This is a genomic window from Yoonia vestfoldensis DSM 16212 (assembly GCF_000382265.1).
Lineage (GTDB): Bacteria > Pseudomonadota > Alphaproteobacteria > Rhodobacterales > Rhodobacteraceae > Yoonia > Yoonia vestfoldensis.
Genome location: NZ_KB907973.1, coordinates 1 through 53,228, shown reverse-complemented (window position 1 = coordinate 53,228; position 53,228 = coordinate 1). Strand labels below are relative to the sequence as shown.

Genomic DNA, 53,228 nt, shown 5'->3' with positions numbered 1-53,228 from the left:
CAACCGTTTGGTCAGGTCGTCGCGCGTCAGTTTCGCATCGGTTTTCCACGCCGCCACCTGTTCGATCAGATTGAGCAGCGCGCGGCCATCGCCATCGGCCATGTCCAGCAACGCCTCGCGGGCGTTTCCGTCCAGCGGCAGCGCGCGGCCCAGTTCCTTTTCGGCACGTTGGGCGAGCAGTTCAAGATCAGCCAGCGTCAGGCGGGTCAGGATGAACACCTGCGCACGGCTCAGTAATGCGGCGTTCAGTTCGAAACTGGGGTTTTCGGTGGTTGCACCCACCAGCAGGATGGTCCCGTCTTCCATATAGGGCAGGAAACCGTCCTGTTGTGCCTTGTTGAAACGGTGGATTTCATCGACGAAGAGCAGCGTGCCCTTGCCGTTCTGCCGGCGCATCTTGGCGGCCTCGAACACCTTGCGCAATTCCGGCACGCCGGTGAAAATCGCGCTGATCTGGACGAAATGCAGGTCGGTTTCATCCGCCAGCAACCGCGCGATGGTCGTCTTGCCGACACCCGGCGGCCCCCAGAACACCAGCGACGACAATGACCCCGACGCAAGCATCGTCCCCAGCGGCGCATCGGGGCCAAGCACCTGTTGCTGGCCGATCACCTCTGACAGGTGTTTCGGGCGCAGCCGGTCGGCCAGCGGGCGGGGGCCAGCAGGGGCATTCTTCGGGGCGCTGTCGAACAGGTCAGGCATGGGCGGATGATAGGCCTATCGGGAAAAAGCGAAAGCCCCGCCAGTGTGGCAGGGCTTTGCAAAGCTTGGGTCGTGAAGGCTGAATTAATCTTCCAGCGCTTCGAACTCGGCCAGACGGGCCTTGTCGGCCGCGCCCTTGGCATTCACGTCGCGGTCAACGAATTCGATGATCGCCATCGGGGCCATGTCGCCATAGCGGAAACCGGCCTTCATGATGCGGATGTAACCGCCCTGACGTTCGGCATAACGTGGGCCGATGATTTCGAACAGCTTGGCTGTGTGGATGTCCTGCTTGAGCTGGGCATCAGCCTGACGGCGGGCATGCAGATCGCCGCGCTTGCCAAGGGTGACCAGCTTTTCGACGATACGGCGCAGTTCTTTGGCCTTGGGCAGGGTCGTCTTGATCTGCTCGTGTTCAATCAGGGCCCCTGCCATGTTGGCGAACATCGCCTTGCGGTGTTCGTGGGTCCGGTTCAGCTTGCGGTAGCCGCTTGCGTGACGCATTTGAAGTCTCCTAAAGGTTTATACTTTGTCCAACGGTCTGATGCGTGCCAGCCGTATTATTGGGGCGGGATTGCCCGGGGTCGTCCCCACATGCGTGGGCATTTCGAGGTGACGCGCCCCGGACGTGTTCCGGGGCCTCATCAGGTTGTGCGAGGTCCCGGGTCAGGCCCGGGACGAAGGCCAGTTAAAACTGGTCCTCGAACTTCTTGGCCAGATCTTCGATGTTGTCTGGCGGCCAATCCTCGACGTCCATACCAAGGTGCAGACCCATACCCGACAGCACTTCCTTGATTTCGTTCAAGGATTTGCGGCCAAAGTTCGGGGTGCGCAGCATTTCGGCTTCGGTTTTCTGGATCAGATCGCCGATATAAACGATGTTGTCGTTCTTGAGGCAGTTGGCCGAACGCACCGACAGTTCCAGCTCGTCCACTTTCTTGAGCAGCAGCGGGTTGAATTCCAGCCCGTCGTCATCGGAACCGGCAGAGGCCGATTCAGGCTCGTCGAAGTTGACGAAGATCGACAGCTGGTCCTGCAGGATGCGCGCGGCATAGGCCACAGCATCGTCAGGCGACAGCGACCCGTCGGTTTCCACCTTCATCGTCAGCTTGTCATAATCGAGCACCTGACCTTCGCGGGTCGGCTGCACGTCATAGGACACCTTTTTCACCGGCGAATAGATCGCGTCGATGGCGATCATGCCGATGGGGGCGTCTTCTGGCTTGTTCTTGTCAGCGGCAACGTAACCTTTGCCGGTGTTCACGGTCAGTTCCATGTAGAGATCGGCACCATCGTCAAGGTGGCAGATCACATGGTCCTTGTTCAGGATTTCGATTCCGGCCGTTTCCGAAATATCGGCGGCGGTCACCACACCTGGCCCTTTGGCCTGCACGGACAGACGCTTGGGGCCTTCGACTTCCATACGGATGGCGACACCCTTGAGGTTCAGCACGATGTCGGTGACGTCTTCACGCACGCCCGACACGGACGAAAATTCATGCAGCACGTTGTCGATCTGCACGGCGGTGATTGCGGCACCCTGCAGCGACGACATCAGGATGCGACGCAGCGCGTTGCCAAGTGTCAGACCAAAGCCGCGTTCCAGCGGTTCGGCGACCATGGTCGCCTGACGCATCGGGTCATTGCCCGGCTTGACGTCCAACTGCATCGGCTTAATCAGTTCAGCCCAATTTTTGTGGATCATATGTCCCTCCATCCTTGTTTGCCTTCATGTCCAAAAAGGCAAACGCCCGAGGTTTCAAAATGACGGATTGGGGCCGTGCAAAAAGATGCACGACCCCAATGCGTTCGGAGTGGTTCAGACGCGGCGGCGCTTTGGCGGGCGGCAGCCGTTGTGCGCCATCGGGGTCACATCACGGATCGAGGTGATGTTGAAGCCGACAGCAGCCAGCGCACGCAAGGCTGATTCGCGGCCGGAACCGGGACCCTGCACTTCAACTTCGAGCGTCTTGACGCCGTGGTCCTGTGCTTTCTTGCCCGCATCCTCGGCAGCCATCTGGGCAGCGTAAGGCGTGGATTTCCGCGACCCTTTGAAGCCCATCGTGCCAGCGGACGACCATGCGATCGCATTGCCCTGCACGTCGGAGATCAGGATCTTGGTGTTGTTGAACGAAGAATTCACATGAGCAACGCCAGCGGCGATGTTCTTGGAAACCTTCTTTTTGGTGCGTTTGGTATCGCGTGCCATCTGTCAGGTCCCCTTATTTCTTCTTGCCGGCAATGGCCTTTGCAGGGCCCTTGCGTGTGCGCGCATTGGTGTGGGTCCGCTGACCACGCACCGGCAGGTTGCGACGGTGACGCAGGCCACGGTAGCAGCCAAGGTCCATCAGGCGCTTGATGTTCATCTGGGTTTCACGGCGCAGGTCACCTTCGACGGTGAGGTTCGCGTCGATGAATTCGCGGATCGTCAGGATCTCTGCGTCCGACAGCTGGTTCACGCGGCGTGCGCGGTCGATGTTGGTCGCTTCGCAGATCTGTTCGGCAATGGCAGGGCCAATTCCGGTGATATAGGTGAGGGCGATTGGAACCCGCTTTGCAGTCGGGATGTTTACGCCGGCAATACGTGCCACGTGTGCAATTCCTTTTCGTTGCGGGTCCGTGATGCCAGACCCTTTTTTCACAACGGAAGCCCGGACCATAAGGCGCCGGGCTGCGTCATATCAGGTAAGCCGCAGGATGAAGGGCGCGACCCCGCACCTGCGCATTGATTCCCTTGCGGGATGGCGCTGTTTAGGGGGCAAAGCCGCCATCGTCAATAGACCGCTGCGATCAATCCAGCGCCTTGGCGATGCTTGCCGCGACTTCATCCACGCTGGCCAATCCATCGACGGAAATCAGATCGCCCTTGGCGTGATAATAACCGATCAGCGGGCTGGTTTGCTTGTAATAGGCCAAAAGCCTGGTCTTGAGACTGTCCTCGTTATCGTCAGCGCGCGCCTGACCGCCTGCCGCAACCATCTCGGCGGCACGTCCGAGGATCCGCTGGACCAGCACGTCATCATTGACCTGCAATTCGATCGCATGGTCGAGGCTCTGCCCCATCTCGGCCAGCAGTTCGCCCAAGGCATCGGCCTGCGCCAGTGTGCGGGGGAAACCGTCAAAGATGAAACCGCCGTGATCGCCAGCCGTTTCCAGCTGTTCGCGGATCAGGCCGATCACGATCTCGTCCGTCACCAGTTCGCCACGGTCCATGACCGCGGCCACCTTGTGGCCCATGTCCGTGCCACTTGTGCGGGCGGCGCGCAGCATGTCACCCGTGCTGAGCTGGATCATGTGTCGTTCGTCTACCAGCTTGCGGGCCTGCGTCCCTTTGCCAGCGCCCGGTGGGCCAAGCAGAATGATGTTCATCGCCGCGACGGGCCTTTTTTCTTGGTGGTGCTGCGTTTGCCGCGCAACTGCGATTTTTCGATCAGGCCCTCATATTGATGCGCCACAAGATGCGACTGCACCTGCTGGATCGTATCCATGCCCACCGACACGATGATCAGCACCGATGTCCCGCCGAAATAGAACGGGATCGACAGTTCGGCGCGGATGATTTCGGGCAGCAAGGCAACCAGCGCAAGATAGCCGGACCCAAGCACCAGAATACGCGTCAAAACATAGTCGAGATATTCCTCGGTGCGTTTGCCGGGGCGGATGCCAGGGATGAAACCGTTCTGGTTCTTGAGGTTTTCGGCGACGTCCTCGGTCTTGAAGGCGACTTCACGGGTGTAGAAATAGGTGAAGAACACGATCATGCCGCCAAAGAAGATCAGGTATAGCGGCTGGCCGGGGCCGAACAGCGCCAGAATGGTCGACATGACAGGCCCGCTTGACCCGCCGCTGAAAGTGCTGATCGTCGTCGGCAGCAGCAACAGCGCCGAAGCAAAGATCGCCGGGATGACGCCGGCTGGGTTTACCTTGATTGGCAGGTGGCTGGACGACCCGTCATAGATTTTCATGCCGCGTTGCTGGCGGGGATACTGGATATGGATCTTGCGCAGCGACCGTTCCATGAACACCACGAAGGTCAACACGACGATCACCATCAGCAGGATGCCCACGATAACGAAGGGGCTGATCGCGCCGGTGCGACCTTGGCTCAGGAATTGCGCCAAGGCGGACGGAATTTCGGCGATGATACCAACGAAGATGATCAGCGAAATACCGTTGCCGATGCCGCGCGCCGTGATCTGTTCGCCCAGCCACATCAGGAACATGGTGCCGCCGACGATGGTGATCACGCAGGACGCACGGAAAAAGAACCCGGGGTCAGAGGCCAGACCGCCCGCTTCCAGACTGACAGCAAGACCGTAAGCCTGAGCCGTCGCCAGCACCACGGTGCCATAGCGGGTGTATTGGTTCAGCTTGCGGCGACCTGCCTCGCCCTCTTTCTTGAGGTTTTTCAGCGGCTCCCACATGGACCCAAGCAGCTGCATGACGATCGACGCCGAAATGTATGGCATGATGCCCAGCGTGAAGATCGCCATCCGCGACAGCGCGCCGCCGGTGAACATCGACAGGATGCCGCCGATGCCCGCCTGCGCGTCTTCCATGAATTGCTGCAGGGCGATGCCGTCGATCCCGGGAACCGGGATGAAGGTGCCCAGACGATAGATCATCAACAGACCGATCGTGAAGAGGATGCGTTGGCGCAGTTCAGTTGCTTTGCCGAAGGCGCTCCAACTGACGTTGGCTGCCATTTGCTCTGCTGCAGAAGCCATGTGGGTCTCTTTTCATGATAAACGCCGCTGACCGGTTCCCCGATCAGCGGCGTTTGGGAAAACTTGCAAGATCATCTAAGCGACGGTGTCGCCGCTCACAAGGTCTTACTCTGCCGCTGCCGGGGTTGTGACGGTCAATGTGCCGCCGGCCTTGGCCACGGCATCGACAGCACCCTGCGACGCGCCGGTGACGGTGATCGTGGCTTTGGATTTGAATTCACCCTTTGCCAGAACACGAATGCCGTCTTTCTTGCGACGGACCAGACCGGACGCGATCAGCGCGTCTTCGGTGATGTCGGCCTTGATGTCGATCTTGCCTTCGTCGATGAATTTCTGGATCAGACCCAGATTGACGACCGAGAATGCCTTGCGGTTCGGCTTGTTGAAGCCACGCTTGGGCAGACGCTGATAGAGTGGCATCTGGCCGCCCTCGTAGCCCTTGATCGCCACGCCCGAGCGGGATTTCTGACCCTTGATACCACGGCCACCGGTCTTACCCATGCCGGAACCGGGACCACGGCCGATCCGTTTCTTACGCTGGGTGGCGCCTGGGTTGTCGGAAAGTTCATTCAGTTTCATGTCGCTTCTCCTCTTGCCGGAACTGGCCCCCAGCGACGGGAGCGGCCAAACACGGCGTTAAAATCGAGTCGGTCCAGTGGTGCCGACTTGCGGCGTATAGACGGGGGGGTGGGGCAGGTCAAGAAAGCACGCGCAGGAATGCTTTGCGCAGTGGCAGGTAGATGTTCAACAAAATGTGGAAACTCTTCACAACCAAGGCAAAGGCGCTACATTCCCGCGCATGATACCAACAGCCTACACCAGCTTGAACTGCGACCCTTGCCATGATTAGCGCCTTGCTCATGTCTGTCGGCCTCGCCACATCTGCGATCCAGAGCGATGGGAGCTTTGGTTATCGCGCCGAAATCGTGACCGACGATATGGTCAATTCCAACGGCGAACGGTTGGAGGATCTGGCAGCGATCCTCCAGCAAGACCGCGCGAATTACCACCGGTTCGACATCAGACAGGATGGCGACGAAACCGATCCTTTTTTTGATGATTTCCAGACACGGGCCCGGATGCAGGTCGTTTACAAACCCGGGCCCCGCGACGCCGAGATTGAATCACTGCTCGCTTTCGGTGCGATCATCCGTCTGGACGTAGAGGTTTGCCTGCGCAACGGGCGCCCCGTCCAGATCGGCATACGGTACAGCGACACGGACGGGACGATCTGCGGTTAGGTAGAGTCTTCGAAACGATCCGACAAACAAAAAACGCCCCCGGTTTCCCGAGGGCGTTTTCAATTTCGTAAGGTGGATCGTAATCCACCCTATCTTTCGCTTACCCGCGCTCTTCGATGATCTCGACGAGGTGGGGAATGCTGTTGACCATGCCGCGCACGGAAGGTGTGTCTTCCAGTTCGCGGGTGCGGTTCATCTTGTTCAGGCCCAGACCGATCAGCGTGGCGCGCTGTTTCTCGGGGCGGCGGATCGGGGAGCCGATCTGCTTGACGACGATCGTTTTTGCCATGGTTTAAGCCTCCTCGGCGACTTGTGCGGATGTGTCGGCTGCATCTTCCCGCTTGGGCAGAATGTCAGCGACTTTCTTGCCGCGACGCTGAGCCACGTTGCGCGGCGACTGCTCTTTTTGCAGGCCGTCCATCGTGGCGCGGATCATGTTGTAAGGGTTCTGCGAACCGATCGATTTGGACACGACGTCCTGCACGCCCAGCATCTCGAACACGGCGCGCATTGGACCACCCGCGATGATACCGGTACCGGCAGGGGCTGTGCGCATCACGACGCGGCCAGCGCCATGGCGGCCTTCGATGTCGTGGTGCAGGGTGCGGCCGTCACGCAGGGCGACGCGGATCATCTGGCGTTTCGCCTGTTCGGTCGCCTTGCGGATCGCTTCGGGGACTTCCTTGGCTTTGCCTTTGCCGAAACCGACGCGGCCTTTCTGGTCACCGACGACGACGAGTGCGGCAAAGCCAAAACGCTTACCACCCTTGACGGTCTTGGACACGCGGTTGATGGCGACCAGGCGGTCGGCAAACTCGGGTGCTTGTTCTTCGCGGGGGCGACGGTTGCCACCCCGATTGTTGTCACGTTCTGCCATATCTGGCGTCCTTATCTTCTTGCCCGAGGGCGTTGTCCAATCGCGGTCGAAGCCGGATCATCGAGGGTGCGCCAAAGGCCCACCCTGCAGTGTTGGTAGGGTGCGCATTCCTGCGCACCGCCACTTTAGATCTTCAACCCGGCTTCGCGGGCTGCATCTGCAAGGGCCTTGATCTTGCCGTGGAACAGAAAACCGCCACGGTCGAAATAGGCCTGTTCGATTCCGGCAGCCTTGGCGCGTTCTGCGATTGCAGCACCTACCTTGGCAGCGGCTTCGACATTGTTCTTGCCGACAACGCCCAGATCTTTTTCGAGCGTCGACGCGGACGCAAGCGTCACGCCGTTCACATCGTCGATCAGCTGGACGCTGATGTTCTTGTTGCTGCGGTGTACCGAAAGACGCGCACGCCCCTGGTTGGCGGTCACGCCGCGCAGTTTGTTCCGAACGCGCATACGGCGCTTCAGAAACAGTGTTCTTTTGCTGTTTGCCATTTGTGCGTTCCTTACTTCTTCTTGCCTTCTTTGCGGAAGATGAATTCGCCTTTGTACTTGATGCCCTTGCCTTTGTAAGGCTCAGGTTTGCGCCATTCACGGATATTCGCCGCGACCTGGCCAACAAGCTGCTGGTCGATCCCTTCCACGATGATTTCGGTCTGCTTCGGGGCTGTCACGGTGACGCCCTCTGGCACTTCGAAATTCACATCATGGCTATAGCCCAATGCCAGTTTCAGGGTGTTGCCCTGCATCGTGGCACGATAGCCCACACCGCTGATCTCAAGCTCTTTCTTGAAACCGGTGGTCACGCCGGTCACCAAGTTTTCGACCTGGCTGCGCGACATGCCCCACTGCTGGCGCGCCCGCTTGGACGTGCCACGTGGTTTCACGGAAACGACATTGCCATCCACGGTGATGGTGACATCGTCGGTTGCCTTGAAGCTGCGGGTGCCCTTCGGGCCTTTGACTTCCACGGTCTGACCGGACACCGACGCAGTGACGCCAGAGGGCAGCTCAACCGGTTTTTTACCAATACGAGACATGTTTTCCCCTTAGAACACTGTGCAAAGCACTTCGCCGCCGATTTTGGCAGCCCGTGCGTTCGCGTCCGTCATCACACCCTTGGAGGTGGAGACAATCGACACACCCAGGCCCTGACGGACGGATGGGAGGTCATTGGCGCCCAGATACACGCGACGACCGGGCTTGGAGACCCGCTTCACTTCGCGAATGACTGGTGTGCCTTCGTAATACTTCAGCTCGATGTTGAAAGCAGGATGGCCGTCTTTGCCGTCCTTCTTTGCATAACCGCGGATGTAGCCTTCTGCGACCAGCACGTCCAACACCCAGGCGCGCAGTTTCGACGCCGGTGTTTCCACCGAAGCCTTGCCGCGCATCTGACCGTTACGGATGCGTGTCAGCATATCACCGATAGGATCGTTCATATCAAATTCTCCTTACCAGCTCGACTTGACCATGCCGGGGATTTCGCCATTGGAACCAAGGTTCCGCAGCGCGATCCGGCTGATCTTGAGTTTGCGGTAATAGGCGTGTGGACGCCCGGTGAGCTGGCAACGGTTGTGCAGACGCACAGCCGACGAATTGCGCGGCAGTTTTGCAAGCTGCAAGGTCGCCTTGAATCGCTCTTCGACCGGCTTGGACTGGTCGTTGATGATTGCCTTCAGCGCGGCACGCTTTCCAGCATACTGTGCCACCAGCTTTTCGCGCTTCTTCTCGCGCTCGATCATGGATTTCTTAGCCATTTGTCAAATCTCCCTAACGCTTAGCTGTTGAATGGCATGTTGAAGAGCTTCAACAATGCCTTTGCTTCAGCGTCAGTGTTCGCTGTGGTGCAGATAACGATGTCCATTCCCCACATCTCATCGATCTTGTCGAAGTTGATTTCGGGGAACACGATATGTTCCTTCAGGCCGGTGGCATAGTTGCCGCGACCGTCAAAGGATTTGCCGGAGACACCACGGAAGTCGCGGATACGGGGCATGGCGACCGTGATCAGGCGATCAAGGAATTCATACATCCGGTCACCGCGCAGGGTCACTTTTGCGCCCAGCGGCATTTCTTCACGCACACGGAAACCGGCGATGGATTTCTTCGCCTTCGTGGTCATCGCCTTTTGGCCGGCGATGGTGGTCAGGTCTTCCTGTGCGGATTTGGCTTTCTTGCTGTCACGGACAGCTTCTGCGCCGCAGCCGATGTTCAGGACGATCTTGTCCAGACGCGGGATCTGCATGTCGTTCTTGTAGCCGAATTCTTCCTTCATCGCCGCGCGAATCTTGGAGATATATTCAGCCTTCAGGCGGGGGGTGTAGTTTGCAGCGTCAAGCATCAGATCACATCCCCTGTCGTCTTTGCGAAACGCACCTTGTTTTCGCCGTCCATGCGGAAACCAACGCGGGTCGGTTTGCCATTCTTGTCAACGATCGCCAGGTTCGACAGCTGGATCGGCATCGCTTTTGGTGTGCGGCCACCTTGGCTGGTCTGGGATTGTTTCTGGTGACGGATCGCCATGTTGATACCATCAACAACGGCCTTGCCGGACTTTGGATCAACGGCACTGATCGTGCCCTTCATGCCTTTGTCTTTGCCGGCCAGAACGATGACGTCGTCGCCTTTGCGGAGTTTCGCAGCCATGGTTACAGCACCTCCGGAGCAAGCGAGATGATTTTCATGAAGTTCTTTGCGCGCAGCTCGCGAACAACTGGCCCGAAGATACGGGTGCCGATGGGCTCGTTGTTGTTGTTGAGGATGACAGCGGCATTGCTGTCAAAGCGGATGGCGGTGCCATCTTCGCGGAACACTTCTTTGGCGGTGCGTACGACAACGGCCTTGCGGACATCGCCCTTTTTCACGCGACCGCGTGGAATGGCTTCCTTCACCGATACGACGATAATGTCACCGACACTCGCGTAACGGCGGTGGGAACCACCCAGAACCTTGATGCACTGAACACGGCGGGCGCCGCTGTTGTCAGCTACATCCAGATTGGTCTGCATCTGGATCATTTGGTTTCTCCGACCTTTGGGGATTTGCCGATTTCCGACCGGCGCCCCAGGGTTTCATTGAACCGGGTGTTACTGCTTAAGAAGCAATAACCTCCCAGCGTTTGGTTTTCGATTTCGGTGCACATTCCTGAATGCGTACCGTGTCACCGACGTTGAAGGCGTTGTTTTCGTCGTGAGCCCGGTATTTCTTGGACTTGCGGACGGTTTTTTGCAGCAAAGGGTGCTTGAAGCGACGCTCGACCTGGACGGTCACGGTCTGGGCGTTCTGGTTGCTTGTGACAACACCTTGAAGGATACGCTTAGGCATATTCTTAAGCCTCCGATGCCGCAGCAGCGGCCTTTTCGTTCAGGATGGTTTTGACGCGGGCCGCATTCCGGCGCGCCGCACGGAACGCTGCCGTATTTTCGAGCTGGCCCGTGGCCTGCTGAAAGCGCAGGTTGAACGATTCTTTTTTCAGTTTGACCAGCTCATCACGGAGCTGATCGGGCGATTTCGCCCGCAGTTCTTTGGCATCCATGCCATTTTTCCTTTTCAACATCACCAGCAGGCCGCGCAAAGCGTTACCCGATTCCTGGTGGAGTGGGGGTAGAAGTGCGCCGTTTAGCCCCCATTCCCCGATAAAGCAACCCCTTGTAAGGCAGTGGTTCGCCTTATCGCTAACCTCTGCGCCAAGCGGCACTATACCGTTGCATGGAAACTGGATATGACGAGTCCATGACCAATGTAAAATCGCTGTTCGCCACCCGTCTCTATCACGCCCATCTGTCCGCCCACGGGGCGGTTGACCCGGCCGAACTGGAAAACTCCTGCCTTGTCATCGCTGATGATGACGAGGCCGGGCAGCAATGGTGCGAGGAACAGGGCTATCCCGGCTATACGTCCTATGCATCATTGACCGACCTGCCCTGGCGGTTCCCGATCTTCAAGGATTTGGTCGCCGTGCTGGACAAACATGTCGCGGCCTTTGCGCAGGATCTGGAGTTCGACCTCGGCGACAAGACGCTCAAGCTGGAAGATATCTGGATCAACATCCTGCCGCCCGGCGGTATCCACACCGGGCATATCCACCCCCATTCGGTGATCAGCGGCACGACCTATGTGGCCATGCCCGAAGGCGCCAGCGCGATCAAGTTCGAGGACCCGCGCCTTGCCATGATGATGGCCGCCCCGCCCCGCCAGAAAACCGCCCGCGAGGAATTGCGCCAGTTCGTCTATGTGTCGCCCGCCGTCGGCGACGTTCTGTTGTGGGAAAGCTGGCTGCGCCACGAGGTGCCGATGAACATGGCCGAGGAGGAAGAGCGGATCAGCGTCAGTTTCAATTATGCGTGGGGATGACATAAAATCTTGCCCATGGGGTCAACGCGACATTACGCTTTTGGCAGAAAACGCATTCTGGCCCAACAATCACCGTATTGCACCGCGATAGCGTCGCGGAAAGGAGTAATGAGTATGCGAGAGACAACCCGAAACGCCGAAGCCGACCGCGCCGCCAAGGCGTTCTATGGGCAATCCGAAACTGCCTTTGCACAACAGATCGAGGATCTGTGCCGCAACGATCAGCGGCTGCTCGAAGTATTCACCCGGACCCGCGCGAATTTCGTGAAATCACAGTTCGCGTCGCGCACCTGACGGCAAAAGCGGATCAGCACGCGTGATCAGAAACGCAAGGCCAGAAAAAAGCCCCCGCCGATCTCTCGGCAGGGGCTTTTCCATTTCAATCGACCCGTAGGTCGGGGTTAACCCCGACTTACCAATCCTCGCGGACCACGGTGCGTGTCTTGATCGGCAGCTTCATCGCTGCAAGGCGCAGGGCCTCGCGGGCGATTTCTTCGCTGACGCCGTCGATTTCGAACATCACGCGGCCGGGTTTGACCTTGCATGCCCAGAAGTCGATCGAACCCTTACCCTTACCCATACGCACTTCGATGGGCTTGGAGGTCACGGGCAGATCCGGGAAAATCCGGATCCAGACGCGGCCCTGACGCTTCATATGACGGGTCATGGCGCGGCGTGCCGCTTCGATCTGGCGTGCGGTGATCCGCTCTGGCTCGGTCGCTTTCAGGCCATAGGTGCCAAAGTTCAGGTCAGACCCGCCCTTTGCTTCACCACGAATCCGGCCTTTGTGCAGCTTGCGGTGTTTCGTGCGCTTTGGTTGCAGCATCTTCTCTACTCCTTACCTGTCGCGACGCGGGCCGCCAGGACCGCGCGGGATGGCGCCTTCCTGAAGCTCGGCATGTTTACGGTCGTGGCCTTGCGGGTCATGCTCCATGATCTCACCTTTGTAGATGAAGACCTTGATGCCGATGATGCCATAGGGCGTCATGGCTTCATAAAGCGCATAGTCGATGTCCGCACGCAATGTGTGCAGCGGCACGCGACCTTCACGGTACCATTCGGTCCGCGCGATTTCGGCACCACCCAGACGACCGGCAAGGTTGACCCGGATCCCCAGGGCGCCCATGCGCATCGCGTTCTGCACAGCACGTTTCATCGCACGACGGAAAGACACCCGGCGTTCGAGCTGCTGACCGATGGATTCAGCGACCAGCGCTGCGTCCAGTTCGGGCTTGCGGACTTCAACGATGTTGAGGTGCAGTTCCGACTTGGTCAGGTTCGCCAGCTTCTGACGCAGACCTTCGATGTCCGCACCTTTCTTGCCGATGATCACACCGGGGCGTGCGGCGTGGATCGTGACGCGGCACTTTTTGTGCGGACGTTCGATGATCACGCGGCTGATGCCGGACTGCGCACATTCCTTGCGGATGAACGCCTTGATCTTCAGGTCTTCCAGCAGCAGATCACCATATTCCTTGGTGTTCGCGAACCAGCGGCTGTCCCAGGTGCGGTTGACCTGAAGACGCATCCCGATAGGGTTTACTTTGTTACCCATTATGATTGCTCCTCAACTTGACGCACCTTGATGGTCAGTTCTGAAAACGGCTTGACGATCTTGCCGAAACGGCCACGCGCCCGGGGGCGGCCCCGCTTCATGATCAGGTTCTTGCCGACGTAAGCCTCTGCCACGACCAGCGCGTCAACATCCAGGTTGTGGTTGTTTTCGGCGTTGGCGATGGCCGACTGAAGACATTTCTTCACATCGTCCGAGATCCGCTTTTTGGAGAAAGTCAGGTCCTGCAGGGCCTTTTCGACTTTCTTGCCACGGATCAGCGCTGCCACGAGGTTCAGTTTCTGCGGGGAGGTCCGAAGCATGCGCAGTTTTGCCATTGCTTCATTATCGGCCACGCGGCGGGGATTCTTATCCTTGCTCATGGCTTATTTCCGCTTCGCTTTTTTGTCGGCGGCGTGACCGTAATAGGTCCGTGTCGGCGAATATTCACCGAACTTCTGACCGATCATGTCTTCCGTGACGTTGACAGGGATGTGCTTCTTGCCGTTGTAGACCGCAAAGGTCAGGCCAACGAACTGAGGCAGGATAGTGGAACGACGCGACCAGATCTTGATCACTTCGTTGCGGCCGCTTTCGCGCGTTGCTTCTGCCTTTTTCAAGACATAGGCGTCGACGAACGGGCCTTTCCAGACGGAACGAGCCATATTTAACGACCCTTCTTCTTGGCATGACGCGTGCGCACGATGAGGCGCTGCGATGCTTTGTTCTTGTTACGGGTGCGGGTACCTTTGGTATCCTTACCCCATGGGGTCACAGGCGTACGGCCACCGGATGTCCGGCCTTCACCACCACCATGCGGGTGGTCGATCGGGTTCATCGCGACACCGCGCACGGATGGGCGGATGCCCTTGTGACGGTTGCGACCGGCCTTACCGATGTTCTGGTTGGAGTTGTCGGGGTTCGACACGGCACCGACGGTGGCCATGCATTCCTGACGGACCAGACGCAATTCGCCCGACGACAGGCGGATCTGCGCATAGCCGCCATCGCGACCGACGAACTGGGCATAGGTGCCGGCTGCACGGGCGATCTGGCCGCCTTTGCCTGCCTTGAGCTCGATGTTGTGGACGATTGTCCCGATGGGCATGCCCGAGAAAGGCATCGCGTTGCCGGGCTTGATGTCAGCCTTGGCCGAGGCGATGACCTTGTCACCGATCGCCAGACGCTGCGGTGCCAGGATGTAGGTCTGGGTGCCGTCTTCGTACTGGATCAGCGCAATGAATGCTGTCCGGTTCGGATCGTATTCGATACGTGCGACAACAGCCTGCATGTCCAGCTTGTTGCGCTTGAAATCGACGATGCGGTAAAGACGCTTTGCGCCCCCACCAATGCGACGCATTGTGATCCGTCCGGTGTTGTTCCGTCCGCCCGATTTCGTCAGACCCTCCGTGAGGGCCTTGACAGGGCGACCTTTCCAAAGCTCCGAACGGTCGATCAGCACCAGCCCACGCTGGCCCGGCGTCGTCGGTTTGTACGACTTGAGTGCCATGTTTGCTTCTTCCGTTTGCTTGGCGTCCCGGACAGGTCCGGGACTATGGTTTACAGGGCCCCGAAGGTCCCCAAGTGAAGGGTTGTCGGGGTGAACCCCGACCTACGATTGCCGGGGCGAACCCTGGCCTGCGCATAAGACACAAGGCCCCGGAACGAATCCGAGGCCATGATTGGTGGCGTATAGCGGGGAGGTCGGGGGGTGGCAAGGGGGTGTGGGAATAGTCCGAGCGCCTGTTCAGTGCCCGATTGAATCAAGCGCCTTTTCAAAGTCTTGATCTTCAATTAGCGACATCCACCTCAACTGCTCGGTCTGTTGCTTTGCCATAACTAAATCTGCCAAGCGGCTGTAGACGCCTGCCGCGAGTGAGCCTGGTTGCTCACTTAGTTTCGCCAATATCTCGCTGTAGGCGAATATTGCGGTAGTTTTACGCCTCGTTCGGCTACGGCTCTGAGCGATTTTCTTTCGAAAGAGCTTTATACCGCTCGCACGTATCTGAGCAAATTGACTTTGTGACAATTCCGCCGGGAGAAACGATGCAAAGTCAATGAATTTATCAAGATCGTCAGATCGAACCGCTGCAGAAACCATATAGGCAACAACATGATCTGTCTTGCCAAAATCAGCAATCAGCTCACTAAGCAGATCTTTTCTCTTTTCCGAAGATTGAGAAATCTCGATGTCCTGCATTTTCGCGACAATCGGCAAATACTCAACGTCAATCCACTGAACATCAGCGTTAACCAGAATTGTGCTATGATCTACAACTGTTTTATCATTTCTAATACAATCTCTCAAGTCAGACCCGGTGAAGTCAAAACCCCGAAGATCAGCACCACAAAAATTTGTGCCTCGCAAGTCAGCGTACTGAAAATCTGTAAGCGGATTTAAACCAACCAATTTAACTAGTTTGTCAAATCTTGTGTCAGGCGCGGCAAAAACCGCATCAATTGAACTTAGCTCTCCTTCGCTGAGCATGTCCTCCAGCAGTCGGTTCATTCTTCCAAAACCTCAAAGCGTGATATGGAGACTGCAGAAGGTTGAGATGAGGTTGAATACTGGCTCGCCTCACGCTGAATTGCACGCCTCAAAATCAAACCGACTATAATATCTTTGTTTGTCCATTCACTAAATTACTTACCAATTAAGTTTCCACCAACAGCTGATACCTTTATTGACCGTTTTGAAACTTGAACCTCTCCGATCACTACCATTCTGTTACCACCCTTTTTTCTCCGAAGCGTACATAGGGCAATACTTGGGATTGCTGTACCATCAATTATTGGCGCGCGACCTGCACTAGTAACTTGCGGCAAAACCTCCCATGAGTCGTTGGGCCTAGCGATGACAGGGAGGTGTGTCTTGGTCTCGCTGATCTTTTGTTTTTTTGAGACTCCAACTTCACCACGTCCACCCAAATTCACATTGACGCCACTCACTGAACCCGCGCTGATACCACCCGAAACCACAAATCCCGCTTGTTTCTCTAGGCTGTTCTCTTCCACTACCGATGCAAGCACATTCTCGCCAAAGCTTGATCCCAAAACAGTCTCACAGCCTTCAAGAGAAAGGCGCAAGTAGGCCCGAGTAACACCCACTTCGTATTCACGACCTTGATGTTCATACCGCATTACAGCGAACAGCAAGCGACACTTCAACTCGAAAAACTCAGCTGTTGGTTCTAACTCAACGCGCACGCCCGACAGTTCAGGCAGGGGATTGACATCAGAAGTCTTGAACTTCGGCTCCTCCATATCTCAGATACAACCCCGCAAATCTATTTCAACCTACAGTGTCATACGGATTGCAAGACCATGCAATCATAGAAAAAGCCCCCGCGTTCCCGCAAGGGCTTTCCGTCTTCGACCTCACCTCAGCCTTACAGCCCGGTGGAGATACCGTCCCTGCCTCTTGGGTCATTCAAGCCCGCGCCAAATGCCGCCGGATCGGGTGTCCGGCACAGGTGTCGGCAACATGATCGACGCCTGAAACCCGCAAGACCCACCCGGACGCGGCGATTCCAGCAGCAGCTGGCTTCCCAGCCGCTCTGCTATGGCGGCCACGATGGCAAGGCCGAGCCCACTGCCATCGGCGCGCGCATCTGCCCGCTCGAACCGCCGCGTGAGGCGATCAAGGCTGTCGCGCGCCAGTGCGGGACCGTCATTCGCCACGATCAGACGTCCGTCAGCCGTCATGGTGACCTCGACCGGCGCGCTTTGCGCGCCATGCCGGAGCGCATTGTCCACAAGGTTCCGGCACACAATCGCAAAGGTATCCGGGTCGATGTCGGACTGGACAGGCGTGTCCGGCAAGCGCAGCGCGACGCGGCCCGGCGCGTTGGCGCGCATGATATCATCAACCACGATCTGCGCGACGGCCCTGACGTCCATGCTCTGATCGGTCCGCAGACGCCCGCCTTCGGCCCGTGCAAGCTGCAACAGACGCTCGGCAAGGCGCGTGAGCCGTTTGAGCGTCGCCTCGATCTCGGCGGCGCGCGCATCAATGCCGGGGTCTGCGGTCTCTGACCGAAGCCGCTGCGCCTGCGCGATCGCGCCTGCGAGCGGCGTGCGCAATTCATGTGCGGCATTCGCGGCAAAACTGCGCTCGGCCTCGAAGGCATCGCGCAACCGGGTCAGAAGGCCATTCAAGGTGGCGGCCAGCGGCGCAATCTCTGTCGGCAAGTCGCTGGCAGGCACGTCCGACAGGTCACGCGCGCCGCGCGAGTCCAGCCGCGCCCGAAATCGACGCAATGGCGCGAGGCTGAACCGGACGGCGACGATGATCGCCAAAATCGCCAATGGCAGCACGACCAGAAGCGGCAGACCCAGACCCATCTGGATTTCCCGCGCGACCAACGCCCGATGCGCAAGCGGCTCGGCCACGGTGATGCGGATCGTGCCCTGCAGCGCCGCGTCGCTGTAAAGCCGATGGGTCGCGGTCTGCCGAAATCCCTGCCCATCATATGACGGGAACGCTGCGGGGTCCGCCGCATGGGATTGCAGCAGGATGCGCCCCTCGGCGTCACGCACGACATAGGTGAAGAACTCGTCATGTTCGCGGATCGGCGCAACCCGCTGCGTCATGCCCGGCGCGTCACGCCCGACGATATCGGCCACCGCCAGCGGCAGGATACGTTCTGCCGTCTCGCGGAGCGCGCTGTCGAACACCTCGTCCAGTTCATCGCGGACGATCACAGCCGTGACCGTCGCGGCCAGAAGCCAGAGCAATGTCAGCACAAGGCCAAGCGAAAGGCCAAGCCGTGCCTGAAGGCTGGCAGGCCACCTCATGGACGCCCCAGCCGATAGCCCATGCCCCGCTCTGTTTCGACAACCTGCGCCCCGAGTTTCTTGCGCAGGCGGCTGACATGCACCTCGATCGTGTTGCTTTCGACTTCCGCGTCAAAAGCATAGAGCTTTTCCTCAAGCTGCGGCTTCGAAAGAAGCTGGCCGGGCCGAGCGAGAAACGTTTCGAACAACGCCCATTCCCGGGCGGTCAGTTGAACGGGCTTGCCGTCGCGGTGGACGCTGCGCGCGGCCAGATCAATGTCAAGCGGTCCGTGGGTGATGATGGGATTCGGGTTACCGCTGTAGCGCCGGGCGACCGATCCGATCCGGGCGGACAGTTCAGCCAGATCGAAGGGCTTGACCAGATAATCGTCGGCTCCTGCGTTCAGCCCCTCGATCCGGTCCGATATCTGGTCAAGCGCGGTCAGGATGATGACCGGCGTCACGTCCCCGCCTGCGCGCAAGCTCTTCAGGAACCCGATGCCGCGCCCGTCGGGCAGCATCAGGTCCAGCAGGATCAGGTCGTAGGACGCCGCGCGCAATGCGTCGCCCGCCGCGTCAAGCCGCGTGACCCAATCCCCCGATTGACCATCTGCCGCGATCTGGTCGCGCACTGCGGCACCGAGCGTGGTGTCGTCCTCGATCAGCAGAATGCGCATGTCTGGTCCGGTTCCTTTACATTTTGACCCATCCTGACCGGTCCGCCTGACGCGAAGCTGACGCAGATCAGTTCACTTGCTTCAGCAGCCTGTCAGGTTTGTCGTGCATGGTTCGCCCAATATGGCTGCAACCTGGAGTTTGGCCCATGAAGACGATCCTGACAATTCTCGGCTTCGTCGTATTGCTTGCGCCCGGAACGGCGATGGCGGACGAAGATTGCTTTGTGCCGATGGCCGATTGGCAGCCGCGCGATGCCGTGGCGCGGCTGGCCGAAGAGAACGGCTGGACGGTGCGCCGTATCAAGATTGATGACGGCTGCTACGAGATCGACGGTCGCGACGCCGCAGGGCGCCGCATCGAGGTGACGATCCAACCCGCCACGCTCGACGTGATCGAGGTCGAATATGAAGACGAGGACGAGGACGAGAGCGAGGACGATGATCGTCCCCGCAGCGACCGGACAGGAGGCGACAATGACTAAGACATTCTTGCACGAGGCCCGGAACGACGGGTCACCCGCGACCGGCAAGGTCCGGGTATGGGACCCGCTGGTGCGGGTGTTCCACTGGAGCCTTGTCGCCGCCTTCCTCGTGGCCTGGCTGAGCGCCGAAGAACTGTCAACCGTCCACGAAATTGCGGGCTACGTCGTCGCGGGGCTGGTCGCGTTCCGCCTCGTCTGGGGATTTGTCGGCAGCCGCTATGCGCGCTTTGCCCAGTTCCTGAAAGGGCCCGCCGCCACATTGTCTTATGTCGGCGACATGACGCAGAGACGAGAGCGGCGCTATCTCGGTCACAATCCGGCCGGCGGCGTGATGATCCTCGTGTTGCTGGTGACGCTGGCGGGCACCGCGCTGACCGGCTGGCTGATGGCCGAGCCCGCGCGCCTCGCGATGCTGCCGCAGATGCCGCAGATCGTGGCCCCCGCTTGGGCAGACGCCGATCAAGACGGCGCCGAAAACGGGCTGGGCGGCGAGGAAGCGCTGGAGGAAGTCCACGAGGTTCTTGCGAACCTGATGCTTTTCCTGATCGCGTTGCATGTCGCGAGTGTGGTGATCGCGTCCTTTCGGCACCATGAAAACCTCGCGCAGGCCATGGTTACCGGCGACAAACGCGCACCTGCCCCCGGCGACATCGCCTGACCCCCCTGCATCAAGACGCCGCGGCCGGACATCATTTTGGCAGCACGTGGTCAAATGCCCCCGCAGCGGGGGCATTTTTCCTGACGCCAAGCTGAAGCCAGCCGCGTTCATGCGTCAGGAAACCCTCAGGTCGAAGGTCCAGAAGAGTGCAGAGCAAACATAAGGAAAGCCTGCCATGAAAAAGACCCTGACGCTTCTTGTCGCCTCCACCGCGCTGACGGCCGTGATCGGCACAACCGGCTGGAGTGCGATGGCCACCGCCCCCAACGCAATTCAGCGCCCTTTGACGACGCTCTATGAGGATGGCGCAAAGTCGTTGCCCGTCATCCTTGCCAGCGACGACGACGGCGATGATGACGACGAAAACCACGGCGCGCGCCGCGACCACGGCGATGATGACCACGACGAGGACTGCGAGGATGACGATGATGATGACGATTGCATTGGCGGCGCTCCTGATCCCGCGACCGCGGGCACCGCTGCCCCGCCGCAAAACGGGCTTTTCGGGAACGGCGCCCCACCACAGGCCCAAGTGAACTGAGCCTCCTGCGCACCCATCGAACCAAAGGATACACCTGATGAAATCACTTCTCGCAGCACTCGCCATGACCACGGCGCTGACACTTCCGGGTCTTGCCATGGCGCGCCCGGTGACACTGACCACGACGCTTAACAGTTACGGCGGCGACGGGGCCTATCTCGTGCTCTTCGTCACCGACGCCACAGGTGCCTATGCCGGCAGTCTCTGGATGGCCGGTGGCAAGTCGAAATACTACGAGCATCTGACCGACTGGCATCGGGTGACGAATGGCGACACCGCACAGGTGGACGGCATCACGGGTGCCAGCGTGGGCGCGGGTCGAACGCTCGAGATCACGCTCGACCTTGCCGATGCGCTGTTCGATGCGGGCTACACGCTGCACATTGACGCCGCCGTCGAGGACATGCGCGACAGCCCGAACGAGGTGGCGGTGCCGCTGACGACCGAAGGCGCGGGCGTGCCTGTGGCTGGCCGTCGTTACATCGCCAGCTTTGCCTACGACATGTGAGGCAAGAGTGTCATGATCCGCGCAATCCATCGCTGGCCGGGTCTTGTGGCCCTTGCCCTCATCACCATCCTCGCGCTGAGCGGGGCGGCGCTGTCGGTCTTTCCGGCGGCCGAGCGGATCGGCGCGGCGCAGCCGGAGACCGGCCTGACCGTCGCCACACTCGCGGCACGTATCAAGCTGGCTTATCCGGGCGTCGAGCAGATCCGGCGCCAACCCTCGGGCCGGATCACCGCCTATTGGTTCGATCAGGGCGCGCCAGGTGCCGCGGTGATCGACCCGGCGACGGGGCAAGGCGTCGCTTCGGCCGATCCCAATCGGATCGAACGTTGGCTGACCAACCTGCACCGCTCGCTTTTGCTGGGGGATGGCGGTCGCATTGCGATGGCCGCAGGCGCGGCGGCGATGCTGGTTCTGGCGTTTTCCGGCATCGCGTTGGTCATGCGGCGGGTCGGCGGTTGGCGGCACTGGTTCACGCCGCTGCGCGGTCCGCTTGCCGGACGGCTCCATGTCGAGATCGCCCGCATCGCCGTGATCGGTCTTGTGCTTTCCGCCGCGACGGCCCTTTGGATGACAGCCTCCACCTTCGACCTGCTTCCGGACGGTGCGGCCGCACTTGCCTTTCCGGCCGAGGTGACCGGGGATACCGGGTTCGCCCCGGATCAGATGCCCATTTTGCAACAAACGCCGGTCGCTGAACTGCGTGAATTGAGCTTTCCCTTTTCGGGCGATGTGACGGATGCCTACACGCTGAAAACCGACGGCGGAACCGGGTACATCGATCAGGGCAACGGTGCGCTTCTGGCATGGGCCGACCTGACCGGGTGGGAACGCGTTTCGGAAACCATCTATATGCTGCACACAGGGCAAGGTGCCGCGACGCTGGGTCTGGTCCTTGGGCTGATGGCGCTTGGCGTGCCCGCGATGGGCGCGACAGGCGTCCTGATCTGGCTTGCCGGACGGCGTGGGCGGCTGCGCATCCGGGGCAATCAGCCTGCCGGGCGCGCCAGAACGATCGTGCTGGTGGGCAGCGAGGGTGGCACCACATGGGGCTTTGCCGCAACGCTTCACGCCGCGCTGACCAAGGCCGGGCACAGCGTCCATGTCGGGCCGATGTCGGGCTATGCGCCGAGACGTCATGGCAGCGCCGAGCGGATCATCGTGCTTGCCGCAACCTATGGCGACGGGGCCGCCCCTGCATCGGCCAAGGGTTTCCTTGACCAGTTGAACGCCGCTGACCGCGCGCCGGACGCGCCCATCGCCGTGCTTGGCTTCGGCGACCGCAGCTTTCCGGCCTATTGCGCCTTTGCCGAGGCCGTGTCCGAGGCTGCCCGCGCCAAGGGCTGGGACGCGTTTATGCCGCCGGACACCGTCGACAGGCAATCGCCGCAGGACTTCGCGCGCTGGGGTCGCGCGCTTGGTCAGGCGATGGGGACGGATCTGGACCTCGTCCACACGCCGGTCAGCCCGGCGACACAGACGCTGACGCTGATGTCCCGGCGCGACTATGGCTCTGAAGTGCAGGCAAGGGCGGCGATCCTGCGGTTCGCGCTGCCGCGCGCCACGCTTTGGCAGCGGTTGACCGGGGCGGGATTTGCGCAATTCACCGCAGGCGACCTGATCGGTATCCTGCCCGACGGCAGCGCCGTGCCGCGACTATACTCGCTTGCCTCTGCACGCCGGGACGGATTCATCGAGATCGTCGTCAGAAAGCATCCCGGCGGTCTTGTCTCCACCCGCCTCACGGCGCTGATGCCCGGCGATACCGTCACAGCCTTCCTGCGCCGCAATCCAGGTTTTTATCCCGGACGGGGCCGTGCCCCGCTGATCCTGATCGGCGCGGGCACCGGCATCGGGCCGCTTGCAGGGTTCGTCCGCGGCAATGCGCGGCGGCGACCGATCCACCTGTTTTTCGGGATGCGCCACGCGGACAGCGATTTCTTTTATGGGCAGGACATGCCCGGCTGGCAGGCCGACGGCCGCCTGACCGGGCTGGTCACGGCAGTCTCGCGCGGGGGGGGGCGGCCTCACTACGTGCAAGACGCGCTGCGCGGCGACGGAGCGCAAGTGGCAGGCCTGATCCGCGACGGCGCGCGCGTGATGGTTTGTGGCGGTCGCGACATGGCGGCTGGCGTCACGGAGGCACTGGCCGAGATCCTCGCACCGTCCGGGCTTTCACCCGCCGTCCTCAAGGCAGAGGGTCGATATGTCGAAGATGTCTACTGAAAAGGCGCGCATCGCCCTGAACGGCCCAACCATGGGCACGCGGTGGTCGGCTGTGTTCTTTGTCGCACCTGGTTTCGACACGGCAGCGGTGCAGGAAGCACTTCAGGCGGCCGTGGACGCGGTCGACATGCAGATGTCGACATGGAAGCCCGACAGCGACCTGATGCGCGTCAACGCAGCGGCGGTCGGCTGCTGGCTGACCGTGCCGACGCATCTGCACGCTGTCCTGCGGCTTGGCCTTGAGATCGGGCGCGCCTCGGGTGGCGCGTTCGACATCGGCATGGGCGATGCGGTGACCGCCTGGGGCTTTGGGCCAGACGCAGCCGCGCCCGACGGTATCCGCAAGGCGATGGCCGCGCCGCGCCGCCCCGCGCATGACGTACTGGAACTCGACGGGATGGCGCTGCGCAAGACTGCGCCGGTCGCGCTCGACCTGAACGGCATTGCCAAGGGCTACGGCGTTGACCGGCTGGCCGAGACCCTTCGTGACCATGAGATCACCAACGCGCTTGTCGGGATCGACGGCGAGATGCGCGCCATGGGCCTGCGCCCGGATGGCACAGCCTGGACCATCGCGGTCGAGGCTCCGGACGCCGGGCGCCGCGCTCCCCGGTCGGTCCTTGCGTTGCAGGATGCCGCCGTGGCGACCTCGGGCGATTACCGCCACTGGGTCGAGGTGCACGGGCAGCGCCTGTCGCACACGATGGACCCAAAGCGCGGCGCACCGCTGATCGCCGGGCCCGCCTCGGTCAGCGTGGTCGCCCGCACCTGTGCCGAGGCCGATGCCTGGGCAACGGCACTGATGGTGCTGGGACCAGACGCCGGCGCGGCAGTCGCGGAAAAACACGGGCTCGACGTATTGTTCCTTGTGCGCGATGATCGCGGCGAGGCAAGTGGCGTTGGCGTCGGCGGGCTTTTCGCCCAAGCGCCAGCCCCAATCACCTTGACCAAGGGGGGATGAGCCGCGTGCAAAAGACCCGGACCGATCGTTTCAAGACCGCCATCCTGTTTGTCGCCACAGCAGGCCTGATCGCAGGGCTTGCGGGCTGGGTGCTGGGCAGGCCCGATATCGCGCACCTCTTCTGGATCGCGGGGGTGGTGCCCGCGCTTGCCGCGCTGATCATCGAGATATTGCGCAGCTTGCGCTCTGGCGAGGTGGGGCTCGACATCGTTGCGGCGCTCTCCATGTCGGCCGCGCTGCTATTTGGCGAGACTCTTGCCGCTGCGGTCGTCGCGGTCATGTATTCGGGCGGCACCTTCCTTGAAAGCTTCGCCGAGGGCCGTGCCCGGCGCGAGATGCATGCGCTGCTGTCCCGGGTGCCCCGCACTGCGACCCGCCACAGCGACACCGGGCTGCAAGACGTGCCGCTTGATGAGATCGCCCCCGGCGACCGGCTGTTGATCCGTCAGGGCGACGTCGTGCCGGTGGATGGCACAGTGGCGTCCGAGCTGGCCTTTGTGGACACCGCAGCCCTTACAGGCGAATCCTTGCCCGTCCGGCTGGAGCGCGGCACCGCAGCGATGAGCGGCTCGACCAATGCCGGTGAACCCTTTGACCTGACCGCAACGCATGAAGCGAAAGACAGCACCTATGCCGGGATCGTCCGGCTGGTCGAGGAGGCACAGGCGTCAAAGGCGCCGATGTCACGGCTGGCGGATCGCTGGTCGCTGGGCTTTCTGGCCATCACGGTCAGCATCGCCTTTGCCGCCTGGTGGTTCACCGGCGATCCGATCCGGGCGGTCGCCGTGCTTGTCGTTGCGACACCGTGCCCGCTGATCCTGGCCGTGCCGGTCGCCCTTGTGGCGGGCCTGTCGCGTGCGGCGCATTTCGGCGTGCTGATCAAGGGCGCGGGGCCGCTTGAGACAATGGCGCGTATCCACACGCTGATCCTGGACAAGACAGGCACACTGACGGACGGCCGCCCGCAGATCGTGTCGATCGCCAGCGCCGACGGCATGGCAGAGGATGACATATTGCGGCTGGCCGCAGCGCTTGACCAAGCGTCCAAGCATCCTGTCGCGCAGGCCATCGTCACCGCCGCAAAGGCGCGGGGCCTCGACCTGCCGCTGCCCTCCGGGGTTGCCGAAATCCCCGGCGAAGGGGTGACGGGCGATGTCGATGGACGCCACGTCATCGTCGGTGGTGATGGCTTTGTCGCGGGGCGGGTCGGGCGACCGTCGGGCGGTTTTCCGGCCACGGCTGCCGGATCTGTCGTCGTGGGCGTGGCGGTGGACGGCCAGATCGCGGGGCATCTGGTCATGTCCGACCCCTTGCGCGAAGGCGCGGGCGCCATGCTGGACGGGCTGCGCGCCCAAGGGATCGGGCGCATCCTGCTGGCCACCGGCGACCGGGCTGACGTGGCAGAGCGTGTGACCCAAGGGCTTGGCCTGGACGGCGTGCGGGCGGGCCTGACGCCGGATCAGAAGGTGCTGCTGGTCCTTGCAGAACGTCAGCACGGCCCGGTGATGATGGTAGGTGACGGGGTAAACGACGCGCCCGCGCTGGCCGCAGCCGACGTCGGCGTCGCGATGGGCGCGCGCGGTGCCGCCGCTTCGGCCGAAGCGGCCGATGTGGTGCTGCTGGTCGACCGGATCGACCGGCTTGGTCCGGGGATAGAGATCGCAAGGGCCTCGCGCAGGATCGCCGTCGAAAGCGTGATCGCGGGAATCGGCCTGTCGGTCCTTGGGATGATCGCCGCCGCTTTCGGCTATCTCAGCCCGGTGCAGGGTGCGCTTTTGCAAGAGGTCATCGACGTTGCCGTGATCCTGAACGCACTGCGCGCGCTGCGGATTGCGCCGCAGGAACCAACAATACCCCAAGCACTGGCCGTCGCTGCCGGTCAGTCCGATATCACACAAGGAACCACGCCATGAGCCGTCTGTCGCACGCCGAAATCCACAGGGTTCACCGGATCGGCTGGCTGCGGGCCGCCGTTCTCGGGGCCAATGACGGCCTCGTCTCGACCGCGAGCCTTGTCGTCGGCGTGGCCGCAGCCGGGTCGGCAAAACCCGAAATCCTGATCGCCGGGCTCGCCGGGCTTGTGGCCGGGGCGATGTCGATGGCGACCGGAGAATATGTCTCGGTGAGTTCGCAGACCGATGCCGAACAAGCCGACCTCGCCCGCGAAACCAAAGAGCTTGCAGAGACACCTGATGCCGAACGCGAGGAATTGACGCAGATCTATGTCGATCGTGGTCTAGACCGTGATCTGGCCGCGCAAGTCGCGCTTCAACTGACCGAACGCGACGCGCTTGGATCGCATGCGCGCGATGAGCTGGGCATCTCGGAGACGGTGACGGCACGCCCGGTGCAGGCCGCGCTGGTGTCCGCGCTGACCTTTGCCGTTGGCGCAGTGCTGCCGTTGATCATCGTGCTGCTGGTGCAGGAAACGCGGATCGCGCTGACGGTGGCGGCATCGACGGTCATCGGCCTTGCCGTCTTTGGTGGGTTGGGAGCCGCTGCCGGCGGGGCCGGCGTCCTGCGCGGGGCCTTGCGGGTCATGGTCTGGGGTGTCCTTGCCATGGCATCGACAGCCTTGGTCGGCGTGATCTTCGGGGTCACGGCTGGGTAACGGTCGTTTGCAGCACGCGGGCCACACACACTCCATTGATCTTGTTGCCAGGCAGAATCGCTGACGCAGGCGCCATCCGTCCGATCGGTTTTCTGCCACATGATCCGCCGCGATACGGTTGGCCGGCCGTTCTTGTCGGTCAGTCTCTCGCTATCGCAAGGTGGACGACAGGTTTTGTGGCGTCGTGGATTGCCATCCTGACCGTCATTGGCCCATCCGTTCAGACCGCGCAGGCCGGTGGCCGCAAACCTCTTGATGCTGGAATGGTTGGCAAAGCCACTTTGTAACCCTCATATTCAGGCAACACCGGCAAATCGCGGGGTCCGTTCGCCAATTTCGCTGCGTCGCCATCATAAAAATGTTTCAAAAGATACCTAGGGCCCACCTACTTCCGAAAGCGAAAGCAATTCCGCGGCTAATCGACATTTCTGTGCTGCCGGATCGTCAGGCGCGCGCGCTTCCGGCGCCGTCAGACGCAGACCTGCCGCTGGCGTCTAACGGGCTGGCGCCCCCCCGATGGCCGTGTTCGGTCAACCCTCTGGGAGCCGCGATCAAAGAGGACAGCATCGTTGACGCGGAAAACCGGTCAACGACCGATCAAAGACTGACATCCAACAGGAGAGACCGACATGCAGATCACCCACACCGTCACGGAGACCAAGGGCAGCTACAGCTATCGCAGCGACGACCAAAGCCCGGAAGCAAGGATGACCTATTCGCGGGCGGGCGATAAGATGATCATCATCGACCACACCGAAGTGCCAGACGTTTACCGCGGGCAGAACGTTGGATTGGCTCTCGTCGCGCGCGCCGTCGCTGATGCGCGCGAAAACGGGTGGAGCATCGTCCCTCTTTGCCCTTTTGCAGCAGCACAATTCAGGCGGCATCGCGACTGGGCCGACGTGCTGGATGGTCCGGCAAGGCCGAGGTGACGCAGTGAATGTCCCGGTCAGGGTTTCCCCGTTGCGGGCTTTCGGGTGACGCAGAAGATCCCCAGACCGATCGTGATGCCGCCGATCAAAAGCCCTGCGGGTATGTCCTCTGCGAGCAGCACAACCGACAAAGGTACGGTCACGATGGCAGCGACGGCCCCGAGCAGGCTCAGAATGACCGGCCCACCCACACGTTGCAACATGAAGAACACAAAGAACTGGCACGTGAAGGTGACACTTTGCACCATCAGCAAAAGCCACGCAGATGGTGCCGCGGGAATCGTCAGGCTCTGTCCTGTGGTCAGCCCCACCGCAAGCAGGATGCCACCGGCCGCAGCCAGCATGCCCGGTGCGAGTTCTTCGGGCTGCGCACCCGCAGGCCATCTGAGGCTGCGGTAGATATTGCCGATCGCCAGAAAGACCGGGATCAGCAAGGTCAGGCCGATCCACGCCAGTGACGCATCAGCCTCGTCCATCTTGCCAAGCGCCAGCCAGATCGCCCCGAACAAGGCCAGCGCAACACCAAAGGCACGCACAAGGTCAAAGCGTTCGATCCGCAAGAGCAGCGCGCCGAGATAGGTCAACAGCGGCGGAAAGGCGATGGACAAGGCGACGAACCCCGCGCCGACAACCGGCGCGGCGGTAAAGATGATCAGGTTGGGTGCCGCGACGGTGACCAACCCTGCGACCACGAAATATCCGATGCGCCCGTCGCCAAGGTGAAATCTGACCCCCCGCAACGTCCCGGTGACGAACAACAGCGCCGCAGCCGAGAGAATGGACCACGTCAGAAAAGCCACCGGGTTGATCCCCGCATTGCTGGACAGCTTGGCCAGAATGGTAGACGTCCCCAACATGCTGCCGGTAAACAGCAGGTAAATCAGCGCAAGACCGCGAGAGGGCGAAACGGTCTTGGCAGCTACTGTGGACATGGGGGCTCCTGCAGGTGGTCGGGTGGATGCGTCTTTGACGGATCAATCCCGCCGGATATGAGACAAGTAATGCTGTTTTGTGACACCTGCGACCGGTGCGCAAAAGATTCTGCTGGCAGGCACACATGCCCCTGCACGCCACGCTAACGTTTCTTGGAACTGCCGGAATCTGCATGATGGCACGCCGTCCGCGACATTGGGTTACGCCCGTCCTCGGTTTTTTGGATGTGGCGTGGCACAGCAACGGCCAGATGGCGAGGTTGTCGATAGCAGGGTGACGGCAACCAGGCGCGGCTTTCTTGCCGCGACATCCTATGTTCGGGCGGGATCGGCATAGCGCGGTTGCGCGCAAATCAGCCGGTGCGCCACCCGTTTTGCTGATCTGCATCAAGGCAGGACCACCGTGCTCGCCTATCTTAACCGAACGATCGGCGTGGCGGGAATCGCCACCCTGTCTGTGCGCATCGGGTATTTGGAAGGACTGGGTTTGGCATCGTCCACCACCACAAAGACGCCGCAAAACGGCCCCGCTCGGTCGCAAGATGAGACCGGACCAACGCCGCGCGTTCCAGCCTTGCGCCCGGTCGCGGACGGATCGACAACCACGCGCCGCCGCTGGATTTTCGGGGCGGCGGGACTGCTGGGGCTGGCCGTTGCGGGCTTGTTCTGGTCCCAGTTCTGGATGGCACGACCAATCCCCGTTGCAGTCGAGATCGCGTCCCTCGCACCGATCACACGGGTGCTTGCGGTCAACGGCCGGATCGCCGCAGCCCATTCCATTGATGTCAGGTCAGTGGTTTCCGGCAACCTTTCGAGGCTGTCTGCGGCGGAAGGCGACGTGGTCGAAAAAGACCAGATCCTCGCGCAGGTCGATGCCGCCGCACAGAATGCAATCGTCCGCCAGTCCATGGCTGCGCTCGACACGGCGCTTGTCGCGCAGCGGCAAGCCACCGAGACTTATGACCGCGCGGTTGCCTTGGGGGGCAACGTGCCAAGGGCCACGCTCGAAGCCAACGCCTTTGCCGTGCAATCCGCAGCGCAGGAGGTCGCGCGTCTGACGGCCTTGCTGAGCCAGGCACAGATCGTGCTTGAAACCTATACGATCCGCGCTTCGGTCGCCGGTACCGTGCTTGAGCTTGATGCCGAGGCCGGACAGATCATCGGCCCGTCCACGCGGCTGCTGACGCTGGCCGATCTGGGCAACCTGCTGGTCGCGGCGGATGTGGACGAGGTCTATGCGACGCAGATCGCTGTCGATCAACAAGCTGTCCTGCAATTGGCCGGAGAAACCGGGACACGTGCGGGCCATCTCAGCTTTGTGTCGCACCGCGTGAACGAGGCCACCGGCGGGCTTGCCATCAAGATCGCCTTTGACACCCCCGCACGCGCGCCCGTCGGCCTGACCGTGACAACGAACATCATCGTCGACCGGCGCGACGCCGCGCTTAGCGTTCCGCGCACAGCCTTGGTCGACGGCAACGGGATTTTCGTGGTCGCCGACGGCACGGCGCAATTGCGGCCCGTGACTGTGGTGGACTGGCCCGCCGCGCGCCTGATCGTGGACGCGGGCCTTGCAACAGGCGACGCGGTGATTGTGGACGCGACCGGCATCGTGGACGGGCAGACGGTCGCCGTGGATCAGCCCTGATGCTCTATGCTCTGAAGATCGCGACCCGCTATCTGACGGCGAACAAGGCGCAGACCGCGCTTCTGGTGACGGGCGTTGCAGTTGGCGTGTTCATCTTCATCTTCATGTCGGCACTGATCGGCGGGCTGGCCGAATTCATCCTGTCGCGCACCGTGGGCGACCTGAGCCATATCACCATCGAGGCCGAGACAGACGACCCGTCACTGCTGATCTCACCCGAGGGTCATGTACTGGTCGTGGCGGAACGCGGCCGGATGCGCACCGCGACACTGTCCGAGGCCGCGACATGGCTTCCGCTGATCGAGGCGGTTCCGGGGGTCAGGGCCGTCTCACCGCAGATCACCGGGGCGGGGTTCCTGACGCGCGGCGCGCAGACAGCCCAGGTCAGTGTCACCGGGGTGGAACCGGGTCGGGAATCCGCAATCCTCGACCTTGCGGGATACATGGTCGAGGGTGACGTGCGGCTTGGGTCCGGCCTGATCGTGGTGGGACGCGATCTGGCCGACGACCTAGCACTGTCCATCGGCCAGACGCTGCGGCTGGAAAGCTCGGATGGTGTTGCGGCGGCGCTGACCCTCGGCGGTATCTTCAAGACCGGCAACGGCGCGATCGACGGGGCGCGCACCTTCGTCAGCCTGTCGACCGCCCGGACGCTCTTTACGATGCCGCAAGGCGTGACACGGATCGAAATCAAGCTGGGGGATCTGAACGCCGCAGATGCCACCGCTGTGCGCATCCGCGCGCTGACGGGCCTTGATGCGGTGCCGTGGACAGATGGCGCGGAACAATTGATGGAGGCGCTGGATGCACAGGCGCAGACCGGCTATTTCCTCAAGACCTTCGCGCTGATCACCATCGTGATCGGCGTCGCTTCGGCGCTTTTGCTTTCCACCTACCGTCGCCGCCCCGAGATCGGGATCATGCGGGCGATGGGGGCGGGGCGCGGGTTCGTCGTTTTCGTTTTCGTCACACAAGGCGCGCTGATCGGGTTGTTGGGCGGCATCATGGGTGCCGTGCTTGGTTATCTCGCGTTGTTGCCGTTTCCATCGCGCGATGCATTCGAGGCCGGCACCCTGCCGATGGATATCACCCAAGGCTCGTATGGGCTGGCCATCACGTTGACCGTGATCGGCGCGATCCTGGCCTCGATCCTGCCTGCGCGCGCGGCCGCGCGGGTCGATCCCGTCACGGCGATCGGCCAATGACCGCGCTGCTGGAAGTGAGCGACCTTATCAAGACCTACGGGACGGGCGAGGCCGCGACACGGGTCTTGCGCGGTCTGTCGTTGCGCCTTGAGGCAGGCGAAATGGCCGCGCTTCTGGGGCCGTCCGGTTCGGGAAAGAGCACGCTACTGACGATCCTCGGCACCTTGATGAAGCCGACATCGGGCAGCTACGTGATGCTGGGTCAGGACATGATTGCCGCCGATGACAGGGCGTTGACCGGGTTTCGCAATGCCCACATCGGATTTGTCTTCCAGTTTCACAACCTGCTGCCGGATTTTACCGCACTGGAAAACGTGGTCTTCCCGACCGCTGTGCGGGACGGGCGCGAAACGCCCGCCGCACGCGCACGCGGGCGCGATCTGCTGACACGGATGGGGCTGGCCGAGCGGATCGACTTTCCCACGGCCAATCTGTCAGGCGGACAAAAGCAGCGCGTTGCCGTGGCCCGTGCCTTGATGAACAGCCCTGAACTGGTGCTGGCGGATGAGCCGACCGGCAACCTCGACCGGGCCTCTGCGATGCAGGTGATGGACCTGATCGGACAGATCAATCGCGAGGAAGGCACCACCTTCATGATCTCGACCCATGACGAAAAGATCGCGGCGGTGTGTCGCCGACAGATCGTGGTGGGGGATGGGGTTGTGACCGGATAGGCCAGGGTCGCCGGACGGGCTGACGCCCCAAGGGCACGCCACCCCCCTGCCCTCATTGCGCGGTATAGCCCCCGTCGACGAGGTGATAGCTGCCCGTGATGAAACTGGCCTGATCCGAAAGCAGGAAGCAGGTCAGCGCAGATACCTCGGCCACTGCGCCAAGGCGTCCGATCGGGTGCAGCGCCGCAATGCCATCCAGCGCGGCGGCGTCCAGATTCTTTTCAAGAAGTGGCGTAGCGATGAAACCCGGACCGACCGCATTCACCCGGACCCCGGCCTTTGCGTATTCGATGGCTGCAACCTTGGTCAGGCCAACCACCCCATGTTTCGCCGCCACATAGGCGCCCGCCGTTGCAAAGCCGACCGACCCGAGAATCGACGCCATGTTGACGATGGCCCCTCCCCCCGCCTTGACCATTTCGGCAAGGCCATATCGCATGCCATAGAACACGCCGGTCAGGTTGACATCGATGACCTGTTGCCAGCCATCAAGGGGATAGTCGCCGACCATTTGCGCCGGCCCCCCGATGCCCGCGTTGTTGACAAGCAGATGCAACGCGCCCGTCGTTGCCACAGCGCGCGCCACAAGGGCTTCGACATCTGCGGCAACACCTGTGTCGGTCTTTTGGGTCAAGGCTGCGCCACCGGATGCCTTGATCCGTTCGGCCACCGCGGACATCCCCGCCTCGTCCATATCGGCCAGGACGACCGTGGCTCCAAAACGCGCCAGATCCTGCGCGATTGCCGCACCGATCCCCGATGCCGCGCCGGTGACGATGGCTGTCTTGCCGTCGAAATCAAATGTCATGCTGCCTCTCCTGCAAATTTGATTTTCGGTAAGGGCTGCATTGCCGCCCTTTCACTTGTGTCAAGGTTCATGCTGCCGGTCCCGTCTGCCCGCGCCAAGATAGCGGGCCATCACATAAGCTGCCGTGAAAGCCATCCGAGAGGCGAAGTCGGTCTCATGGGTTGCAGATGCAGCGGGTTGCGGTGGCAGCGGGGCGGCGGCGGTCTTGTTCGCAGGGCGGTTTCCGGCCAAGGTCAGCAGGCCCCCCGCCAGAACGAGCAATCCGACGCCGATCAAAAAAGCCGCAGGCCCCGGCCCCAAGGCCAAGCAAAGCACCAGATACCCCGAAACCGTCAGGAACGCCAAACCTGCGGCGGCGGTCAGGCCACCGGCCAGAGCCAGCAATGCCGATCGTAGCAGTCTGCCCGCGTCCTTGCGGAACGCGCGGGTAACACCGCGCAATACGTGATTGACCGGGTCCGTCACCGCCGCGACAGGGCGCCAACCAGAAAACCCGCGCCGGCAGCAAGGCCGATTGTCATGAATGGGTGCGCGACAACTGAATCCTCCAATTGCGCCTCGGCGGACCGGCTCTTGCTTTGGGCATAATGCTTGGCTTCGTCCAAACCATCGGCGATGTCCGCGGCGATCCGGCTCCCGCGCCGTCCGGCGATCCCGCTCACGGTTTCCGCAAGGCGCGACATGTCCGCGCGCAGGGCGGCCAATTGGTGGCTGACGGCATCGATGTCGGTGGCTGCGGTAATCTTGGGGTTGGTCTTGATATCAAGTGACATTCTGACTTCCTTTCGTTGCTTGAGAATGGGACGTCGCGCTGACGGAACCCCTGTTTGAAGATGATATGGCGAGGCCGCCTTTCACGGCCGGGCCCGGACCTCGACGACGTCTGCCGCCTGTTCGGTGCCTTTGCCGGAAAACGCCTCGTCAGACGCATCCGCGTCGGATCTGGTCTTCTGAACCAGCTGGTCCTCGTGATGCGGAGGGCCATAGATGGTGTAAAGCTTGAGCGCGTCATGGCCGCGGCAGATCACGTTGTGATGTGCGCCTGCAGGCACGACGATGCCGTCGCCCGCCTTGACCTTGTGGGTGACGCCGTCGATCACGACCATTCCCTTTCCCTCTTCGATGCGAAAGAACTGGTCGTTGTCGGCGTGTATCTCGCCGCCGATTTCGGTGCCCGGCGCCAGCGACATCAGAACGAGTTGCAGCTTGGTCCCTGAATAAAGAACACGCCGGAAATCGGTGTTCTTTTCCGTCAGGTCTTCGATGTTCACGACATAACCGTTCATGGTGGCTCTCCGATCATTTGAGCGTCAGGACTCAGGGCATGTCCCTTTGTGCGGCATGCGACGCTGCGGCGCACTGATCGGCGTTAGCAGCAAGCCACGTTTCACGGCAAAACGCGGCCTGCCCCGGCGGGTCATGCACAGTTCGTGATCGCATTGATGTAGATCAGCACCCGCGTCCCTTCTTCTTTCTACACTGTCCGCAATGCTTTCCCGCAGACCGGTCCTTTGGTGCCGGCTCTTGGCAAGTGACAAGCAAAGAGGTCCCGTTTGGCATCCATGACTGCAGATCAGACAGCGGACGACGACCTGCCGGCTTTGCCGGACGCATCCAGCCGAACCGATGGCGTGGTGCATGCCGTCCGGGGGGCGGTGGTCGATGTCGCCTTTACCGGTACGGACCTGCCACCGGTCAACGCGGCGCTGGTGGTCGACTGGGACCGGCCCACCGATCTTGTTCTCGAAGTCCACAGTCATCTTGATCAACAAACGGTCCGCGCGGTGGCGTTCCAATCTACCGCCGGTCTCGCCCGGGGCGTTTTGGTCCATGCGCGTGGCGCGCCCGTCACGGTGCCCGTGGGCGCAGCGGTTCTTGGGCGGCTTCTGGATGTCGTGGGCAATCTGCAGGATGACGGGCCTGCCCTGCCTGACGACACCCCGCGACGGTCGATCCACGCCCTGCCGCCGCTTCTGAAATCCCAGACCAGCGCCACGGATGTGTTCGAGACGGGGATCAAGGTGATCGACCTGCTGACGCCGATGGCACAGGGCGGCAAGGCCGCGATGTTCGGCGGCGCCGGGGTCGGCAAGACCGTTCTGGTGATGGAACTGATCCGCGCCATGGTCGAAAAATACGAAGGTATCTCGGTCTTTGCCGGCGTTGGCGAAAGATCGCGCGAGGGGCACGAACTGCTGACCGAAATGCAGGATTCGGGCGTACTGGCGCGGACGGTGCTGGTCTACGGCCAGATGAACGAGCCGCCCGGCGCGCGCTGGCGGGCCCCGCTGACCGCCTTGACGGTTTCGGAATACTTCCGCGACCAAAAGCACAAGAACGTCCTTCTTTTGATGGATAACGTGTTCCGCTTTGTTCAGGCGGGGGCAGAGGTGTCCAGCCTGCTTGGGCGTCTGCCGTCGCGCGTTGGCTACCAGCCGACGCTCGCCACAGAGGTGGCGGGCCTGCAAGAGCGGATCGCCTCGGTCTCGGGATCGGCAGTGACCGCCATTCAGGCCGTTTATGTCCCGGCAGATGATTTCACCGACCCGGCGGTCACCACGATTTCCGGTCACATGGATTGCGTCATCATGTTGTCCCGCGCCCAGGCTTCCGAAGGGTTCTATCCGGCAATCGACCCGCTGGGGTCGTCGTCAATGCTGCTCGATCCGTTGGTTGTCGGCGACGACCACTACCACACAGCCGAAGCGGTCCGGCAGACGTTGGCGCGGTTTCGCGCGCTGAGCGATATCATCTCCTTGCTTGGGGTAGAAGAACTGGGCACAGCTGACCGCCTGATCGTCAAACGCGCGCGACGGTTGCAGCGGTTCCTGACCCAACCTTTCATGGTCACAGAAGCCTTTACAGGAACGCCCGGCGCGAGCGTGCCGCTTGCCGAAACTCTTGTCGGCTGCCGCGCCATCTTGGATGGCGAAGCGGATGAATGGTCGGAAAGCTCGCTTTACATGGTCGGCACGCTCGAGGATGCCCGCGCGAAGGAAGCCAAGGCAACCGCCACGGACGCCGAGGCCGCAGCATGAGATTGCGTATCGTGACCCCGCTTTGCGTCGTGGTTGACGAGGATGTCGGCAGCGTGAGGGCCGAGGACGCCAGCGGCAGCTTTGGTATCCGGCCCGGCCATGCCCCGTTCCTGACCGCGCTCGCTGTCTCCATCATCAGTTGGCAGGCCCGTGGCGTCGAACGGTTCTGCGCGGTTCGGGGCGGCGTGCTGACCGTGATCGGCGGCACCATCGCGGTCGCTGCCCGCGACGCGGTGGCTGGCGACGATCTGGCCACGCTGGACGCGCAGGTCCTGACCCGGTTCCAGACCGACGCCGATGACGAACGGATGGAGCATATCGAGACGATGCGGGTGCAGATGCACGCCATCCGCCAGATGATCAGCCGACTGGGACAAGGCGCTGACAGAGGACAGTTCCGATGAGCGAAGACCGATCAGACCCCGCAGAAACCGATCCGCTGATCGTGAAGATCCGCAAGCATCGCAGCCATCACGAACAATGGCTGCGCGAAGGTGACATGTCCGTCGGACGCCGTCTGGCGCAGATCGGCGTGCTGGGCTGGATTTTCGTGGTGCCGACGCTGGCGGGCCTCTTCTTTGGCCGCTGGGTCGATGCGCGGTTCCAGACCGGCATCTTCTGGAGCGCGCCAATGCTACTGCTGGGGCTGTGCATCGGCGGCTGGACAGCTTGGAAATGGATGAACGCACGATGACCGACCTGCCCCTCATGGTGCTGCTGCCGCTTTGCTTTCTGGGCGGGCTTTTCATCGGGTATGGCTATTTCCGCGCACTTCGCGAGACCGCGAACCTGCTTGTCAACGGTGGCGAACCATTGCGCGCGATCGCCCTGACGCTGGGGCGCATTTCGCTTTTGGCGAGCGGGTTCTTTCTTGCCGTTCTGGCAGGCGGTCTGGCTCTGCTCGCGGCATTTGCGGGGCTGCTGTGCGCCAAGTGGATCATGCTGCGCAGGATGCGGGAGGGCCGCGCGTGAATTCGCCGCTCGACGCCACGGTCCTGGTCCAGATCGGGCCGGTTGCGATCACGCAAGCGATTGCCACGACATGGGTGATCATGGCGATACTGGTGATCGGTGCTTTTGCGCTGACCCGCCGACTGGCGCTCAGGCCGACCCGGCCGCAGGCGGCACTGGAACTGATCGTCACCACGCTCGACACCCAGATCACCGAAACAACGGGCGCGGCCCCGGCACCCTATCGCGCGTTCATCGGAACGCTTTTCGTTTTCATCCTCGTTGCGAACTGGTCCTCGCTTCTACCCGGCGTCGCACCACCGACAGCCCAGCTTGAAACCGACGCAAGTCTTGCCGTGCTGGTCTTCTTGTCGGTGATATGGTTCGGCGTCCGCGCGGGTGGTCTGGGCGGCTGGCTGAAATCCTTTGCCGCGCCCAATCCGGTCATGATCCCCCTGAACATCCTGCAAAGCCTGACGCGCGTCTTTTCGATGTTCGTCCGCCTGTTCGGCAATGTGATGAGCGGCGTCTTCGTCATCGGCATCGTCGCCTCGCTGGCGGGTCTACTGGTGCCGATCCCGCTGATGGCGCTCGATCTGCTGACCGGGCTGGTGCAGGCCTATATCTTTGCGGTGCTCGCAATGGTGTTCATTACCTCCGCGGTCGAGGACGGCACCGCACAGACTGATGATCCGACCCCTTCCCTGACTGAAAAGGAACCATGATGGACTATCTGAGCCTGGCAAGTATCTTTTGCGCGGCCTTTGCCGTGGCTTTCGGTGCCATAGGCCCCGCACTTGCCGAAGGGCGCGCCGTTGCCGCTGCAATGGACGCCATCGCCCGTCAGCCCGACGCCGCGAACACGATCTCGCGGACCCTTTTCGTGGGTCTCGCGATGATCGAGACGACAGCAATCTATTGCCTGGTGATCGCGCTGTTGCTGCTGTTCGCCAACCCGTTGCTGGCATGAGCGCATGACACTCGACTGGTGGGGTCTGGGTCTGCAGGCGATCAACGTCCTGATCCTCGTCTGGCTTCTGAGCCGCGTGTTCTGGCGGCCGGTCGCCGGCGCGATCAGCGGACGCCAGAAGGCGGCGTTGGCCATGCTCGACGACGCCAAGGCGGCACAGGCCAAGGCAGATGCTGCATTGGCCGAGGTCGAAGAGGCCAAGGCAGGCATAGCGGCCGACCGTGAAACCGTACTTGCCGACGCCAAGGCCACGGCTGAAAAAGACGCGAAAACCGCGATGGCCGCTGCGCAGGCAAAGACCGACGCCCTTGTGGCCGCCGCGCGCGCCGACATTGACCGCAACCGCGAAACCGCGCGCAAGGATACCGCGAAAAAGGCCGTCGGGCTGTCCGTAGAGATCGCCGCCAAGCTTCTTGGCCGCTTCAACACGCCCGGCGTTCAGGCCGCCTTTCGCACCAATCTGATCGTTGCCATTGTCGGCATGTCCGCCTCTGACCGTGCGACCCTGACGACCGTGGCGGTCGACATCGACATCGTCACCGCGACAGACCCCGAGACGGCCGAGAGAACCGAGATCGAACGCACCATAAACGAAGCCTTGGGCGGCACGCCCTGCTTGCGGTTTGTCACCGATCCAGACCTGATCGCCGGGCTGGAGCTGCGCAGCGCCCATTTCGTGCTGCATAACAGCTGGCGGGCCGACCTTCAGACAATCCTGAACGAGGTTGAAAATGCCGGTTGAAACGCCGGACTGGCTCGCCTCCGCACAAGGCGCCGTACGACGCGCGGCACTGGGCCCGCGCCCGGAACACAGGGGCCGCGTCGAGGAGATCGGCGATGGCGTGGCCATGATCTCGGGCCTGCGCGACGTGCGCCTTGACGAGGTGTTGCGATTTGAAGGCGGTCAGTTCGGGTTCGCCCGCGTTCTGGACCCCGATCTGATCGGCTGCGTGTTCATCGACGCGGCGACCAAGGTCGCAGCAGGCGATGCGGTCTTCGGCACCGGCGAGGTGGTCAGCGTACCCGTTGGCGAGGCGCTGCTGGGGCGCATCGTCGACCCGCTTGGCCGCCCGCTTGACGGCAAGGGCACGATCGAAACGACCGAACGCTGGCCGATCGAGCGCCCAGCCCCCTCGATCATCGAACGCGATCTGGTGACGCAACCGGTGCAGACCGGCATCCTTGTGATGGACACGCTCTTTGCGCTTGGCCGGGGCCAGCGCGAATTGATCGTCGGCGACCATTCCACCGGCAAGACGACACTGGCCACCGACGCGATGATCGCGCAGCGCGACAGCGACATCATCTGCGTCTATGTCGCCGTTGGGCAGAAGACATCGAGCGTCCGCCGCGCCATCGACGCGCTGCAAGCGCACGGGAATTTCGCGCGCTGCATCGTGCTGGTCGCAGGCTCCGCCTCGGCACCGGGCCTGCAATGGATCGCGCCCTATGCGGGCATGACCATGGCCGAGTATTTCCGCGACAAGGGCCAGCACGCCCTGATCGTGATCGACGATCTGTCCAAACACGCCGCCACCCACCGTGAAATCGCGCTCCTGACAAGGCAATCGCCAGGGCGCGAGGCCTATCCGGGCGATGTGTTCTACATCCACGCCCGCCTGCTGGAACGCGCCGCGAAACTGTCCAAGGCGCGTGGCGGCGGGTCGTTGACCGCATTGCCGATCGCGGAAACCGATGCGGGGAACCTGTCGGCCTACATCCCGACCAACCTGATCTCGATCACCGACGGACAGATCGTGCTGGATGCGGCGCTGTTCCATCAGGGGCAGAAGCCCAGCGTGGATGTCGGCCTGTCCGTCAGTCGCGTGGGCGGCAAGACGCAGGCGCCCGTCCTGCGCAAGGCGGCAGGCACGCTCAGGCTCGACTATGCGCAGTTTCTGGAGCTTGAGGTATTTACCCGGTTCGGCGGTATGCCCGAAGGCCGCGTGCGCGAACAACTCAAGCGCGGCGAGCGGATCAGGGCAATCCTGCGCCAGCCTCAGAATGCGCCGCTGCGCCTCGCCGATGAGGTGGCGCTGCTGCTCGCGGTGCAATCAGGTCTGCTGGACCCCTTGCCTCTCGAGGCTGTTGCGCGGTTTCGGGACAAATTGCCGGACAGTCTGGACCGGGATGCAACCGCTGCGCTGCATGCCATCCAGACGACCGGAGAGCTGGATGAAAAGGCGCGGACCGCGATGATGGCCGCGATGACCCGGCTTGCAGAACAGCTTGGCGATACCGGGTCCGCGACATGACGGAACGGCTTGCCGATGTCAGCGCAAGGATCGACGGCATTCGCCAGCTTGGGGCCGTGGTCAACGCGATGAAGGGCATCGCCGCCGCCCGCGCCAACGCCGCCTGCGCGGCGATGGAGGCAGTCGACAGCTATGCCGCGACACTTGCCGCCGCCATGTCGAGCGCGCTTGGCCCCGCTGGGGCACCATCGCCACCTGAACGCACAGACGGCAAGGCTGTCAACGGCGCAGGTCTTTTGGTGTTTTGCGCTGAACAGGGATTCGCGGGCGCATTCAGCGAACGGGTTCTGGACAGCATCGAGGACAATCTGCCCGCCACCAGCCTGTTTTTGATCGGCTCCCGTGGCCGATCCATCGTCGCGGCGCGCGGTCTTTATCCGGTCTGGGCGGCGCCGATGCCCTCACGGACGCCCGGCATTCCGAAACTCGCCGACGGGATCGTCAAGGCAATCTATCGCACGATGGCAGAGGATCGTTTTGAGCGGATGGACATGATCCACGCCAGACGGGCGGGCGGACGCACGGTAGTCGTCCGGCAGGCACTGTTGCCGATCGACCTGTCGGTCCTGCCGACGCCCGGCGCGACACGGCCGCTGACCCAGCTTCCCACCGAGGCACTGATCACCAGCCTCAGCGGGGACTACCTCCATGCCTTGGTGTGCAAGGGCGCGCTCCATGCCTTTGCCGCCGAGAACGAGGCGCGGATGGAGGCGATGTCCGCCGCCAGCAGCCAGATCACGCGCGAGTTGGGCGCGTTCGAGGCAACCCTGCGCCGGGTCCGCCAAGAGGCGATCACCGCCGAAATCATCGAACTGGGAACCGGCGCTGCATCGGCGCAAGACCCAAGATAAGCGTCGCTGCCATGGGCCGAGGCCGACCCCAGCTTTGCGATCTTGCGAGCAGTGGCCCAGGTTCGGCACCGCCAGTGATTTGCCCCCCGGCCCCCTGCGGCAAAATCCGCGCCGGGGATCATCGGGCAGAAGGCCCCGCTAACCTCTGTCAGTCCGCCGCACGCCATCCTCGCCTAGCCTTGTCACAACAGCCACATGCATCAATGCGGCTTTTGCTGGCAAAGGACACATCATGGCAAACCCCGAAACGCCTGCGCCCGAAACCGCGTCCCGTTTCCACTTTCCGTCTGCGTATACCATCCTTTTCGCGTTGATCATCATCATCGCTGGCCTGACCTGGGTGATCCCCGCCGGCCAGTATGAGCGTGTGGCCTCCGAGACACTGGGCAAGGACGTTCCGGTTGCGGGCACCTATGCCCCCACCGACGCCAATCCGCAGGGCATTTTCGACGTGATCCTTGCGCCGATCGCCGGGTTCTATGATCCCGGCAGCTACTCCGCCAATGCGATCGACGTGGCGCTTTTCGTGCTGATGATCGGCGGGTTCATCGGCGTGGTGACGGCCACAGGCGCCATCGACGCAGGCATCAAGCGCGCGATGGCCCGGCTGAAAGGGCGGGAAAAATGGATGATCCCGATCCTGATGGCGCTGTTTGCGCTTGGCGGCTCGACCTACGGCATGGCCGAGGAGACGCTGGCCTTCTACGTCATCCTGACGCCGGTGATGATCGCGGCGGGCTATGACGCTCTGACCGCCGTGGCCACGATCCTGTTGGGCGCGGGCGTCGGCGTGCTGGGCTCGACCGTGAACGCCTTTTCGACCGTGATCGCATCGGACGCCGCCGGGGTGCCCTTTACCGACGGGTTGATGCTGCGGCTGGTCCTGCTGGCGCTGACCTTTGCGGTGACCGTGGCCTATGTCATGCGCTACGCCGCACGGGTCAAGGCCGACCCGTCACGCTCGTTGGTCTTTGACAAGAAAGCCGCCAACGAAGCGCATTTCGTCGGCACGGCCGCGCCCGGGGCGAGCGATTTCAGCGGGCTGCACAAGATCGTGCTGATGCTGTTCGGCGCGACCTTCGCGGTGATGATCTGGGGCGTATCGCTGGGCGGCTGGTGGATGGCCGAAATGAGCGGGCTGTTCCTTTTTGCGGGGATTGGCATCGGCCTTGTGGGCCGGTTGGGCGAAAAGGGATTGGTCGACGCCTTCGTCGGCGGGGCGCGCGACCTACTGGGGGTGGCGCTGATCATCGGGCTGGCGCGCGGCATCGTGGTGGTGATGGACGCGGGCCACATGACAGACACCGTCCTGCACTGGGCCGAAGGCACCGTCGCGGGCCTGAACGAGGTGATCTTCATCAACGTGATGTACTGGATTCAGGTCGTTCTGTCGTTCTTTGTGCCCTCGACCTCGGGCCTTGCCGTGCTGTCCATGCCGATCCTCGCCCCCGTCGGCGATTTCGCCGGGGTCTCCCGCAGCCTTGTCGTGACTGCCTTCCAGTCGGCCGAGGGCGTGGTCAATCTGGTTACCCCGACCTCGGCCGTTGTCATGGGCGGGCTGGCCATCGGGCGGGTGCCCTATGAACGCTGGCTGCGCTTTGTCTGGCCGGTCCTTCTGGTCCTTACCGTCATCATCATGGCCGCCCTGAGCATGGGCGTCATCCTTCAAGGAACCCCGACATGAGCATCACCTATGGCGTCCATTCCGAGGCGGGCAAGCTGCGCCGCGTTCTGGTCCACAAGCCCGGGGCCGCCATGGCCAGGCTGACGCCCGCCAATTGCGCAGAACTGCTGTTCGATGACGTGATCTGGGTCAAACAGGCGCGGATCGAACACATGACCTTCGTCGATGCGATGCGCAATCGCGGGATCGAGGTCGTGTTCCTGCGCCAGTTGCTGGCGGAAACGCTGAAGGACATGGAGGCCCGCAAATGGCTGCTGGCAGCGCGGATCAGTGACAACGCCGTGGGTGTCGGTCTGGCCGATGACCTGACGGCCCATCTGATGGAGGTCGATGCCGACCTGCTGTCCACCATCCTGATCGGGGGCATGAGCCGGGCTGAATTGCCGATTCCGGCAAAGGGCGTGCTCGCCCCTATGCTGGAGCCTGCCGATTTCATCCTCCCCCCCCTGCCCAACCACATCTTTACCCGCGACACGACCTGCTGGATCTATGGCGGTGTCACGGTCAATCCGATGCACTGGCCCGCGCGGCGGCTGGAAACGCTGAACGTGGCCGCGATCTATCGCTTTCATCCCGATTTCAAGGATGCGGGATTTCCGATCTGGTGGGGGGATCCGATGCAGGATCACGGCCCGGCCACGGTCGAGGGCGGCGATGTCATGCCCATCGGCAATGGCACCGTGCTGATCGGCATGGGCGAACGCACGACACCGCAAGCCGTGGGCCAGATCGCCCGTCGGCTGTTCGCGGGCGGCGGCGCGACGCGCGTCATCGCATGCCAGTTCCCCAAGTCCCGCAGCGCGATGCATCTTGATACCGTTTTCACCTTCTGCGACCGCGACCTCGTAACCGTCTTTGCAGAAGTCACGGATGCAATCCGCTGCACCAGCCTGCGCCCCGGCGAAGGCGGGGCCATCGCCGTCGAAGTCGAGACGGAACCGTTCCTGAATGTCGTGGCTGCTGCCCTTGGGCTCAAGAAACTGCGCACCGTGCCAACTGGCGGCGATGCCTATGAGAGTGCCCGTGAACAATGGGACGACGCCAATAACCTGCTGTGCCTCGAACCCGGAGTCGTCGTCGGATACGAACGCAACACCTATTCCAATACCCTGCTGCGCAAGGCGGGCGTCGAGGTCATCACCATCCCCGGATCAGAGCTGGGCCGCGGCCGTGGCGGATCGCATTGCATGACCTGCCCGCTGATCCGGGATGCGGTGTGATGGGGATGCATCTGTCACGTCGCGCGGTCATTCCGGCTTTGGTCGTCGGTGTGCCTGCGGTGGCGGCCGGGGCGTGGATGCTGCGCGACACCGCCGGGTTTGCCAAAGCGGGGGCGGCGCTGCGCCTGCCTCTGGACCTCATGGCGCAGGGGCCTACGCGCATGGCGGAACTGGTACGCTTTGCCACGCTGGCCCCGAACAACCACAACACCCAAGCCTGGCGGTTTTCGGGGGATGACAGTCAGATCACCATCGCACCCGACCCGGCCCGGTTCACCCCTGTCGTCGATCCTGATCGCCACCACAGCTTTGTCAGCCTCGGCGCGGCGGCGGAAACGCTGGGGATTGCCGCATCCGCCTATGGGTTGACGGCCCGCCCGGTTTTCGACCCCGCAGGCGAGAGGCTTCGGATCAGTCTTGCGCCCGGTGGGCTGGCGGACCCGCTGGTGACGGCGGTTGCCCAGCGCCAGTCGAACCGCAGCATTTATGACGGCGCGCCCCTGACCGCGCCCGAACAAGACGCCTTGAAGCAGGTCACCGCAGGATCCGAAGTGGTGCTGCATCTGGTCGAGGACGCCACCGCCAAGACGGCGCTGCGCGATCTTGTGGTTGCCGCGAACGCAGACCAGATGGACGATCCTGCCTTTGTCGCCGAACTGCGCGACTGGCTGCGGTTCAGCGAGGCTGCGGCGCTTGCGCGGGCGGACGGGTTGTTTTCAGGCTGTTCGGGCAACCCGTCGATGCCACAACGGCTCGGTGGCGTCGTGTTTCCGCTGGTCTATCGCAAGGCGTCGGAAGCGGCAAAATACAGCGCGCAGATCGACAGTTCGGCAGCCCTTGTTCTGCTGGTCAGTGCGGGCGATGCGCCGCAACACTGGGTCGAAACCGGCCGGGTTCTGGCACGCCTCACGCTGGTTGCGACCGATCTGGGGCTGGCCCATGCCCATTTCAATCAGGCCGTCGAAGTGCCCGAGCGGCGCGCTGCGGTGGCGGCGCTCATGGGCCTGACATCGGGACGGGCGTCGATCCTTCTGCGCCTTGGCCTTGCCACCCCCATGCCATTTGCGCTGCGCCGGCCCGTGGCGCAGACCCTCACCTGATCTCTGGAAGGATTACACAATGCCACAGAACCTTCGCGGCCGCAGTTTTCTGAAACTGCTGGATTTTTCGCCCGAGGACATCCAGCATCTGCTGCAACTGGCCGTCAGCCTGAAGATGGCCAAGCAGGGCGGATATGAGCAACCGCAACTGGAAGGCAAGAACATCGCGCTGATCTTCGAGAAGGACAGCACCCGCACCCGGAGCGGGTTCGAGGTTGCGGCCCATGATCAGGGCGCGCATGTCACGTATCTCGGGCCGTCGGGCAGCCATATCGGGCATAAGGAAACCATCGAGGATACCGCCCGCGTGCTTGGTCGTTTCTACGACGGGATCGAATATCGTGGCTTCGCGCAGAAAGATGCCGAGGTGTTGGCGGCGTTTTCCGGCGTGCCCGTGTTCAACGGATTGACGGATGACTTCCATCCGACGCAAATCCTTGCGGACCTGATGACCATGCGCGAGTTCACGCAGAAACATCTGTCCGATATCGCGGTCTGTTTCATGGGTGATGTGGGCAACAACACGGCGGCCTCGCTGATGGTGGGGGCGGCACTTGTCGGGATGGACGTGCGCCTGTGTGGTCCGCATAGCTGCTGGCCCGACCAGGAGCTGGTCACACGGTGCCGCAAGATCGCCGAAAAGACACGCGCCCGGATCACCCTGACCGAGAAACACGCCGAGGGGCTGGAAGGTGCTGATTTCGTCTACACCGATGTCTGGGTGTCGATGGGAGAGCCAGACACGGTCTGGGAAGACCGCATCGCGCTGCTGTCGCCCTATCAGGTGAACAATAAAGTCATGGAAATGACCGGGAACCCCTATGCAAAGTTCCTGCATTGCCTGCCGGCGTTTCATAACCGGGGTACGCAGGTTGGCGAAGAAACATTCCGGAAATTCGGGATCGATTGCATGGAGGTGACCGACGACGTCTTTGAATCCTCGGCGTCCGTCGTTTTCGATCAGGCCGAGAACCGGATGCACACGATCAAGGCGGTTCTTGTCGCGACGATGAGGTACTGAGATGCGGGTGGTCGTGGCCCTTGGTGGTAATGCGCTTTTGCAGCGAGGTCAGCCGATGACGGCCGAGGCGCAGCACACGAATGTGCGGATCGCGGCACGGGCGCTGGCCGATCTCGCCCGCGACCACCAGATCGTCGTGGCGCATGGCAACGGACCGCAGGTCGGCTTGCTTGCGCTGCAAGGTGCGGCCTACGATCCAGCCGCGCCCTGGCCGCTGGATGTGCTGGGTGCCGAAACCGAAGGCATGATCGGATATCTCATCGAGCAGGAGTTGATGAATGCCCTGCCCACAGGATCGCACTGCGCCACCCTGCTGAGCCGGGTCGAGGTGGACCCAAGCGACCCCGCCTTCGAGGACCCGACCAAACCGATCGGGCCCGTCTATACGATGGCAGAGGCCACGCAGGCCGCAAGCGATCATGGGTGGTCCATGGTGACCGAGGTAACAGGCGGCCAACGCCGTGTTGTGCCTTCGCCGCTGCCGCTCAGGATCCTGGGGCTTGACGCCATCAAGGTCCTTCTGGGCGGGGGCCATATTGTGATCTGCGCAGGCGGCGGCGGCATCCCGGTCGTGCGCAACGCGGACGGCGACATGACGGGCGTGGAGGCCGTGATCGACAAGGACAGGACGGCGGCCTTGCTGGCTTTGGGGCTGGATGCAGACGCGCTGTTGCTGCTGACCGATGTGCCAGCGGTCTATCGTCACTATGGCAGCGCGGATCAGATCGCGATCGACGAAGCGACCCCAGACGCAATGGGCGAACTTGCGCTTGCACCGGGGTCAATGGGGCCGAAAGTCACCGCCGCCATGACCTTTGTCAGGGCGAGCGGCAAGCTTGCCGGGATCGGCCAGTTGACCGACGCCCGCGCGATCCTCGAGCGCCGGGCCGGAACGCGCATTCTGCCCGACGAGGCGGAAACCAGCCGAAACGGCACCTCTGGGCAAAAGACGCCCGGATTCAAAGGCACTGACCAACCTGCATCAGTGTCGCCTGATGACGGCGGCGCGATAGTCTGAGTGTTCACCTTATATCGGTGAACTGTACCTGTCCGATCAAGCCTGAGACACGTGGGGCAATCTGTCCCCCCCTCGCCCCCCATGTCCCGCGTGTTTCTTGTGCCCCGGACCGTCCGAGAAAGGACAAAGCAGATGAAACCCGAAGCAAACAAAACGACCAACGTGGCTGACAAGATGAAGACTGTGAAGGTCGCTTGGGACAAGGCGCCTTCCGGCCCAAAGAAAGATGCTGCGCTCAAGCATTATCAAGCCGCCGAGAAGGCCCACACAGCCAAGAACGACGCCGACACCCACAAGGAACTGGATGCCGCCACCCACGCGCTGGCGTGATGTGATGTCCTGTCTGCCCGGCCATATGCGCCGGGCAGATGCAGGAGACGACAAAGACTGCGCAGGACGGGTCGCATTCTCCGCGCCCGGTTCCGCACCACAGGAGAAAAAGCCATGTCAGTCGGTACGATCCTCATCATCATTCTTGTGATTTTTCTGCTCGGAGGCTTCAGCGGACGCTTCGGTGGCTACGGCTATGGCTTCGGGCATGCAGGCACAGGCGCGCTTGGCGCGGTTCTGTTGATCGTCGTCATCCTGATGCTGCTGGGCCGTATCTGACGGCTGGCCCCCGCGGCAGATGTTCAAAGCAGAAGCGGACCCCGCGGATCCATGTAGGTCGGGTCGAACTTGGCAAATACCGCCAGTTTGTCGTAATCGTCGAACGCGACGAACCCTTCCCTGAATGTGACCATCCCTGCTTCGCGCAGCTGGCGCAGCACGCGGTTGACATGGACCGAACTCAGCCCAAGCGCATCGGCCAGAAGGTATTGCGTCAGCGGACAGGCATAACCCGCTTTGGTCGCCAAACCGACGAGCGTCAGCCGCCCGCCAAGCTCCAACAGGAAATGCGCCATGCGTTCAGCGGCATCCCGACGCCCGATGTCAACCAGATGCTCGACTACCATCGCCTCGTCCCGGGATGCAGCCCAAAGGACGGCTGTGGCCAGCCGGGGCGTCTGCGCAAAGGCGGTCAGCAGGTCGGCAGCAAGAATTTCAGTGACCTCAATGTCTGTCACCGGCTCTATACTGTGATCCGATACGTGCAAAAGAATGCTGCGCAGTCCCAGAAAGTCACCGGGGATCTGGAAGTCGACGATCTGCCGCCGCCCGTCCTCGAGAAGCTTGTAGGAACAGGCCCATCCATTGGCGAGGATATAGGCGGCCTGATCCGATTGCCCCTGACGGACAAGATCCCGCCCCGCCACAAAGGTGCGACGGCGCTTGTGCAAGGATGCAAGCACGGCCAGTTCGGGTGCGGAAAGCGCGACAAATGCGCCAAGCTTGCGAACAAGTGGAGTGTTTTCGATCATGTGTCCCCTCCATTACCTCGCGAAGCTTTACGCAAGGAATTGGCGTCGATAGCTGATCTCGATCAGCGCAGCGTAGCACATTCCTTGTCAGTCTGCTTGGTAAGCTTCAGGCGCAGTCCGGCGTCGCACTTGGCGGAAAGGTCAAAACCCATGAAGAACGATCACAAGTATTCGGGAATGGCCGCACTTACAATCTGCGAGGCTTTGCTTCTTGCGCTCAATGATGCGGAGATTCTGCCCGAAAAGGAAATCATGGGTGTTCTGACGGATGCGGCCGCCACACATGAAAATGCCGTCGGTTCCAAGGCCGAAACCGAACGACACATGGCTGCGGCCGCCCTGATCCGCAGGATCATCGCCGGCGGAAACTCTGTCCGCAGAGCCTAGACTTAGCCGCAGCCACACGGGCCGGGCAATCAAGGCGCGCGGCATCTCTTGGCATCACGAAAAAGGCGGGGCAATCCGCGCCGCCGACAACGGTTGCTCATCACGCCACAGAAACCTTGATGCGCGGAATTCATTTCCACCAAACTGTATCAAGGCATGCGACATGCCCCAATCCCGACATGTTCTGTTCATCCAAAACGATGATGCATGCAAACAATTCAACAAATCATAAAAAACTTGCCTTGATTGCAGGGGTGCTCCATTTTTCATTTTATGGATCAATACTCAATCCGACAGTTTTCGAAAAAGGTACTCTCACAATGTGCATAACCTGTATTGAAGCGCTTGAAAGCGGAACAGCGGCGATCAATCCCTGCCTTTGTGGTGCGCCGCAGACCGTTGCGGCGATGAAGCGGATGGAAGCCGACATCACGCGCCGCCAATTGCGGGGTGGCACTGCGGCGGTTCTGGGGATGTTTGCCGGCTTTGGTCTTGCGCCACGCGAATTGCGCGCCCAGACGCCGGGACGCCCGACAGTGTTGACAAATCTGCGCTACTTTGATGGCACGACGCTCTCTATGCAGACAGGCCGCGACATCGTCGTCGAGGGCGGGCGGATCACAGGGCTGCCTGCGACCGGAACGGGTCCGACCGAGGCTGATGTGATCGACTGTGGCGGTCGCGCGGTGACACCCGGATTGATCGACTGTCACTGGCACGCAACTTTGGTCGGTGTCAGCCAGATCGCGGCACTGACGCAGGATATCGGCTGGGTGCATCTGATGGCCGGGCGCGAGGCCGGGGCGACCCTGATGCGCGGCTTTACGACGGTGCGGGACACTGGCGGGCCGGTCTTTGGCCTCAAACAGGCCATCGACCAAGGGGCCGTGACAGGCCCACGCATTTTCCCATCGGGCGCGATGTTGTCGCAAACATCTGGCCACGGGGATTTCCGGTTGCTCAATGCCCTGCCGCGCATGGCCAATGAACCTGCGGATTATACTGAAAGCGTGGGCGTTGCCGCCATTGCGGACGGCCGGGACGAAGTGCTGCGCCGCACGCGCGAACAGCTGATGCGCGGCGCGAGCCAGATCAAGATCATGGCTGGTGGTGGCGTATCGTCGCTTTATGATCCGTTGGACACCGCACAATACACGCTCGACGAAATGCGTGCCGCCGTTGAAGCAGCGGCAGACTGGGGCACCTATGTTTGCGCCCATGTCTATACACCGACGGGCATCATGCGCTGTCTCGAGGCGGGCGTGCGGTCGATCGAACACGGCCAGCTTGCGGACGAGCCGACGATCCGTGCTATGGCCGAAGCAGGTGTCTGGTGGAGCATCCAGCCATTCCTTGCCGATGAAGATGCCAACCCCAAGTCCGATCCACGCCAACAGGCAAAGCAACAAGAAGTCGCCGTCGGCACAGTTCAGGCATTCGAAAAAGGTCGGGCAGAAGGCGTCAAGATGGCGTTCGGCACCGATGTGCTGTTCAATCCGACCGGGGCCGCATCCCAAGGCCGTCAACTTGGCAAACTTGCGCGCTTCATGCCACCGCTCGAGGCGCTTCGGATGGCAACAGGTGCGGCGGGTGAATTGCTCGCCATGTCGGGTGATCGCGCACCATATCAGGGCGCGCTCGGCGTGATCGCAGAAGGGGCGCTGGCGGATATTCTGGTCTGGGACGGCGACCCGGAAACCGAACTTGATTTCCTCTCGGACCCCGACAGGAATCTTCGTCTCGTGATGAAAGGCGGACGCATCTTCAAGGAGCAGCTTGCATGACCAGACCCAACCGGCACGCCGCGATCTCGGCCATAGCATGCGCTGTTTTGGCCGCAGGGCTGGCCCCAATGGCGCTGTCCGCGCAGGAATGGTCGGGTCAGGCCACGGCCTATGGGTGGGGCGCTGGAGTCAAGGGGGATTTCACACCGCTCAGCGGCGCACCGACCCTGTCGTTTGACAAATCCCTGTCCGAGGTTCTGGAAGACCTGGATGGCGCGTTTTTCCTCACCGGGCTGGCGCGGCGTGGCGATCTGGTGCTTTTCGCGGACTACACCTATTCTGCATCCTCTCGGGATGGGCGGGTCCCACCGGGTATTCCCGCATCGGGAGAGGTGACGCTGCAATCGCTGACCCTGGCCGCAGGCAACCGTTTCACGGTGGCCGATGGCGGGACCATCGACGTTTTGGGCGGCCTGCGGGCCTGGATCATCGAAGGTCGCGTCTCTGTCCCGCTAGCCGGTGTCGATGTCGCGCCGGAAAAGAGCTTTGTCGATCCGATTATCGGATTGCGTGCCAATGCGGTGCTTTCGGACAGATGGTCACTGCTGGGATATGCCGATGTCGGCGGCTTCGGGGTCGGGTCAGAGCTGACATGGCAGGCGGCTGTCACCGCGAACTTTCAGGCGACAGACAATCTTTTCATTTCAGCGGGGTGGCGTGAACTCTACCTCGATTACACCGATGGCGGGACAGAGTTTGACGGCAGCATGGTCGGACCTGTCATCGGGGCGACCTGGACGTTCTGAACGCACGAATTTCACATTGATGGAGTAGCGCACGAAACCAAACCGAGAGGAGACGCTGATGGGACGCTTTATCAATCATATCGCGCCGATGGCTTTGGCATTTGCCCTGGCCGCTGCCCCGGTCGCAGAGGCCTGCACCCGCGCGGTGTATCTTGGCCCCGAGGATCGTATCCTGACCGGACGGAGCATGGACTGGAAGCTACCCATGGTCAGCAACCTGTGGGATTTTCCGCGCGGCATGGCGCGCAACGGCGCCGCCGGTGAGCGGTCGGCGGAATGGACGTCGCGCTACGGCAGCCTTGCGGTTTCGGGGTACGATATATCTACCGCCGATGGGATGAACGAAGCAGGCCTCGTCGTGAATCTTTTGTGGGAGGTAGAGGCGACCTATCCCGAAGATGACGGCATGACCCCGCGGGTGTCCTTGTCGGTCTTTCCGCAATACCTGCTTGATCAGTTCTGTTCGGTTGCAGAAGCGGTTGCAGACCTGCGCGAGAATCCAATTCTTGTCGCGGGTGGCGCGGTGCCTGTCGGCCCCCCCGGACGTGCGGCCACCGTCCACGTCTCGATGTCCGATGCGACGGGCGATAGCGCCATCATCGAGTTCGTCGACGGCGAAATGGTGATCTGGCACGACCGCAGCTATCAGGTCATGACCAATGAACCGACCTATGACCGCCAGCTTGCCGTCCGCGAATATTGGAACGCGGTCAATCCGCGTGAATTCCTGCCGGGAACCGTGCGTGCGACCGACCGTTTCGTGCGTGCCAGTTTCTACATCAACGCCGTCGAGCAAAGCGCCGACGCGCGCACCGCTGCCGCGGCGGTATTCAGCGTCATCCGGCAGGCGTCGGTGCCGTGGGGGATCAGCATCGCGGATCAACCAAATCTGTCGACAACCCGTTCGCGTGTTGTCGCCGACCATCTGGATCGCCGTTACTATGTGGAATCCGTGCAGTCTCCCAGCGTGTTCTGGGTCGATCTTGCGAACCTCGACCTGTCCGAAGGTGCCGATGTGATGAAGCTGGATCTGGGCGTGGACATAGAACGCGTCATGTCGGGCGAAAGCTCTGGCAACTTTGCGCAGGCGGCGCCGTTTGTCTTTCAGCCCGCTGATTGATGGCAGTACTTGAACGCGCGGTGATGGCCACGCCCATCTGGACAATCATTGCCCCGGTCTGCGCGCTCGTTTTTGCGGGCTTTGCGGTGTCGTCTGCTGGTGGCGACCCAGCGTGGTGGATGGTCGTGCTGGCGGTCCCCTTGCTTTTTGCCGCTGTGTTTGCCGCCGTCCATCATGCCGAGACAATTGCCCATCGTGTGGGACAACCCTTTGGGTCGATCATTCTGGCGTTGGCCGTGACGGTCATCGAGGTGTCACTGATCGTGTCGCTCTTGCTCTCTGCGCCTATCGGTGAAAGCACGGTTGCCCGCGACACTGTCTTTGCCGCCATCATGATCGTCCTGAACGGCATTTTGGGGCTATGCCTGTTGATTGTCACTGAGAACTGACCCGGCATTTTCATCGAGATCTGACCCACCCAGTCGTTATGATCTGCGTATTATGATGGCGTCAATGGTGGTGTCTCCTTTCGCTTTTTCTTGGCTGTTTCGGAGCTGGCCTTGAAGCGGTAGCTGTCATTGCCGGTTTCGAGGATGTGGCAGCGATGGGTGAGACGGTCGAGCAGTGCCGTGGTCATTTTGGCATCGCCAAAGACGCTGGCCCATTCGCTGAAGCTCAGGTTGGTGGTGATGATG

71 protein-coding genes (1 of these 71 running past the window's edge) are annotated in these 53,228 nt (G+C 61.9%); 36 read left to right on the top strand and 35 right to left on the bottom strand.

What is annotated here, in order from left to right; translation table 11 throughout:
• From H147_RS0100355 to rplO, 8 genes are all read right to left on the bottom strand, one after another.
• Positions 1 to 702, bottom strand: the 5' portion of a protein-coding gene (locus H147_RS0100355; RefSeq protein WP_019953335.1) for a replication-associated recombination protein A. Its footprint begins 609 nt before the window's first position; the window shows 702 of its 1,311 coding nt (coding positions 1–702); its start codon is at positions 700 to 702; its stop codon lies off the left edge, out of view.
• An 84-nt stretch (positions 703 to 786) separates the two neighbouring features.
• Positions 787 to 1,206, bottom strand: coding sequence for a 50S ribosomal protein L17 (gene rplQ, locus H147_RS0100350; protein ID WP_019953334.1), 420 nt, complete (start codon positions 1,204 to 1,206; stop codon positions 787 to 789).
• Positions 1,207 to 1,390: 184 nt separating this feature from the next.
• Positions 1,391 to 2,407 (bottom strand): DNA-directed RNA polymerase subunit alpha, encoded by a 1,017-nt coding sequence (locus H147_RS0100345; protein ID WP_019953333.1) that lies wholly within the window; start codon positions 2,405 to 2,407, stop codon positions 1,391 to 1,393.
• 114 nt (positions 2,408 to 2,521) lie between these two features.
• Positions 2,522 to 2,911 (bottom strand): 30S ribosomal protein S11, encoded by a 390-nt coding sequence (gene rpsK / locus H147_RS0100340; protein WP_019953332.1) that lies wholly within the window; start codon positions 2,909 to 2,911, stop codon positions 2,522 to 2,524.
• 13 nt (positions 2,912 to 2,924) lie between these two features.
• Positions 2,925 to 3,293: a 30S ribosomal protein S13 gene (gene rpsM, locus H147_RS0100335; protein WP_026352119.1), complete on the bottom strand. Its 369-nt coding sequence runs from the start codon at positions 3,291 to 3,293 to the stop codon at positions 2,925 to 2,927.
• 199 nt (positions 3,294 to 3,492) lie between these two features.
• Complete coding sequence (locus tag H147_RS0100330) at positions 3,493 to 4,071, bottom strand: adenylate kinase (RefSeq protein WP_019953330.1); 579 nt, start codon at positions 4,069 to 4,071, stop codon at positions 3,493 to 3,495.
• Positions 4,068 to 5,429: a preprotein translocase subunit SecY gene (gene secY / locus H147_RS0100325; protein ID WP_110570877.1), complete on the bottom strand. Its 1,362-nt coding sequence runs from the start codon at positions 5,427 to 5,429 to the stop codon at positions 4,068 to 4,070. The genes H147_RS0100330 and secY overlap by 4 nt, the downstream gene beginning before the upstream one ends.
• A 105-nt stretch (positions 5,430 to 5,534) precedes the next feature.
• Entirely contained in the window at positions 5,535 to 6,008 is a 474-nt protein-coding gene (gene rplO / locus H147_RS0100320; RefSeq protein ID WP_019953328.1) for a 50S ribosomal protein L15, read from the bottom strand.
• 281 nt (positions 6,009 to 6,289) lie between these two features.
• On the opposite strand from rplO, the gene H147_RS20195 reads away from it, so the two are divergent.
• Positions 6,290 to 6,670: a hypothetical protein gene (locus H147_RS20195; RefSeq protein WP_019953327.1), complete on the top strand. Its 381-nt coding sequence runs from the start codon at positions 6,290 to 6,292 to the stop codon at positions 6,668 to 6,670.
• A 100-nt stretch (positions 6,671 to 6,770) separates the two neighbouring features.
• Here the strand turns inward: H147_RS20195 and rpmD are convergent, their stop codons facing one another.
• From rpmD to rpmC, 11 genes are all read right to left on the bottom strand, one after another.
• A complete protein-coding gene (gene rpmD / locus H147_RS0100310; RefSeq protein ID WP_019953326.1) occupies positions 6,771 to 6,959 on the bottom strand; it encodes a 50S ribosomal protein L30 in 189 nt (62 codons plus the stop codon).
• Between the two features lie 3 nt (positions 6,960 to 6,962).
• Positions 6,963 to 7,547 carry a 30S ribosomal protein S5 gene (gene rpsE / locus H147_RS0100305; protein WP_019953325.1) on the bottom strand — a complete coding sequence of 195 codons (585 nt, stop codon included), beginning with the start codon at positions 7,545 to 7,547 and terminating at the stop codon, positions 6,963 to 6,965.
• A gap of 125 nt (positions 7,548 to 7,672) precedes the next feature.
• Positions 7,673 to 8,038, bottom strand: a complete 366-nt coding sequence (gene rplR / locus H147_RS0100300) for a 50S ribosomal protein L18 (RefSeq protein ID WP_019953324.1) — start codon at positions 8,036 to 8,038, stop codon at positions 7,673 to 7,675.
• Between the two features lie 11 nt (positions 8,039 to 8,049).
• Positions 8,050 to 8,583, bottom strand: a complete 534-nt coding sequence (gene rplF / locus H147_RS0100295; RefSeq protein WP_019953323.1) for a 50S ribosomal protein L6 — start codon at positions 8,581 to 8,583, stop codon at positions 8,050 to 8,052.
• Positions 8,584 to 8,592: 9 nt separating this feature from the next.
• Positions 8,593 to 8,985 (bottom strand): 30S ribosomal protein S8, encoded by a 393-nt coding sequence (rpsH, locus tag H147_RS0100290; protein WP_019953322.1) that lies wholly within the window; start codon positions 8,983 to 8,985, stop codon positions 8,593 to 8,595.
• A 12-nt stretch (positions 8,986 to 8,997) separates the two neighbouring features.
• Positions 8,998 to 9,303 (bottom strand): 30S ribosomal protein S14, encoded by a 306-nt coding sequence (rpsN, locus tag H147_RS0100285; RefSeq protein WP_026352118.1) that lies wholly within the window; start codon positions 9,301 to 9,303, stop codon positions 8,998 to 9,000.
• Positions 9,304 to 9,323: 20 nt separating this feature from the next.
• A complete protein-coding gene (gene rplE / locus H147_RS0100280) occupies positions 9,324 to 9,887 on the bottom strand; it encodes a 50S ribosomal protein L5 (protein ID WP_019953320.1) in 564 nt (187 codons plus the stop codon).
• Positions 9,887 to 10,192, bottom strand: coding sequence for a 50S ribosomal protein L24 (gene rplX / locus H147_RS0100275; RefSeq protein ID WP_019953319.1), 306 nt, complete (start codon positions 10,190 to 10,192; stop codon positions 9,887 to 9,889). Before rplX ends, rplE begins: the two co-directional genes overlap by 1 nt.
• Before the next feature lie 2 nt (positions 10,193 to 10,194).
• Positions 10,195 to 10,563: a 50S ribosomal protein L14 gene (rplN, locus tag H147_RS0100270; RefSeq protein WP_019953318.1), complete on the bottom strand. Its 369-nt coding sequence runs from the start codon at positions 10,561 to 10,563 to the stop codon at positions 10,195 to 10,197.
• Between the two features lie 76 nt (positions 10,564 to 10,639).
• Complete coding sequence (gene rpsQ / locus H147_RS0100265) at positions 10,640 to 10,870, bottom strand: 30S ribosomal protein S17 (RefSeq protein WP_019953317.1); 231 nt, start codon at positions 10,868 to 10,870, stop codon at positions 10,640 to 10,642.
• A gap of 4 nt (positions 10,871 to 10,874) precedes the next feature.
• Positions 10,875 to 11,081, bottom strand: coding sequence for a 50S ribosomal protein L29 (gene rpmC / locus H147_RS0100260; protein ID WP_026352117.1), 207 nt, complete (start codon positions 11,079 to 11,081; stop codon positions 10,875 to 10,877).
• A 197-nt stretch (positions 11,082 to 11,278) separates the two neighbouring features.
• Between rpmC and H147_RS0100255 the strand changes: the two genes are divergently transcribed.
• On the top strand, positions 11,279 to 11,899 hold the full coding sequence (locus H147_RS0100255) for a 2OG-Fe(II) oxygenase family protein (RefSeq protein WP_026352116.1): 621 nt from the start codon (positions 11,279 to 11,281) through the stop codon (positions 11,897 to 11,899).
• Positions 11,900 to 12,013: 114 nt separating this feature from the next.
• Complete coding sequence (locus H147_RS0100250) at positions 12,014 to 12,193, top strand: hypothetical protein (protein WP_019953314.1); 180 nt, start codon at positions 12,014 to 12,016, stop codon at positions 12,191 to 12,193.
• Positions 12,194 to 12,311: 118 nt separating this feature from the next.
• Here H147_RS0100250 and rplP read toward each other — a convergent pair whose 3' ends face one another.
• The 9 genes from rplP to H147_RS0100210 form a co-directional block, all read right to left on the bottom strand.
• Positions 12,312 to 12,725 (bottom strand): 50S ribosomal protein L16, encoded by a 414-nt coding sequence (gene rplP, locus H147_RS0100245; RefSeq protein ID WP_007206612.1) that lies wholly within the window; start codon positions 12,723 to 12,725, stop codon positions 12,312 to 12,314.
• A 12-nt stretch (positions 12,726 to 12,737) separates the two neighbouring features.
• Entirely contained in the window at positions 12,738 to 13,454 is a 717-nt protein-coding gene (gene rpsC, locus H147_RS0100240; RefSeq protein ID WP_019953313.1) for a 30S ribosomal protein S3, read from the bottom strand.
• Positions 13,454 to 13,834, bottom strand: coding sequence for a 50S ribosomal protein L22 (gene rplV / locus H147_RS0100235; protein ID WP_007206610.1), 381 nt, complete (start codon positions 13,832 to 13,834; stop codon positions 13,454 to 13,456). Before rplV ends, rpsC begins: the two co-directional genes overlap by 1 nt.
• Positions 13,835 to 13,837: 3 nt before the next feature.
• Positions 13,838 to 14,116: a 30S ribosomal protein S19 gene (rpsS, locus tag H147_RS0100230; protein ID WP_007206609.1), complete on the bottom strand. Its 279-nt coding sequence runs from the start codon at positions 14,114 to 14,116 to the stop codon at positions 13,838 to 13,840.
• 2 nt (positions 14,117 to 14,118) lie between these two features.
• A complete protein-coding gene (rplB, locus tag H147_RS0100225) occupies positions 14,119 to 14,961 on the bottom strand; it encodes a 50S ribosomal protein L2 (RefSeq protein WP_019953312.1) in 843 nt (280 codons plus the stop codon).
• A gap of 237 nt (positions 14,962 to 15,198) precedes the next feature.
• The gene (locus tag H147_RS0100220) at positions 15,199 to 15,960 is read right to left on the bottom strand and encodes a pentapeptide repeat-containing protein (RefSeq protein ID WP_019953311.1); all 762 of its coding nucleotides are present in this window, start codon (positions 15,958 to 15,960) and stop codon (positions 15,199 to 15,201) included.
• A 134-nt stretch (positions 15,961 to 16,094) separates the two neighbouring features.
• Positions 16,095 to 16,715, bottom strand: a complete 621-nt coding sequence (locus tag H147_RS20885; RefSeq protein WP_162561608.1) for a hypothetical protein — start codon at positions 16,713 to 16,715, stop codon at positions 16,095 to 16,097.
• Between the two features lie 162 nt (positions 16,716 to 16,877).
• Positions 16,878 to 18,248, bottom strand: a complete 1,371-nt coding sequence (locus H147_RS0100215) for a sensor histidine kinase (RefSeq protein WP_019953310.1) — start codon at positions 18,246 to 18,248, stop codon at positions 16,878 to 16,880.
• Positions 18,245 to 18,904: a response regulator transcription factor gene (locus tag H147_RS0100210; RefSeq protein WP_019953309.1), complete on the bottom strand. Its 660-nt coding sequence runs from the start codon at positions 18,902 to 18,904 to the stop codon at positions 18,245 to 18,247. Before H147_RS0100210 ends, H147_RS0100215 begins: the two co-directional genes overlap by 4 nt.
• A gap of 146 nt (positions 18,905 to 19,050) precedes the next feature.
• Between H147_RS0100210 and H147_RS0100205 the strand changes: the two genes are divergently transcribed.
• The 9 genes from H147_RS0100205 to H147_RS0100165 all read left to right on the top strand — a co-directional run bounded on the left by H147_RS0100205 (position 19,051) and on the right by H147_RS0100165 (position 27,820).
• Entirely contained in the window at positions 19,051 to 19,386 is a 336-nt protein-coding gene (locus H147_RS0100205) for a PepSY domain-containing protein (protein WP_019953308.1), read from the top strand.
• A complete protein-coding gene (locus H147_RS0100200) occupies positions 19,379 to 20,044 on the top strand; it encodes a cytochrome b/b6 domain-containing protein (protein WP_019953307.1) in 666 nt (221 codons plus the stop codon). The genes H147_RS0100205 and H147_RS0100200 overlap by 8 nt, the downstream gene beginning before the upstream one ends.
• 175 nt (positions 20,045 to 20,219) lie before the next feature.
• On the top strand, positions 20,220 to 20,585 hold the full coding sequence (locus H147_RS0100195) for a hypothetical protein (protein WP_019953306.1): 366 nt from the start codon (positions 20,220 to 20,222) through the stop codon (positions 20,583 to 20,585).
• A gap of 37 nt (positions 20,586 to 20,622) precedes the next feature.
• Positions 20,623 to 21,093 carry a DUF2271 domain-containing protein gene (locus H147_RS0100190; protein ID WP_026352115.1) on the top strand — a complete coding sequence of 157 codons (471 nt, stop codon included), beginning with the start codon at positions 20,623 to 20,625 and terminating at the stop codon, positions 21,091 to 21,093.
• Positions 21,094 to 21,105: 12 nt separating this feature from the next.
• Entirely contained in the window at positions 21,106 to 23,316 is a 2,211-nt protein-coding gene (locus tag H147_RS0100185) for a PepSY domain-containing protein (protein ID WP_019953304.1), read from the top strand.
• Positions 23,297 to 24,277: an FAD:protein FMN transferase gene (locus H147_RS0100180; RefSeq protein ID WP_019953303.1), complete on the top strand. Its 981-nt coding sequence runs from the start codon at positions 23,297 to 23,299 to the stop codon at positions 24,275 to 24,277. The genes H147_RS0100185 and H147_RS0100180 overlap by 20 nt, the downstream gene beginning before the upstream one ends.
• Positions 24,274 to 26,190 (top strand): heavy metal translocating P-type ATPase, encoded by a 1,917-nt coding sequence (locus H147_RS0100175; protein ID WP_019953302.1) that lies wholly within the window; start codon positions 24,274 to 24,276, stop codon positions 26,188 to 26,190. Before H147_RS0100180 ends, H147_RS0100175 begins: the two co-directional genes overlap by 4 nt.
• Entirely contained in the window at positions 26,187 to 26,888 is a 702-nt protein-coding gene (locus H147_RS0100170) for a VIT1/CCC1 transporter family protein (RefSeq protein WP_019953301.1), read from the top strand. The genes H147_RS0100175 and H147_RS0100170 overlap by 4 nt, the downstream gene beginning before the upstream one ends.
• A 629-nt stretch (positions 26,889 to 27,517) precedes the next feature.
• Positions 27,518 to 27,820 carry a GNAT family N-acetyltransferase gene (locus tag H147_RS0100165; RefSeq protein WP_019953300.1) on the top strand — a complete coding sequence of 101 codons (303 nt, stop codon included), beginning with the start codon at positions 27,518 to 27,520 and terminating at the stop codon, positions 27,818 to 27,820.
• A 17-nt stretch (positions 27,821 to 27,837) separates the two neighbouring features.
• Here the strand turns inward: H147_RS0100165 and H147_RS0100160 are convergent, their stop codons facing one another.
• On the bottom strand, positions 27,838 to 28,752 hold the full coding sequence (locus tag H147_RS0100160) for an EamA family transporter (RefSeq protein ID WP_026352114.1): 915 nt from the start codon (positions 28,750 to 28,752) through the stop codon (positions 27,838 to 27,840).
• A 403-nt stretch (positions 28,753 to 29,155) separates the two neighbouring features.
• Between H147_RS0100160 and H147_RS0100155 the strand changes: the two genes are divergently transcribed.
• From H147_RS0100155 to H147_RS0100145, 3 genes are read left to right on the top strand one after another with little or no spacing between them, the layout of a single operon-like run.
• Entirely contained in the window at positions 29,156 to 30,400 is a 1,245-nt protein-coding gene (locus H147_RS0100155) for an efflux RND transporter periplasmic adaptor subunit (protein ID WP_019953298.1), read from the top strand.
• Positions 30,400 to 31,605, top strand: coding sequence for an ABC transporter permease (locus H147_RS0100150; RefSeq protein ID WP_019953297.1), 1,206 nt, complete (start codon positions 30,400 to 30,402; stop codon positions 31,603 to 31,605). Before H147_RS0100155 ends, H147_RS0100150 begins: the two co-directional genes overlap by 1 nt.
• A complete protein-coding gene (locus H147_RS0100145; RefSeq protein WP_019953296.1) occupies positions 31,602 to 32,279 on the top strand; it encodes an ABC transporter ATP-binding protein in 678 nt (225 codons plus the stop codon). The genes H147_RS0100150 and H147_RS0100145 overlap by 4 nt, the downstream gene beginning before the upstream one ends.
• 52 nt (positions 32,280 to 32,331) lie before the next feature.
• On the opposite strand, the gene H147_RS0100140 is transcribed toward H147_RS0100145, so the two are convergent.
• The 4 genes from H147_RS0100140 to H147_RS0100125 all read right to left on the bottom strand — a co-directional run bounded on the left by H147_RS0100140 (position 32,332) and on the right by H147_RS0100125 (position 34,373).
• Positions 32,332 to 33,087 carry an SDR family NAD(P)-dependent oxidoreductase gene (locus tag H147_RS0100140; RefSeq protein WP_019953295.1) on the bottom strand — a complete coding sequence of 252 codons (756 nt, stop codon included), beginning with the start codon at positions 33,085 to 33,087 and terminating at the stop codon, positions 32,332 to 32,334.
• Between the two features lie 60 nt (positions 33,088 to 33,147).
• Positions 33,148 to 33,528, bottom strand: a complete 381-nt coding sequence (locus tag H147_RS19130; protein WP_162561607.1) for a phage holin family protein — start codon at positions 33,526 to 33,528, stop codon at positions 33,148 to 33,150.
• 20 nt (positions 33,529 to 33,548) lie between these two features.
• Complete coding sequence (locus H147_RS0100130; RefSeq protein WP_019953293.1) at positions 33,549 to 33,860, bottom strand: ElaB/YgaM/YqjD family protein; 312 nt, start codon at positions 33,858 to 33,860, stop codon at positions 33,549 to 33,551.
• Between the two features lie 81 nt (positions 33,861 to 33,941).
• Positions 33,942 to 34,373, bottom strand: a complete 432-nt coding sequence (locus H147_RS0100125) for a cupin domain-containing protein (protein ID WP_019953292.1) — start codon at positions 34,371 to 34,373, stop codon at positions 33,942 to 33,944.
• A gap of 276 nt (positions 34,374 to 34,649) precedes the next feature.
• Here H147_RS0100125 and atpD point away from each other — a divergent pair, with 276 nt between their 5' ends.
• The 16 genes from atpD (at position 34,650) to H147_RS20435 (ending at position 47,804) form a co-directional block, all read left to right on the top strand.
• Complete coding sequence (atpD, locus tag H147_RS0100120) at positions 34,650 to 36,125, top strand: F0F1 ATP synthase subunit beta (protein ID WP_019953291.1); 1,476 nt, start codon at positions 34,650 to 34,652, stop codon at positions 36,123 to 36,125.
• Entirely contained in the window at positions 36,122 to 36,529 is a 408-nt protein-coding gene (locus H147_RS0100115; RefSeq protein ID WP_026352113.1) for an ATP synthase F0F1 subunit epsilon, read from the top strand. The genes atpD and H147_RS0100115 overlap by 4 nt, the downstream gene beginning before the upstream one ends.
• The gene (locus H147_RS0100110) at positions 36,526 to 36,819 is read left to right on the top strand and encodes an AtpZ/AtpI family protein (protein WP_019953289.1); all 294 of its coding nucleotides are present in this window, start codon (positions 36,526 to 36,528) and stop codon (positions 36,817 to 36,819) included. Before H147_RS0100115 ends, H147_RS0100110 begins: the two co-directional genes overlap by 4 nt.
• On the top strand, positions 36,816 to 37,097 hold the full coding sequence (locus tag H147_RS19125) for an N-ATPase subunit AtpR (RefSeq protein WP_211216491.1): 282 nt from the start codon (positions 36,816 to 36,818) through the stop codon (positions 37,095 to 37,097). The genes H147_RS0100110 and H147_RS19125 overlap by 4 nt, the downstream gene beginning before the upstream one ends.
• A complete protein-coding gene (locus H147_RS0100100; protein WP_043699188.1) occupies positions 37,094 to 37,801 on the top strand; it encodes a F0F1 ATP synthase subunit A in 708 nt (235 codons plus the stop codon). Before H147_RS19125 ends, H147_RS0100100 begins: the two co-directional genes overlap by 4 nt.
• Positions 37,801 to 38,046 carry a F0F1 ATP synthase subunit C gene (locus H147_RS0100095; protein WP_019953286.1) on the top strand — a complete coding sequence of 82 codons (246 nt, stop codon included), beginning with the start codon at positions 37,801 to 37,803 and terminating at the stop codon, positions 38,044 to 38,046. Before H147_RS0100100 ends, H147_RS0100095 begins: the two co-directional genes overlap by 1 nt.
• 4 nt (positions 38,047 to 38,050) lie before the next feature.
• On the top strand, positions 38,051 to 38,788 hold the full coding sequence (locus H147_RS0100090; protein ID WP_019953285.1) for a F0F1 ATP synthase subunit B: 738 nt from the start codon (positions 38,051 to 38,053) through the stop codon (positions 38,786 to 38,788).
• Positions 38,778 to 40,301, top strand: coding sequence for a F0F1 ATP synthase subunit alpha (locus H147_RS0100085; protein ID WP_019953284.1), 1,524 nt, complete (start codon positions 38,778 to 38,780; stop codon positions 40,299 to 40,301). Before H147_RS0100090 ends, H147_RS0100085 begins: the two co-directional genes overlap by 11 nt.
• Positions 40,298 to 41,152, top strand: a complete 855-nt coding sequence (locus tag H147_RS0100080; protein WP_019953283.1) for a F0F1 ATP synthase subunit gamma — start codon at positions 40,298 to 40,300, stop codon at positions 41,150 to 41,152. The genes H147_RS0100085 and H147_RS0100080 overlap by 4 nt, the downstream gene beginning before the upstream one ends.
• A gap of 232 nt (positions 41,153 to 41,384) precedes the next feature.
• Entirely contained in the window at positions 41,385 to 42,836 is a 1,452-nt protein-coding gene (locus tag H147_RS0100075; protein WP_019953282.1) for a YfcC family protein, read from the top strand.
• Positions 42,833 to 44,056 carry an arginine deiminase gene (gene arcA / locus H147_RS0100070; RefSeq protein ID WP_019953281.1) on the top strand — a complete coding sequence of 408 codons (1,224 nt, stop codon included), beginning with the start codon at positions 42,833 to 42,835 and terminating at the stop codon, positions 44,054 to 44,056. Before H147_RS0100075 ends, arcA begins: the two co-directional genes overlap by 4 nt.
• Complete coding sequence (locus H147_RS0100065) at positions 44,056 to 45,156, top strand: Acg family FMN-binding oxidoreductase (protein WP_019953280.1); 1,101 nt, start codon at positions 44,056 to 44,058, stop codon at positions 45,154 to 45,156. The genes arcA and H147_RS0100065 overlap by 1 nt, the downstream gene beginning before the upstream one ends.
• Positions 45,157 to 45,175: 19 nt before the next feature.
• Positions 45,176 to 46,177 carry an ornithine carbamoyltransferase gene (argF, locus tag H147_RS0100060; protein ID WP_019953279.1) on the top strand — a complete coding sequence of 334 codons (1,002 nt, stop codon included), beginning with the start codon at positions 45,176 to 45,178 and terminating at the stop codon, positions 46,175 to 46,177.
• A 1-nt stretch (position 46,178) separates the two neighbouring features.
• Positions 46,179 to 47,195, top strand: a complete 1,017-nt coding sequence (gene arcC / locus H147_RS0100055) for a carbamate kinase (protein WP_019953278.1) — start codon at positions 46,179 to 46,181, stop codon at positions 47,193 to 47,195.
• Positions 47,196 to 47,327: 132 nt separating this feature from the next.
• Complete coding sequence (locus H147_RS0100050; RefSeq protein WP_019953277.1) at positions 47,328 to 47,525, top strand: hypothetical protein; 198 nt, start codon at positions 47,328 to 47,330, stop codon at positions 47,523 to 47,525.
• Between the two features lie 114 nt (positions 47,526 to 47,639).
• Entirely contained in the window at positions 47,640 to 47,804 is a 165-nt protein-coding gene (locus H147_RS20435; RefSeq protein ID WP_019953276.1) for a DUF3309 family protein, read from the top strand.
• Positions 47,805 to 47,827: 23 nt separating this feature from the next.
• Here H147_RS20435 and H147_RS0100040 read toward each other — a convergent pair whose 3' ends face one another.
• Complete coding sequence (locus tag H147_RS0100040; protein WP_019953275.1) at positions 47,828 to 48,556, bottom strand: Crp/Fnr family transcriptional regulator; 729 nt, start codon at positions 48,554 to 48,556, stop codon at positions 47,828 to 47,830.
• A gap of 150 nt (positions 48,557 to 48,706) precedes the next feature.
• Between H147_RS0100040 and H147_RS0100030 the strand changes: the two genes are divergently transcribed.
• The 5 genes from H147_RS0100030 (at position 48,707) to H147_RS0100010 (ending at position 52,982) form a co-directional block, all read left to right on the top strand.
• Complete coding sequence (locus H147_RS0100030; protein ID WP_019953273.1) at positions 48,707 to 48,943, top strand: hypothetical protein; 237 nt, start codon at positions 48,707 to 48,709, stop codon at positions 48,941 to 48,943.
• A gap of 320 nt (positions 48,944 to 49,263) precedes the next feature.
• A complete protein-coding gene (locus H147_RS0100025) occupies positions 49,264 to 50,727 on the top strand; it encodes a metal-dependent hydrolase family protein (RefSeq protein WP_019953272.1) in 1,464 nt (487 codons plus the stop codon).
• A complete protein-coding gene (locus tag H147_RS0100020; RefSeq protein WP_026352111.1) occupies positions 50,724 to 51,473 on the top strand; it encodes a hypothetical protein in 750 nt (249 codons plus the stop codon). The genes H147_RS0100025 and H147_RS0100020 overlap by 4 nt, the downstream gene beginning before the upstream one ends.
• Positions 51,474 to 51,531: 58 nt before the next feature.
• Entirely contained in the window at positions 51,532 to 52,593 is a 1,062-nt protein-coding gene (locus H147_RS0100015; RefSeq protein ID WP_019953270.1) for a linear amide C-N hydrolase, read from the top strand.
• Positions 52,593 to 52,982: a calcium:cation antiporter family protein gene (locus tag H147_RS0100010; protein ID WP_019953269.1), complete on the top strand. Its 390-nt coding sequence runs from the start codon at positions 52,593 to 52,595 to the stop codon at positions 52,980 to 52,982. Before H147_RS0100015 ends, H147_RS0100010 begins: the two co-directional genes overlap by 1 nt.
• A gap of 50 nt (positions 52,983 to 53,032) precedes the next feature.
• On the opposite strand, the gene H147_RS19120 is transcribed toward H147_RS0100010, so the two are convergent.
• A partial coding sequence (locus H147_RS19120; RefSeq protein ID WP_019953268.1) for an ATP-binding protein occupies positions 53,033 to 53,228 on the bottom strand: 196 nt, incomplete at its 5' end.

Coding starts and splice junctions, on each gene's coding strand:
- rplQ (WP_019953334.1), bottom strand. CDS start 1,206: ATGCGTCACGCAAGCGGCTACCGCAAGCTGAACCGGACCCACGAACAC.
- H147_RS0100345 (WP_019953333.1), bottom strand. CDS start 2,407: ATGATCCACAAAAATTGGGCTGAACTGATTAAGCCGATGCAGTTGGAC.
- rpsK (WP_019953332.1), bottom strand. CDS start 2,911: ATGGCACGCGATACCAAACGCACCAAAAAGAAGGTTTCCAAGAACATC.
- H147_RS0100330 (WP_019953330.1), bottom strand. CDS start 4,071: ATGAACATCATTCTGCTTGGCCCACCGGGCGCTGGCAAAGGGACGCAG.
- secY (WP_110570877.1), bottom strand. CDS start 5,429: ATGGCTTCTGCAGCAGAGCAAATGGCAGCCAACGTCAGTTGGAGCGCC.
- rplO (WP_019953328.1), bottom strand. CDS start 6,008: ATGAAACTGAATGAACTTTCCGACAACCCAGGCGCCACCCAGCGTAAG.
- H147_RS20195 (WP_019953327.1), top strand. CDS start 6,290: ATGTCTGTCGGCCTCGCCACATCTGCGATCCAGAGCGATGGGAGCTTT.
- rpmD (WP_019953326.1), bottom strand. CDS start 6,959: ATGGCAAAAACGATCGTCGTCAAGCAGATCGGCTCCCCGATCCGCCGC.
- rpsE (WP_019953325.1), bottom strand. CDS start 7,547: ATGGCAGAACGTGACAACAATCGGGGTGGCAACCGTCGCCCCCGCGAA.
- rplR (WP_019953324.1), bottom strand. CDS start 8,038: ATGGCAAACAGCAAAAGAACACTGTTTCTGAAGCGCCGTATGCGCGTT.
- rplF (WP_019953323.1), bottom strand. CDS start 8,583: ATGTCTCGTATTGGTAAAAAACCGGTTGAGCTGCCCTCTGGCGTCACT.
- rpsH (WP_019953322.1), bottom strand. CDS start 8,985: ATGAACGATCCTATCGGTGATATGCTGACACGCATCCGTAACGGTCAG.
- rpsN (WP_026352118.1), bottom strand. CDS start 9,303: ATGGCTAAGAAATCCATGATCGAGCGCGAGAAGAAGCGCGAAAAGCTG.
- rplE (WP_019953320.1), bottom strand. CDS start 9,887: ATGCTTGACGCTGCAAACTACACCCCCCGCCTGAAGGCTGAATATATC.
- rplX (WP_019953319.1), bottom strand. CDS start 10,192: ATGGCTGCGAAACTCCGCAAAGGCGACGACGTCATCGTTCTGGCCGGC.
- rplN (WP_019953318.1), bottom strand. CDS start 10,563: ATGATCCAGATGCAGACCAATCTGGATGTAGCTGACAACAGCGGCGCC.
- rpsQ (WP_019953317.1), bottom strand. CDS start 10,870: ATGCCTAAGCGTATCCTTCAAGGTGTTGTCACAAGCAACCAGAACGCC.
- rpmC (WP_026352117.1), bottom strand. CDS start 11,081: ATGGATGCCAAAGAACTGCGGGCGAAATCGCCCGATCAGCTCCGTGAT.
- H147_RS0100255 (WP_026352116.1), top strand. CDS start 11,279: ATGACCAATGTAAAATCGCTGTTCGCCACCCGTCTCTATCACGCCCAT.
- H147_RS0100250 (WP_019953314.1), top strand. CDS start 12,014: ATGCGAGAGACAACCCGAAACGCCGAAGCCGACCGCGCCGCCAAGGCG.
- rplP (WP_007206612.1), bottom strand. CDS start 12,725: ATGCTGCAACCAAAGCGCACGAAACACCGCAAGCTGCACAAAGGCCGG.
- rpsC (WP_019953313.1), bottom strand. CDS start 13,454: ATGGGTAACAAAGTAAACCCTATCGGGATGCGTCTTCAGGTCAACCGC.
- rplV (WP_007206610.1), bottom strand. CDS start 13,834: ATGAGCAAGGATAAGAATCCCCGCCGCGTGGCCGATAATGAAGCAATG.
- rpsS (WP_007206609.1), bottom strand. CDS start 14,116: ATGGCTCGTTCCGTCTGGAAAGGCCCGTTCGTCGACGCCTATGTCTTG.
- rplB (WP_019953312.1), bottom strand. CDS start 14,961: ATGGCACTCAAGTCGTACAAACCGACGACGCCGGGCCAGCGTGGGCTG.
- H147_RS0100220 (WP_019953311.1), bottom strand. CDS start 15,960: ATGAACCGACTGCTGGAGGACATGCTCAGCGAAGGAGAGCTAAGTTCA.
- H147_RS20885 (WP_162561608.1), bottom strand. CDS start 16,715: ATGGAGGAGCCGAAGTTCAAGACTTCTGATGTCAATCCCCTGCCTGAA.
- H147_RS0100215 (WP_019953310.1), bottom strand. CDS start 18,248: ATGAGGTGGCCTGCCAGCCTTCAGGCACGGCTTGGCCTTTCGCTTGGC.
- H147_RS0100210 (WP_019953309.1), bottom strand. CDS start 18,904: ATGCGCATTCTGCTGATCGAGGACGACACCACGCTCGGTGCCGCAGTG.
- H147_RS0100205 (WP_019953308.1), top strand. CDS start 19,051: ATGAAGACGATCCTGACAATTCTCGGCTTCGTCGTATTGCTTGCGCCC.
- H147_RS0100200 (WP_019953307.1), top strand. CDS start 19,379: ATGACTAAGACATTCTTGCACGAGGCCCGGAACGACGGGTCACCCGCG.
- H147_RS0100195 (WP_019953306.1), top strand. CDS start 20,220: ATGAAAAAGACCCTGACGCTTCTTGTCGCCTCCACCGCGCTGACGGCC.
- H147_RS0100190 (WP_026352115.1), top strand. CDS start 20,623: ATGAAATCACTTCTCGCAGCACTCGCCATGACCACGGCGCTGACACTT.
- H147_RS0100185 (WP_019953304.1), top strand. CDS start 21,106: ATGATCCGCGCAATCCATCGCTGGCCGGGTCTTGTGGCCCTTGCCCTC.
- H147_RS0100180 (WP_019953303.1), top strand. CDS start 23,297: ATGTCGAAGATGTCTACTGAAAAGGCGCGCATCGCCCTGAACGGCCCA.
- H147_RS0100175 (WP_019953302.1), top strand. CDS start 24,274: ATGAGCCGCGTGCAAAAGACCCGGACCGATCGTTTCAAGACCGCCATC.
- H147_RS0100170 (WP_019953301.1), top strand. CDS start 26,187: ATGAGCCGTCTGTCGCACGCCGAAATCCACAGGGTTCACCGGATCGGC.
- H147_RS0100165 (WP_019953300.1), top strand. CDS start 27,518: ATGCAGATCACCCACACCGTCACGGAGACCAAGGGCAGCTACAGCTAT.
- H147_RS0100160 (WP_026352114.1), bottom strand. CDS start 28,752: ATGTCCACAGTAGCTGCCAAGACCGTTTCGCCCTCTCGCGGTCTTGCG.
- H147_RS0100150 (WP_019953297.1), top strand. CDS start 30,400: ATGCTCTATGCTCTGAAGATCGCGACCCGCTATCTGACGGCGAACAAG.
- H147_RS0100145 (WP_019953296.1), top strand. CDS start 31,602: ATGACCGCGCTGCTGGAAGTGAGCGACCTTATCAAGACCTACGGGACG.
- H147_RS0100140 (WP_019953295.1), bottom strand. CDS start 33,087: ATGACATTTGATTTCGACGGCAAGACAGCCATCGTCACCGGCGCGGCA.
- H147_RS0100130 (WP_019953293.1), bottom strand. CDS start 33,860: ATGTCACTTGATATCAAGACCAACCCCAAGATTACCGCAGCCACCGAC.
- H147_RS0100125 (WP_019953292.1), bottom strand. CDS start 34,373: ATGAACGGTTATGTCGTGAACATCGAAGACCTGACGGAAAAGAACACC.
- atpD (WP_019953291.1), top strand. CDS start 34,650: ATGACTGCAGATCAGACAGCGGACGACGACCTGCCGGCTTTGCCGGAC.
- H147_RS0100115 (WP_026352113.1), top strand. CDS start 36,122: ATGAGATTGCGTATCGTGACCCCGCTTTGCGTCGTGGTTGACGAGGAT.
- H147_RS0100110 (WP_019953289.1), top strand. CDS start 36,526: ATGAGCGAAGACCGATCAGACCCCGCAGAAACCGATCCGCTGATCGTG.
- H147_RS19125 (WP_211216491.1), top strand. CDS start 36,816: ATGACCGACCTGCCCCTCATGGTGCTGCTGCCGCTTTGCTTTCTGGGC.
- H147_RS0100095 (WP_019953286.1), top strand. CDS start 37,801: ATGGACTATCTGAGCCTGGCAAGTATCTTTTGCGCGGCCTTTGCCGTG.
- H147_RS0100090 (WP_019953285.1), top strand. CDS start 38,051: ATGACACTCGACTGGTGGGGTCTGGGTCTGCAGGCGATCAACGTCCTG.
- H147_RS0100085 (WP_019953284.1), top strand. CDS start 38,778: ATGCCGGTTGAAACGCCGGACTGGCTCGCCTCCGCACAAGGCGCCGTA.
- H147_RS0100080 (WP_019953283.1), top strand. CDS start 40,298: ATGACGGAACGGCTTGCCGATGTCAGCGCAAGGATCGACGGCATTCGC.
- H147_RS0100075 (WP_019953282.1), top strand. CDS start 41,385: ATGGCAAACCCCGAAACGCCTGCGCCCGAAACCGCGTCCCGTTTCCAC.
- arcA (WP_019953281.1), top strand. CDS start 42,833: ATGAGCATCACCTATGGCGTCCATTCCGAGGCGGGCAAGCTGCGCCGC.
- H147_RS0100065 (WP_019953280.1), top strand. CDS start 44,056: ATGGGGATGCATCTGTCACGTCGCGCGGTCATTCCGGCTTTGGTCGTC.
- argF (WP_019953279.1), top strand. CDS start 45,176: ATGCCACAGAACCTTCGCGGCCGCAGTTTTCTGAAACTGCTGGATTTT.
- arcC (WP_019953278.1), top strand. CDS start 46,179: ATGCGGGTGGTCGTGGCCCTTGGTGGTAATGCGCTTTTGCAGCGAGGT.
- H147_RS0100050 (WP_019953277.1), top strand. CDS start 47,328: ATGAAACCCGAAGCAAACAAAACGACCAACGTGGCTGACAAGATGAAG.
- H147_RS20435 (WP_019953276.1), top strand. CDS start 47,640: ATGTCAGTCGGTACGATCCTCATCATCATTCTTGTGATTTTTCTGCTC.
- H147_RS0100040 (WP_019953275.1), bottom strand. CDS start 48,556: ATGATCGAAAACACTCCACTTGTTCGCAAGCTTGGCGCATTTGTCGCG.
- H147_RS0100030 (WP_019953273.1), top strand. CDS start 48,707: ATGAAGAACGATCACAAGTATTCGGGAATGGCCGCACTTACAATCTGC.
- H147_RS0100025 (WP_019953272.1), top strand. CDS start 49,264: ATGTGCATAACCTGTATTGAAGCGCTTGAAAGCGGAACAGCGGCGATC.
- H147_RS0100020 (WP_026352111.1), top strand. CDS start 50,724: ATGACCAGACCCAACCGGCACGCCGCGATCTCGGCCATAGCATGCGCT.
- H147_RS0100015 (WP_019953270.1), top strand. CDS start 51,532: ATGGGACGCTTTATCAATCATATCGCGCCGATGGCTTTGGCATTTGCC.
- H147_RS0100010 (WP_019953269.1), top strand. CDS start 52,593: ATGGCAGTACTTGAACGCGCGGTGATGGCCACGCCCATCTGGACAATC.